A 57671-nucleotide genomic window follows, 5' to 3' on the forward strand; every position below is an offset into this window, starting at 1 on the left:
GCGTTGCTCAATCACTGCAACGCAGCTCTTTTTTCTTTTGTTTTAGGCTCAAGAGGCGTCCTTATGATAAAGTAGGAATAGATTGTCATACAAAGGGTGATCAGGATGAGTATTTTATCAGTTGAAAATGTTAGTAAATCTTATGGTGACCAGACGCTGTTTGATCATATATCTTTTACAATATCTAAAGGTCAGAGAATAGGCTTAATTGGAGTAAATGGAACAGGAAAATCAACACTGATGAAAATTATGGCTGATATCGAAACCGGGGATACCGGAAGTAAACAGCATGCAAAAGATTTTTCGCTGGAATATTTACCACAGGAACCTGAACTTGACCCTGAACGAACGGTACTGGAACAAATCTATTATGGCCAGTCTGAGGTTATGGTAACCATTCGATCGTATGAACAAGTGTTGCAGCAGCTGTCTGCTGATCCAGAGAATACGAAACTCCAGGAGAAGCTGCTCAGTTTACAGCAGAAGATGGATGAATGTGAAGCCTGGGAAGCCAATACTACAGCAAAGATGATCTTAACGAAGCTGGGTGTAGAAGCGTTTGATAAAAAGACGGGAGAGTTGTCCGGTGGTCAGAAAAAACGAGTAGCGATTGCGAAAGCACTTATTCAACCGGCTGATCTCCTGCTGCTCGATGAGCCGACCAACCACCTTGATAATGAAACGATTGAGTGGCTGGAAGGGTACTTGGCTCAATTTAGAGGCGCTTTAATGGTGGTCACTCACGATCGGTATTTTCTCAATCGTGTGACGAACCTGATCTTCGAGCTGGATCGCGGTACCCTTTATACGTATGAAGGGAACTATGAAACCTTCCTGGAAAAGAAAGCCGAACGAGAAGAGTGGGAACGCCAGGCGGAGGAGAAGCATCAGAATGCTTTGCGCAGGGAACTGGCCTGGCTGAAGCGTGGAGCTAAGGCAAGAACGACGAAGCAGAAGGCACGCAAGCAGCGAGTGGAAGCGATGCAGGAGCAGAGCTTTGCTACCGAGAAACAGGATGTGGACATGTCGGTTGGGTCCACGCGATTAGGAAAACAGGTACTTGAATTAAAGGATATCACTCACTCTTTTGGAGGCCGGAAGCTGATCGACCAATTCAGTTATTTAGTCGTGCCTCAGGAACGTATCGGAATTATCGGTCCCAATGGGTCAGGTAAAACGACGCTGCTGAATATCATGGCTGGGCGTATTCATCCGGATCAAGGAGAGGTAGCATCGGGGTCCACTGTGAAGATTGGTTATTACACACAGGATCACGAAGAAATTGATGGTTCTCTTAAAGTAATTGAGTATATTAAAGAAGTAGCGGAGGTAATCTCTACGGCAGAAGGGGAAGAGATCACCGCTGAACAAATGCTTGAACGATTTCTTTTCTCTCGTGAAAAACAATGGACGTATATCCGCAGGCTGTCAGGAGGAGAGCGGCGGCGTCTGTATCTGCTGCGTGTGTTGATGAAGGAACCGAACGTCTTGTTTCTCGATGAGCCGACGAATGACTTAGATACTGAAACATTAGGGATTTTGGAGGAGTATTTAGAGCAGTTTCCTGGTGTGGTGATTACCGTTTCCCACGATCGATATTTCTTAGATCGAGTGGTAGATAAACTGCTTGCTTTTGATGGAACCGGGCAGGTTGAACGATATTATGGCAATTATTCGGAGTATCTACAATCTAAGGAGCAGAGTAAAGCGGAAAAGACGGCTGTTGATTCCGCACCGTCTGAACAAGAGAAAACGAGACGAACAAATCGTAAGCGGAAACTCTCTTATAGGGAAAAACAGGAGTGGGAAACGATCGAGGATGAAATTACAGAAATTGAGTCGGCGATCGAAGAAATAGATAATCAAATGCTGGAAGAAGCCACAAACTACAGTAAAGTTGAAGAGCTTTCTCACAAAAAACAGGAGTTAGAAATGAGCCTTGAACAAAAAATGGAGCGGTGGGAAGAGTTATCATTGCTGATCGAATCGATTGAACAGGGTTAAAATAGGAAATCTGAGTTCTTGTACTCAGGTTTCTTTTTTGTATTCGTGGTCAGGGTATGGAATAATTGATAGCGGATACATGCACAAAAACTAAAAAGCAAGGGGAGATCGTTCACATGAAGTTTCCGAGTCAGGAGAAATTAGAAAAATACGCTGAGCTTGCATTAAAGACTGGTGTGAATCTGCAGGATGATCAACGTCTAATGATTAACTCAAATATAGAAGGGGCGCCATTTACAAGAATCGTGGCCAGAAAAGCCTATGAAATGGGTGCGAAAGATGTATACATAGTCTGGGGAGACGACGAGCTGACCAGAATGCGCTATGAGTACGCAGACGTTGAAGTCCTTAAAGAAGTACCTGAGTGGCAGCGTCAAATGTTTGATTATTTCGGTGAAGAAGGAGCGGCAGTACTCTCCATTCGTTCTACAGACCCCGACTTATTAAAAGGAATTGACGCGGGCAAGGTGGCTGCTGCAAACAAGGCACGTGCGGAAGCGATGACAAACTTCCGAAATTATACGATGAATGACAGACTCCAATGGTCGATTGTCAGTATTCCGATTCCGGCCTGGGCACAGAAAATATTCCCGGAGCGTTCTGAAGAAGAAGCTGTCGATCAGCTGTGGGAACAGATTTTCAGCATTGTACGGGTTGACCAGGATGATCCTGTAGCAGCATGGGAACAGCATAATCAAACATTGCAGCAGGCGCGGGAATTTTTGAACCGTAAACAATACCATAAGCTCGTTTATTCAGCTCCAGGCACGGACCTTGAAGTGGAGCTTCCTCAAGGGCATGTATGGAAAGGCGGTTCTGCTAAAACAGAAAAAGATAAAGTTGTCTTCAACCCGAACATGCCTACTGAAGAAGTGTTTACAGCTCCTCATAAATACGGAGTGAACGGCCATGTGGCAAGCACGAAACCGTTAAATTACGGAGGTAACGTAATTGACCGCTTTACGCTTACCTTCGAAAATGGCAAGGTCGTTGACTACAAAGCTGAAGAAGGGGAAGATACGCTAAAGCATTTGCTTGAGACAGATGAAGGTTCTAAACGTCTAGGAGAACTTGCTTTAGTGCCGCATGAATCTCCTATCTCTCAATCGGGTTTAATTTTCTACAATACGCTTTATGATGAGAATGCTTCCTGTCATCTTGCGCTAGGAAAGGCTTATCCAAATAACGTGGAGGGCGGATCAAACATGAATGAAGAACAGCTTGATCAAAGTGGAGTAAATCATAGTTTAAGCCACGTAGACTTTATGATGGGTTCCGCTGAACTTGATATTGATGGAGTCCTTAAAGATGGTACGAGGGAACCGGTAATGAGAAAAGGAAGCTGGGCTTTAAATTTTAATGAATAAAAGGTCATAAGGAATAGACGCCGACTGGGATGACGCCACTGAAGAACTGCACGATTTCAAGTGATGTGTAAAAAATCCCTCCCTTTTATGTATTCTTTTCATTGTCCAAGAAAAAAGAGTGACTTTCTTTTATCCATCAAAGAAAATCACTCTTTTTCGTTTTACCTCTGTTAAGGCCACGATGAGCGTTCGGTGGAGACGCCTGGTCGATTAAAACCGGCCACGTCCTGTGGACAACATCGACACTAGCACGTCTGGTGCGTCGCGGGAACAGCGCGAGCCTCGGCAAGCATCCACCGATAAGCGATTCGAAAGAAGCAACAACAAACTTTAAAAGCTCTTCTAGATTAGAAAGGACTTTTTCAGTGGCCTCACTGGATCGGTGTCTTTTCTTGTTCTAACAGATGAACACAATGCCTGCTTAATGGTGACGTTATTCAATACTTATTTCCCAGGGTTAATAGGAAAGGAAAGGGGTATAGACAGTTATAGTAAATAGTAAGGAGGAAATCTTATGCCTGGCCCAGAGAGTGAGCTTCCGGGATTTCAGTCCAACCCTAATAATTTTGGGAAATGCAGCAGCTGTGGTGTTATATTAAGAACAAAGCAGGAAGGCAAAGTAACGATGTGCAAAGATTGCCAGGAACGCCACAAAGCACGGGAAGACATCGTAGGGAAAAATAAATAAAAACAAAACTTGAAGGAAGACTATAGCTGAGCAAGCGCTATAGTCTTTTTTCTGCATTTTTTTATTTACAGCAGGCTGCTCAGAATGATAGAGTTACATCTTGTGTGAAATTACTAAATAAGGAGATTATAAATGAACAAACAACAATCAGGCCGCATTGACTGGCCTGTCTTTATTATAAGCGGTGGAGCATTAGTGCTATTTGTGCTGTTTGCACTTATTAATATCAATGGAATCGAAACTTTTGTCAGTACCACATTTGAGTGGTCAGCTACTTATTTCGGAACTTTCTGGCAGTTGTTAATGCTTGCTACTTTTTTTGTGGGATTATGGCTTGCGTTTTCAAAATATGGAAAAATTAAAATGGGTGCCTCTGAGAAACCTGAATTAAGTCTGTTTAAATGGCTCTCCATTATTATGGCCACACTACTTGCGGGCGGCGGGGTTTTCTGGGCTGCCGCTGAGCCTATGTATCATTTCCTTACGGTTCCCCCTTATTTATCAGATCTCGGTATCGAGGCGGGAACACAGGAAGCCGTAAATTCAGCTCTGTCTCAAAGCTTTATGCACTGGGGATTTCTAGCCTGGGCCATCTTAGGAACGATTAGTGCAGTTGTTATGATGTATGGGCATTACGAGAAGGGAATGCCGATGAAACCCAGAACGTTGCTTTATCCGATCTTTGGTGAAAAGATTCGAGACAGCTGGTTTGGTACTCTGGTCGACGCATTCTCTATTATTGCTGTAGCTGCAGGTACTATTGGTCCGATTGGATTCTTAGGACTGCAGGCAAGCTATGGATTAGAAAGCATCTTTGGCATACCAGATCAACTAAGCACACAATTTACTATTATTATTGCAGTCGTTCTTATCTCGACGGTTTCCGCAGTTACAGGCTTATATAAAGGAATTCAGCTGTTAAGCAGTTTCAATGTCAGGTTGGCATTAGGATTAATGATCTTCATTCTGCTCTTTGGCCCGGGAGGCTTTATACTAAATCACTTTATTCCATCCTTCGGTCATTATGTCGATCAATTCATTCCTATGAGTACGTTTAGAGGAGATCAAGAGTGGCTTTCTCTGTGGACTGTCTTTTTCTGGGGATGGTTTATTGGTTACGGTCCGATGATGGCGATACTCGTCAGCCGCATTTCCAGAGGGCGTACGATACGTGAAATTATTGTTGCCGTCTCTATTTTTGCACCAATCATTTCGACGTTTTGGTTTACTATCCTCGGGGGCTCGGGAATATTCTTTGAACTTAACAACCCGGGGTCTGTGTCGAATGCATTAAATGAAGCGGGCAATCATGCGGCAATGTTTGCGATCATTGACCAATTCCCTCTGGCTTCTATTATTTCACCTTTATTTTTACTGTTAACTATTTTATTTGTTGTAACTACGAGTGATTCGATGTCTTACACCATCGCGATGGCTGTAATGGGAGAAGGGAACCCGAAAAGCTGGCTGCGAATCTTTTGGTCGGTTATTATGGGGGCTATTGCAGCGATTCTTTTAATTACCGGCGACAGTGGGATTACGCAGCTGCAGAATTTCATTGTTGTTACGGCCGTGCCTGTATCTCTTATTCTTCTGCCTGTTGTGTGGCTCGCTCCACGAGTTGCTAAGCAAATGGCTGCTGAGCAAAATGTAAAAAGTAAAAAATCATAATGGGTGACAAAAATAAATAAAGCATAAAATAATCCGAACGATTTTTGTGAAAATCAGTTCGGATTATTTATGTGCCAAAATATATTTTGCTTTTTCGTGGGCACAACCTCAGCTTCTTTGAAAAAACAAAGAGCGCTTTTCTGCAGGAACTTCGGCACAGTAGTCTGCGTTTTTTGCTATCCTTGCTTTACTTAGCTTCTTATTTATGGCGGAGAATGGCACGCACAGGGCTGCCGTCTGCTTCCTCCATTTTCAGAGGAAAGGCCATAAGCTCATAAATTCCTGGAGCGACGTGACTAAGCTCTAAGCCTTCTAAAATAAGAATATCTTCTTTTTTTAATGATTGATGAGCGGGAAGATCCTTACTTGTTTCCGGATCCACGGAAGGAGTATCGATGCCGATCAAGTCGATGCCATTCTTCTTTAAGAAAGGAGCAACATCTTCAGCGATCACCGTGTACTCACCAGGGAAAGAGGAGCGGTCTTCCCAGCTTAATGAACGGAATAACACTTTATTTACCGCCTCGAACTGGAATGGCTCAAGGTCGCTCGCCTCGATTTTACTTTTTCCCTCCATATTTACAACAAGTGCATCTCCGATAAATCGTTCAATCGGTAACTCACCTATCGTTTCCCCGTCATTGTCGTAGTGAAAGGGAGCATCCACATGTGTTCCTGTATGGTTGCTGGATTGAAACTGCCCGACATTAACAGACCCTGTATTTTCCATCTCCCACGTGAGTTTATAATGAAAAGCTTGATCTCCAGGCCATGCCGGAGTTCTTGCATTTAGAGACATTGATATATCTATCAGCTTCATGGATATCCTCCTTAGGCAATCGTTCCTCGATGATTAGAGAATTGCTGGTGTTTATTATTTTCCATAATATCCTTTAACTTCAATACCACATCATACGTGTCTTCAAACGAAACATAGAGGGCAATCGGAGCAAGCCGGATTACGTTTGGAGCTCGGAAATCAGGGATCACTCTTTCGTTTTTTAAGGCCTTGCATATGCTTGCGGCTTGAGGGTGGGTCACACTGACATGTCCGCCGCGTCGTTCCTCTGCTTCAGGTGTAGCTATACGAAAGTCATAAGGTACTAAGTGTTCTTTAATTAGGTCCATAAGCAGCCTGGTCAGCTTGAGAGATTTAGTTCGAAGTGATTCAATCCCTGCCTCATGAAAAATTTCTAACGAGCCTAGCAGCGGAGCAGAGCTTAAGATATGAGGAGTGCCGATTTGAAAAGCACCCGCCGTTTCTGCAGGGGTAAGGTCATGGTCCATATCAAACTGTTTCTCTTTACTGGAACTGAACCAGCCGGCGAGTCCCGGCTTACGGCCCAGATGCTTTTCATGAACAAACAGACCACCCACTCCTCCCGGGCCGCTGTTTAAGTATTTATACGTACACCACACGGCAAAATCAACTTCCCATTCATGGAGCTTGTGAGGGAGGGCCCCAATTGAATGGGCTAAATCAAAACCGACAATAATATTGCGTTCATGGGCAGCCTGGGTAATCTTTTTTATGTCCAGCAGCTGGCCGCTGCGATAAAGAACAGAAGGAAGTAATAGTAAAGCTACTTCGTCACTCATCGCTTCGATGATATCTTCTTCTTTCAATGTATAGCCATCACTGCTTTGTACCTGGATGAGATCCTCCTCGGGGGTATAACCGTGCAGCTCAAGCTGGCTTTTTAAGGCGTAGATGTCAGAAGGGAAGTTTAAGGAATCGGCCAGGATTTTCTTTCGGTTTCCTGTTGGCTGATAGAACGTCGCCAACAGCTGATGAATGTTTGTTGAAATGGAACCGGTACTAATGACTTCTTCAGGTTTTGCTCCTACCAATGGGGAGGTTAGTTCTCCAATTTTTTCTGACATATAGTACCAGGGCTGCTGTCCTTCTGTCCATCCATCAATGGCATGTAGTTTCCAATCATTCAAGGAAGTGAGCAGGGTGTTCTCAGCACGCCTGCTGAGCAGACCCAGTGAGTTGCCGTCCATATAGTATGTATCCGGACTGGTGTAAAATTCATGTTTAAAGCGGCTTAGATTATCCAGTTGATCAAGTTTTTGTACATCTTCACGTTTCATTCAATCGCCTCCTGATTATAAGTATATAAGTTTTCCCGTAATAAATAAAAAAACGAGCCTGTCCATTAGACTCGTTAATTCATATATCCATGTTTGACCAGTACAGCTTTGATCATCCGGTAAGAATATTCCTCCGGCAGGTTTTCCTTTAAGGGTTTAAGCTTTTTCTCATCCAGCTTACTGTGAGCCATCAATACTGCTTCTTCTTGTCCATCGGAGAACCATTCTTCCCAATCCACGTCGGCGCCTTCCTTCATGCAGCGAAATAAGTGATTCTCTATCGTTTGTTCACTCATGCCGCGTTGTTCGGCAATTTCTTCAATGGTCAGGTTTTGCTCCTGCCACATTTTGAAGGAAGCTGTATGGCTCGCCCCTTCTTCCGTTTGCCGAGTCTGCTTTTTCATGAATCCACCTTGTTTAGGAAGAGGTGGTCGTTCATCCGCTGTTTCTGCCCAGTCAGCTAGTATATTAAGGAAAGCTTCTCCATACTGAGAGAATTTTTGTTCCCCGACTCCTTTAATGCGCAGCATCTCTTCACGGTTTTTCGGCAGATAAACTGTAAGTTCCTTAAGGGTGGCGTCTGAGAAGATGACGTATGGGGGAAGTCCTGCTTCATCTGCAATTGACTTACGCAATGAACGCAGCACTTCGAACTTTTCTATGTCATAGTTTGTTTCAGTATCGGATGTAGTAGATTCCACCAGCATAGTAACAGACTGCTCTCCTTTCAGCACGCTGACGGCTGATTCGGTTAGGCCAAGTGTTGGGTATCTTCCTTGCCCGGGAGTGAGAAGCCCCTCTGAAATAAGAAAATTAATAAACTGGGTTAATGCTTTTTCCGTATACTCTGGTAAGATCCCAAAGGTAGAGAGATTGTGAAACTTAAACTGTTTAACCTTCTGGTCAGAGGACCCTTTTAATACTTTTGCAGTTAAGCCTGCTCCAAACCGTTCTCCCATACGTTTTACACAGGAGAGTACCATTTGAGCTTCACGCGTCATATCTTTTTCCTCACCTTCGTGAAGACAGTTGGAACACTTCTCACAAGGCTTATGGTGGTTCGGATCATCGAAGTAATCGAGAATGTACTGTTGAAGGCACATGTGGGTATGGCAATAATTAACCATAGACTGCAGCTTCCCAAACTCATCCCGCTTCTTGTCTTCTTCCATCATCGACTGATCAATTAGGAAACGCTGTAAATGAATATCCTGACCGGAATAGAGTAAGACACAATCCCCGGGTTCTCCATCGCGACCCGCACGACCGGCCTCCTGATAATAAGATTCAATATTCATAGGCATCGAATAATGAATGACATAGCGAACATTTGATTTATCAATTCCCATTCCAAAGGCGTTCGTAGCTACAATGGTAGTGATTTCATCCTGTACAAAATCGCTCTGCACTTGCTTTCGCTGCTGTTCGGACATTCCAGCATGATATTTTCCGATAGAATACCCTTTCTTTTCAAGAAAGTTCTGCAGATGATCGGCGTCTTTACGAGTAGCTGTATAAATAATTCCTGCTTCAGATGACCGCTGCTCTAAATATTCGAGAAGGAAATCACGCTTGTCTCTTCCTTTAATCACTCGAAAAGAAAGGTTATCACGAGCAAAGCCGGTATTGATTACAGCTTCATCATTTACGCGGATTAATTGTTTGATATCACGTATCACTTCTTGAGTTGCGGTAGCTGTAAGCCCCATAACGACAGGGAGATTCGGTATTTGGTCAAGCGTTTGAACAATCGATCGATAGCTCGGTCTGAAGTCATGTCCCCATTGTGAAATACAGTGGGCTTCATCAAAGGCGACTAAAGACAGCTTGACTTGTTTAATGGCTGCAAGGAAAGAAGAAGAATCAAATCGTTCTGGTGCGGCATACACAAATTTGTAGCGTCCTTCTTTGATGTTGTTCATTCGTTCACGCTGTTCCTCAAAAGAGAGAGAACTGTTGATGTAAGTAGCTGGAATCCCATAGGAAGTTAAAGCGTCTACTTGATCTTTCATTAAGGAAATCAGCGGCGATATAATGACAGCAGTACCATCTAACGTCATGCCCGGGATTTGATAACATAATGACTTTCCTCCGCCCGTCGGCATTACAGCTAATGTGTTTTGCTGATGTAACACGGCTTCAATGGCTTCTTTCTGACCTGTGCGAAAAGAAGTAAATCCGTAATATTCTTCCAATAAACGTTGTGCTTTTTCTATCATGTTTCGATCATCCTTTTTCAATGCTTTACCTATCTTAACATGTTTTAAATCAATGGATAGGGGAAAAATGTTAAGAGATTTACTACAGAGGAGTGTGGCGATTGAAAGCTATAGTTATAGAGCAATATGGAGGTAAGGAACAACTTGTAGAAAAAGAAGTTTCGACTCCTGAAATAAAAAGTAATCAAGTCCTGGTAGAGCTTCATGCAACTTCTATTAACCCCATTGATTGGAAGCTTAGAGAAGGTTATTTAAAAGACATGCTTGATTTTGACTTCCCGATAATACTTGGCTGGGATGCCGCCGGCGTTGTTAAAGAAACAGGCTCAGACGTCCAAAAATTTAAAGTGGGGGATCGTGTATTTGCCCGCCCCGAACTATCCAGGCTGGGAACGTATGCGGAGTATACAGCTATCGATGAGCATGTGCTTTCTCACCTTCCGGATGAAATATCCTATGAACAGGCGGCGGCTGTTCCTCTGGCTGGTTTAACAGCGAGACAGTGCTTAGTCGATTTCGCAGAGATCAAGGAAGGAGATAAAGTGCTGGTTCATGCAGGCTCAGGAGGGGTCGGTCATTATGCCATACAAATTGCGAAATCATTTGGAGCATACGTAGCAGCAACAGCAAGCATCAAAAACAAAGAGTGGGTGGAGCAATTAGGAGTAGACCGTTTTATTAATTATCAGGAAGAGGATTTCTCTGAAGTGCTGGAAGATTTTGATATCGTCTTAGATACGTTAGGAGGAGAAATCCAGGAGAAAAGCTTTGGCGTGCTGAAAAAAGGGGGCCGTTTAGCTTCTATTGTCCAGGCTCCTGATGAAAAAATGGCAGAAGAATATGGGGTGAAAGCTGGGTTTGAATGGCTTGAACCTGATGGTGAGAAGCTCGCCCAATTAGCCAATTTAATGATAGAAGGGAAGATGATCTCTAAAGTGGGCCATCGTTTTCCTTTAACAGAGGAAGGGTTAAGAGAGGCTCATCAGCTGAGTGAATCTCACCATGCGACAGGTAAGATTGTTATAACTATACCATAATAATGTAAGATCCGGACCATTACGGTTCGGATTTTTTATTGAGTAAGAAATTTATTAAAAAGTTTTTTGACTATTCGCCCGATTTATAGGGTATAGTTTTCTACATAAGGTACGCATGGGGAGGCGTAATAATTGTTGAAAAATTATCAGTCGGGTACTTTTTTTGATGAAATGATGGACCAAGCAGGGAATCCTAAGCCGCATTATGATTCTTTTTATCAGCTGATTGAGCAATTGTCTGATAAGGAACTTAAGGAAAAACACGAAACTGCTCAACTAAGCTTTTTAAGACAAGGAATTACCTTTACGGTGTATAATGATGCAGGCGGTACGGAGCGAACGATGCCGTTTGATTTCGTGCCCATTATTATTACGAGTAAGCAATGGCTGAACATTGAAAGAGGGATGAAGCAGCGGATGGAGGCTCTTAACCGCTTTCTGGATGATGTGTATCATGACCAGGAAATAGTGAAGGACGGAATTATTCCAGCAGAGCTGATTACTGAGAATCCGCACTATTATCATAAACAGGTTTCAGGTTTAGAGATCCCGCTGCGAAACCATATTTTCCTCGCCGGGATTGATTTGATTCGGGACGAGCATGGAGAATATCGTGTACTTGAGGATAACTTGAGAAATCCTTCAGGTATGTCCTATGTTTTTCAGAACCGTTATGTGATGAGGCAGGTATACCCTGAGTTATTTTTTCAGCATTCGATTCGAACGTTAGAGCACCAATTTAAAGATCTGCATGGAGCTCTAATCAGTCACGTACCTGCTAAGCGCCAGGGCCAGCCATGTGCGGTGCTGCTTACACCCGGGATGTACAACTCTGCTTATTATGACCATGTCTTCTTAGCACAGCAGATGGGTATTCAGTTAGTGGAAGGACGTGACTTGGTTGTTAAAGACGACATTGTATATATGAAAACGATTCGTGGTTTAAAGCAAGTCGACATCATTTATCGGAGAATCGATGATGAATTCTTAGATCCTGAAGCATTCCGTCCCGACTCTGTGTTAGGGGTGAACGGGCTGCTGCGAGCCTATAGAAAAGGGAATGTAGCTATATTAAACGGCATCGGAAACGGTGTTGCTGATGATAAAGCAATGTATGCCTATGTCCCTGATATGATCCGGTATTACTTAGGAGAAGAGCCGATTATTAAAAATGTAGATACTTATTTCTTAAGAGACCCGGAACAATTAGATTATGTACTGGACCACTTAGAAGAGCTAGTCGTTAAAAATGTCGGCGCTTCCGGAGGCTATGATATGCTGATCGGTCCCCATTCCACGGAAGAGGAACGCAGCGTTTTTCGTAGAAAAATTATTGAAACACCAGGCCAGTATATAGCTCAGCCTACAATTAAGCTTTCCAGAGCCCCGGCTTATCAAAAGGGCGAGTTTTATCCATGTCACGTGGATTTAAGAGTCTTTGTTATGAATGGGATAGAACCCCATGTGCTCCCGGGAGGACTGTCGCGTGTCGCATTAAAAAAAGGATCGCTGGTAGTTAATTCCTCGCAAGGCGGCGGTGGAAAAGACACATGGGTATTAGCAGAAGGAGGAATGAATCATGCTTAGCCGTGTAGCTGATTCACTATACTGGATGGCTCGCAATATTGAACGTGCGGAGAACAATGCCAGAATACTAAGTACCCAGCTCATCCAGATGCTGGAGACCTCAGATCAAGATGTCATGCATCGAGACTGGGAAGAAATTTTAGAAATATGCGCTTCGAAAGAAGAATATTATGAAAGGTATGCAAGGTTAAATCGTGATACAGTAATTCATCATATTACGTGGAGCCCTGCAAATATTAATTCTTTGCAAAACAATATCGTCTTTGCACGGGAAAACGCTAAAGCAACTCGTGATCATATCCCTGACGAGCTTTGGCAGCTTATTAACCAATTTTATTTAGATAAGCAGGCGGAACAGGACCAGCCTATGACCCCACAAACCACTCAGGAGCAGCTAAAAGACATTATACTTATGTCCATGACTGCTCAGGGGATAATTGAATCCACTATGACAAGGGGGATTCCATACACTTTTATTAAAGTCGGAAAATGGATTGAACGTGCTGAGAAGACAGCACGCTTGTTAAATGTGATCTGTGAGAAAACCTTAAAAGAAAAGTATAATACGGCATCTGAGAATTATTATTACTGGCTGACCGCTTTGCAAATTGTAAACGGATATGACTCCTATATTAAAGAGAATCCGCCTACAATGAATCCAAAGGATGTGCTTACATTTTTAATTGAAAACAAGGATTTCCCACGTTCGATTCGTTATTGTGTGGATCATATCCTTCAGGCTGTTCATAATCTAGAATCAGGAAGGATTTCTCATTATTCGGAGGAATTGTTTCAAATATTAGCAGGGATACAGGAAGAAATCGGCAGGACCGATATTGCCAATATGGGTATGGAAGAACTAATGAACTTCCTTGATAACTTCCAGGATAACTGCCATAGGATAAGCCGTGTGTTTTCACAGACTTATTATTTAGTGGAGCCTGTACACTCCAGTCATTGAAAGGGTAAGAAGGAGAGAAAGACGATGAAGTATCAAATCGAGCATACGAACTCATTTTACTACGACAACGATGTGGATCAGAGTATGAATACGGTTCGTTTAAAACCTCGCACTGATGAATGTCAACGGTTGATTTCCTATCGGACGGAAATCACTCCTGCATCCTTAACGAAGGAGCATGTGGACTTATGGGGGAACCATGTAGAGTCATTCTTTATTGCTCATAAACATAAAGATTTAATTGTGAAGACCATCTCTACTGTAAGCATTCAGAAAAGCCCGTTTATCCACCTGTTAAAATATACGGATGAAATGCGGGAAATTTTCCACTCTGACCTGTTTCATGAGCACTATTTGCCTTATTTAAATGACACTCCGTACACTTTTTTATATAAAGATCACATTACTGAAATTACGAATGCTATCGGTGAGGCAAATGATCCGATTCAGTTTCCTATCGATTTGATGGAGTTTCTTCATCGTTCGATTTTATATGACGGGACGTCGACACAGGTGGGAACAAAGGCTCATGAGTCGTGGCCGCTGAGAGCAGGTGTTTGTCAGGATTACACCCATATAATGCTTGGAGTCCTAAGGGATAAAGGGATTCCCGCAAGGTACGTCAGTGGTTATCTTTATGTAGGAGAAAATTCGGCTCTTATTGGCGATGCCGCTACTCATGCCTGGGTAGAAGTAATGATCCCGGGTATTGGGTGGGTTGGCCTGGACCCTACTAATAATGTGGAAGCGCTGGAAAATCATATTCGAATTGGCACTGGCAGAGATTATGCAGATGTGAGTCCACTGCAGGGAGTTTACCGGGGCGGGGGACAGCACTCAGAGGTGAAAGTAAGTGTGACTTTACTGGATCAATAGTATCGTTGCCAATGTTGCCAAGGCCTATAAAAAAGAAGGGGTGCTGCTAAAGAGCCCCCTTCTTTTATAATATGACCAAAAAGTTACGCTTCGATTTAGGACCTTTTGAAAAAGGTCAACATCCAGCCGATGGCTCCTCCGGCAATCGCAGGGACAATCCAGCTGAGGCTGTATTCATAAAAGGGAAGCGACACAATAATCGGTTCCATAAAATTCATAGAAAAGCCGAATTCAACGAGACCATCATACAAACTGACTAAGGCTGTCAGCAGGACCGCTCCTCTATAAACATAGGGCGAGTGACTGAATGATTTTCCAATGAACGTCAACGCCACTAAGACAATAGCAATAGGATATAAGAATACGAGCACAGGGACTGAATAAGCAATAATTTCGTTTAAGCCCAGGTTAGATACACATAGACTGCCAATGGTTATAATGGATATTACACTTTTATAGGAAACAACGTTAAACCGTTCGGAGAAAAACTGACCGCAGGCTACCGTTAATCCTACGCATGTTGTAAAGCAGGCGAGCAGAACGATGAGTCCAAGCAGCAGTGTTCCAAGACTGCCGTACATCAAGTCGGCAGCGCCAGCTAATACGGCACTTCCATTAGCGAATTCGCCTTCTGTCGCCATTTTTACACCGATCCATCCAATCGATACATAAACCGCCGTTAATCCAATGGCAGTTACCGTTCCTGCTTGAATTGTCCGGAGTGTAATCTCTCTTTCGTTCGTTACTCCACGGTCGCGAAAAGAAGTAATAACGATGATTCCAAAAGCTAATGATGCAATTGCGTCCATTGTCAGGTAACCTTCAATGAAACCTGTAGAGAAGGGCTGTGAACTATATTTTTCCTGAGCAGGCTGTATATCTCCCGTCAATAAGAAGAAACTACCAATGACGAGACCGAAGATAGCGAGTAACAGAGCAGGAGTAAGCATTTGTCCCACCCGGTCGACTAACTTCGATGGATTTAAGCTCATCACAAATACTAAAGCGAAAAAGATGAGAGTAAAGATAAGGAGCCCTGTAGGATTTACTCCTCCAATCCACGGCGCTATTCCAGTTTCAAACCCGACGTTTGCTGCTCGCGGAATACCGAAGAAAGGACCAATAGCTAAATAAACAACTGACGTAAACAGCAGGCCAAATAATGGATGTACCCTTCCTGATAATTCGACGGCACCGTTTTGCACCAGAGATATTGCTGCGACTGTTATGATAGGAAGCCCTACACCTGTGATAACGAAACCGATAATCGCAGGCCAGTAGGAGGTACCTGCTTCCATGCCAAGAGATACGGGATAGATTAGATTCCCGGCACCAAAAAATAAAGCAAATAGCATGAAACCTATGAATATTGTGTCTTTTCTTTGCATACTCATTCTCCTCAAGGTTGTAATGGACTTCATACGTAAAAAAAGCTCCTCAGTCGGAGGCGAGGAACTTTTGGATAAGTGAATTGTCAAATTAGTCACAAGCGTAATCGTATCAATGTCAAAAAATTATGTCAACGTAATTTTTTAAAAAGTACTGTAAAAGAGATAGTACTTTATGGAAAAGTTTTATTATTAAAACGTAAAAATTAGCACAGTTTAATTTACATATGGAGAAAGTGAATTTACAATGGTTCAGTATGAATTCATCGTTCGATATATAATGGAAGTGAAGGAGTTATGCTATGTTCGATTCATTACTGTTTCAACTGATGCTTATCGGATTGCTGGGAGTAGGTGCTCAATGGATTGCCTGGAGGTTCCGTCTTCCGGCAATTGTGATCATGTCGATTGCAGGACTGCTCGTTGGACCGATTTTTGGCTGGATTGATCCCGAGCAGGATTTTGGTGAACTATACAGCCCGATTATATCTTTAGCTGTAGCCGTTATCTTATTCGAGGGCAGTTTGAATTTAGATTTTAAAGAAGTACGGGGGTTAGGTCGTCCTGTATTTAGAATTGTTACGGTAGGGGCATTTATAAGCTGGATCCTGGGGGCTTTGGCTGCTCACTATGTAGCAGATTTATCCTGGGCTGTTGCTTTTGTAATAGGCGGATTATTTATTGTAACAGGACCTACGGTTATCCTTCCGTTGTTAAGGCAGGCCAAGCTGAAACCGCGGCCGGCAAAAATCCTTAAATGGGAAGGGATTATCATTGATCCTATCGGGGCGCTATTAGCTGTATTTGCTTTTGAAATCATTGAATTTCTAATAGGGAATAATGGTACACCATCTGCTCTAATGACCTTCTTTCTTGCTTCCATTTTTGCCGTAATTCTAGGATATGGCCTTGGGAAAGGTGTCGGGTGGATGTTTGAAACAGGATATGTTCCTGAGTTTCTTAAATCTCCTATGGTATTTGCAGCCGTAATCGCCTGCTTTACGATTGCTGATGAGATTACTCATGAAACAGGTTTACTATCTGTAACAGCGATGGGGATGACGATGGCGAATATGCACATCTCTTCTATATCGGATATGAGGCACTTTAAAGAGAACATTTCCCTTCTACTGATTTCTACAATCTTCGTTATGCTTACAGCTTCACTCAATCGTGAAACTTTAATAGAAATCTTTAACATTGAAATTATCGGGTTTGTCCTATTGATGCTCTTTGTTGTACGTCCGCTCTCGATTATAATCTCGACCTGGGGGACAGATCTCACAAACGGGGAAAAGCTTCTCGTCAGCTGGATTGCTCCCCGTGGCATTGTAGCTTTAACTGTAGCCAGTTATTTTGCAAGTGCTTTATTAGACTCCGGTTTTGATGATGCTTCCATTTTATTATCATTAACATTTGCCCTTGTGTTTACGACAGTAGTGGCACATGGTTTCTCCATAGGATGGCTTTCAAGAAAGCTTGGGCTTTCGATGGAAGGACCTCCAGGAGTCTTAATTGCAGGCGGCAGTGCATTTACAACAGGACTTGGGAAAGCTCTTGAAGATGTGAAAATTCCTGTCCTAATCAGCGATTCCTCCTGGGAGAGGTTATTTGATGCTCGTTCAAAAGGGTTGAAAACATATCATGGGGAAATTCTTTCTGAACAAACAGACTATCATTTGGAAATGACACCTTATGAGTATATGATTGCGGCTACCGAGTACGATTCCTATAATGCTCTCGTGTGTACTACGTTTGTACCGGAGTTTGGGCGTAATAACTTATTCCAGCTCAGCCTGGATAAGAACGAGGGAGATAAGCTGGAAGATCTGGTACACACCATTGGGGGTAGGATTTTCATAGGAGAGCAAGCTACGTGGGAAGAATTAAACAAACGGGTAGAGAGTGGTTATGTGTTTAGAAAAACGACGATAACCAATCGATATACGTATAAGGATTATCTGGATAAAAAAGATGACGATGCGATGCTTATATTTGTGAAGAAACCAACCAATAAAGTAGAGTTCTTCAGTCACAAGAATGACATTAAAGTAGAAAATGGAGACATTGTCGTTGCTTTAACCCCTCCAAGCAAGGAACATGTAAAGATTCAGGAAAAACTAGAGAGGCAGCGGTTAGGAAACGATAAGAATTAAAATAATGCTTGCAAGCCATCCGTAAAAGGATGGCTTGCTTTTTTAATAATATCTAAATTATTGTGCTGTTCAGGCTTCAGCAAGCTGCTTTTTCAATTCTTTTAATTCATCTTCCATACGAGCCAGCTGTTTCTCGGCATTTTCTACATTTCCACCAGCTGCATCAAGTTTTTCTAAATCACTTTGGATCCGAATGTAATCTGCTTTTAGTGCAGCTATTTCATCTTGGATTTCTTTTTTTGTCATAAACGATCACTCCTTGATTAATATTGTAGACGATGTAATTTTTATATACAATGGAGTGAAAATTCTGATTATTTTTGGTAGACTATGTATATTACTTACAGGTGAAGGGGGAATAAGGTGGAGGTTAAGCAGCATCATTCGGTTAAAGATTTTTTAAAAACAACAGAAACACTTCTGTTAGAAAGGGAAGCAGAAAACAACCTGCCGCTTGGAATATTACATAATCAGAAACAGATGAATGCAGATGAACTTTATATGCTGACTATTCATCATGAGGGGGAGTGTATTTATTCTATCATGCGTACTCCTCCCCACTATTGGATATTGCCCTCCGTTGATGTGGATCATAAGCAGCCAGTTAAAACATTAGTTGAATATTTAGCTGAGCATTCCTTCAAAGTACCTGGAGTTATAGGAGAGGCTTCTGCAGCAGAGGCTTTTGTACAAGCATATAGAGAGAAAAACAGGGGTTTAGCAGAGCTGCACATGAGGCAGGGGGTATATGAGTTAAAGAAAGTGAATGAACTACAAAAATGTAAGAGGGAAGCTGCGCACAGCCAGGAAGCCAGATGAAGGCTGGCTGCATGAATGGTTTAAGCAATTCTATAAAGAAACAAATGAAGTGCACGGGGGTAATGAAATCGCCCGGACTGTGAAGAATCTTATTCGTTCAGAAAGAACTTTCATTTACATAGTAGATGGGGAAAATGTATCGATGGTAAGCAGAGCCAGAAATACCCCAAATGGAGCTGCAGTAAATGGCGTCTTTACACCTGCTCCCTATAGAAGGCAGGGATATGCCACGGAAGCGGTGAGTTTATTAAGTAAACAATTACTTGACGAAGGAAACCGGTTTTGTGCACTCTACACGGATTTAGCGAACCCTTCTTCTAATTCTATCTACCAAAAGATTGGGTTTAAAAAGGCAGGCGAATCACTTGTTTACCATTTAATGGAATGATCAACCGCTTTCTTAGGACGATTTTCACAATTAATGGAAAATATTTTAGCGAATATCGAGTATTTCGAATCTTTTGTAAGATATGAGGATCTTTAGGTAAGAAATAGCAGGGAAAATTCTATTCATCCTTCAATTTAAATAGTAAATACAATTTATACTGTATATTTGAATTTGTGCGTTCGATACATGTTCGATATGATTTATAGTAACTGAGCTAAAATTCATACAAAATGCTCACTAGAGGAGGACAAACACATTTGAAGTTTTTCAGGATATTAGACAAAGTCGTCCTTAAAATTGAAGAATTCATTCTCGGATATGCCGTCATCATTATTGCCCTCATGGTGGTGGGGAATGCGTTAAGCCGAGCTATCTTTAGTTACTCCCTTTCGTTTGCTAATGAAATAAGCCAAATTGCAGTAATCGTGGCTACGTTTATGGGAATCAGCTATGCTGCAAGAAAAGGTCGGCACATCAGCATGTCAGCCTTCTATGACCTGGCTCCGTTTAAAGTGCGGAAGGTCGTTTCCACAGTCATCCCTTTCTTAGTTGCTGTTGTGCTTTTTGTATTAGCTTATTATTCATATTTGTATGTGATGAATGTTCGTGATTCCGGAACAGTGACCTCAGCTTTACAAATGCCGGCTTATATTATTTACATTGCGATCCCGTTAGGATTCTTCCTGGGAGGAATTCAATTCCTAAGAAATATGATCATTAATATTGTACGGCGTGAACACGTTTACTTAGGAACAGACGCAAAAGATTACAATGACCAGGATAAGACTGAAATCGACGAAGCAGCCCATCTATAGAAGAGGATTAAGCAAATACTAAAACATTCGTAGAAAGGATAACGATATGGTCGCAACCTTACTGACGATCATGGTGGTCCTGCTGTTATTGAATTTTCCGATGATGATTCCGCTTATGGTCGCACCTATCATCGTAGTTTTCTTATACTTCCCAACGATGGACCCCATGATTTTAATGAAGCAATTTTCAACAGGTATTGAAGCCTATGTCTTGTTAGCTGTCCCGTTATTTATATTTGCAGCTGATATTATGACATCGGGAAAGACATCCAGACGCTTGCTGGATTTCATAGGATCTTTTATCGGACATATACGTGGAGGATATGCAGTAACGACAGCAGCTACGTGTACACTGTTTGGAGCAATATCCGGATCCACACAAGCAACTGTAGTAGCGATTGGTAAGCCAATGCGTGAAAGATTACTTAAAATCGGCTATAAAGACTCTACGGCAATGGCCTTAATTATTAACTCCAGTGATGTAGCTTTACTCGTTCCGCCGAGTATTGGAATGATTATGTACGGGCTGGTGTCCGGTACGTCGGTAGGGGATCTATTTATAGCCGGCATTATTCCGGGGATTATCGTATTTTTAAGCTTTGCTGTTTACAGCATTATTTACGCAAAAGTAGCTGATATCCCATTAGCTGATAAAGCCACCTGGAGTGAACGATTAAAGTTCACTAGAAAAGCTCTATTGCCATTAGGATTTCCTGTGATCATCATTGGCGGGATTTATACAGGATTATTCAGCCCTACTGAGGCTGCGGGAATGTCCGTACTCTACGCGTTTATATTAGAGGTTATTATTTTCAGGTCCGTCCATATTAAGCAGCTTCCGGAAATTGCGAAGTCTACTGGACTAGTAACTTCAGCAGTTTTTGTACTTGTGGCAGGGGGGCAAGCATTCACCTGGGTAATTTCATTTGCCCGAGTCCCACAGATGATTACAGATACGGTATTGGGGCCGAATCCGACTGCTTTATATGTACTTATCATGGTAACCATTTTCTTTTTTATCGGCTGTATGTTCGTAGACCCAATCGTAGTTATTCTGGTTCTAACACCTATTTTTTACCCTGCAGCCATGCAGGCGGGAGTAGATCCTGTTCATCTCGGTGTTGTTATTACGTTCCAGGCTGCACTTGGTTCTGCAACTCCTCCGTTTGGGGTCGATATATTTACGGCTAGTGCCGTCTTTAATAAACCCTACCTTGAAGTTATTAAAGGCACACCGCCTTACATTATTATGATGGTAATTATTTCAGTTTTATTAATCTATTTCGAAGAACTTTCCCTTATGCTCCTATAGGGGTAAGGGTGAAAGAATATATAAAAAACTATTGGGAGGTCATTAACATTTTAAACAAAAAGAAAATGTTAGGTTTAGTCGCAGCAACAGCACTTAGTTTAACCTTGGCTGCCTGTGGTCAGCAGGAAGGCAGCGGTGACGACGGCGGGGAAGAAAGCTATAACTGGAAATTCGTAACAGAAGAAGTTGAAGGTCAGGTTCAATACGAGTATGCTCAGGAATTCGCAGATCGTATGGACGAAAAATCAGATGGCCAGGTCAACATTGAAGTTTATGAGTTTGGCGGTCTAGGAAGTGAGACGGACCAGGTTGAACAATTAGAAAGCGGAACAGTTGAAATGGCTGTTATGTCTCCTGGCTTTACGGGGAATATGGTAAATGAAGGACAAATCTTTGCCCTGCACTTCCTTTTCCCTGACAGTGTAGAAGCCACTCAAAATATTTTAAATGAAAGTGAAGCGCTAAACACAGACTTGGTGGAAAAATATGAAGAACACAGCATTACGCCACTGTCCTATTGGACGGAGGGGGCAATGCAGTGGACAAGCAGCAGTGAAATCTCAGAACCAGCGGATTTCGAAGGATTTAAAATGCGTACGCAGGATTCACCACTTATTCTGGAATCCTATGAAGCTTACGGTGCCGATCCTACACCAATGAGCTGGTCTGAACTTTATACGTCACTTGACCGTGGGACAGTGGATGGCCAGGAGAACCCGATCTTCTTTATTGGTGACGCTTCCTTCCACGAAGTACAGGATTACATGACCATTTCTAATCACAATAACTACGTAGCTATGACCACTGTAAACACAGACTGGTATAATGAACTTCCTGAAGATATGCAGGAAATGCTGGACGAAACGACTCAGGAAATGCAGGAGTGGGCATTTGACGAACAGGAAGCTCAAAACGAGGAATGGCTGGAAACCATTGAAAATGATAATGAAAATGAAACAACAATTATTGAACTTGATGAAGAGCAGCGCGATGCATTCCGTGAAAAAGCCGAACCTGTCCGTGATTTTTACAGAGAAGAAGTTTCAACTGTAGACGGGGAGATTCTGGACAAACTAGAGCAGGAAATTGAAGAATTGGGTGGAGAATAGACTAATTTTTAAAAGAAATACGTACTCAGGCTGTCGACTTTCCCGGCAGTCTGTTTTTTGTTTTTTGAAGACTTGAAAGCTACTTGCCTGCACGAATTAGAGTGGGGAACCCGCCTTCCTTAACGATAGAACGGAGACAGCCCTGCATCACTGGAGGACTGTCTCCGTTCTATGGTTTCTTATGTTCCCTGCCAAGGTTCTGTCTGTTTTCGATAATCAAGCCAGGTCAGCAGAATGACGAGAATGAATAGAAAGCTTGAGATTTTAAACAAATCTGCCGTTTCTACGTAAATGTATATAAATCCGAGGACTAAGGCGCTTAGTCCGATGCCTAAATCAATCGAGGAATAGAACATACCGTTCGCAATACCACTTCGAGCTACAGTTGTTTTAGAAATAACCCAAGCTTGAAACGCGGGCATCATCGAACCGTAACCAGCCCCAAATAGAGCACCAGCTATCATCAGGTCAACATTTGAATCAGCTAAAGCCAATACCCACATAGCTGCAAAAGAGATCGCTGAACAAATTATAATCAGTTTCCAGGGACCGTTTTTATCAAAATATTTACCTGTAATTGGACGGGAAACCGTGGCGAGTAAAGCGTTAAAGAAATAAAACAAAAACACGCCATCAAGTCCTTGCTCCACTCCGAAAATCACGATATAGGTTACGATCGATCCATAACCAAACGTTGTTAAAAACGTCACCAGCGCAGGATAACCGCTTTTCTTTTCTAAAAGGGAACCGAAAAATGAAAAACGGGGCTTTGTTTGTCTATTTTCATAAACACTTGCAGGAGTGATAAAACTCGTTAAAGCAAATAGACCAATAGCGATGATTCCCAATCCGGCAGAAATCCATATGAGCAGATCGAACGAATAATTTTGGAAAAGGTAAATGCCGAAACTAGGCGCCATGATCATTCCGATGGTGATGGATAGACCAAAGTAACCCATCCCTTCTCCTACTCGTTTGCGCGGAACGAGATCAACCGCAGCCGTTCCGTTGGCGGTGGTGGACCATCCCCAGGCAATGCCATGTGCAAATCGAATTACAAGCACGAAGACGACAATTTGAGTAATCGGATAGAGCAGTGTCATAGCCAGCAGGGAAACGGCTCCTATAAGGACAAGGATTTTTCGCGTCGAAGTCATTAATAAATACCCGATAAACGGCCGGATAAGAATCGCGGCAACTGAGAACATCGTGGTAACCAGTCCGATTTCGAGCTTACTGCCGCCTATAGACTCAATATAAGGAGGAAGGTTTGGAAGCAGCATTTGAAAGCTCATAAAGGTAAATAAATTAGCTGCTACTAGAAAAATAAACGGCCATGTCCATAATTGCTTGGAAGAGGAGCTCATAAGATGAACCTCACTTTCTGAAGCAAAAGGCACCAGGTACATCAGGTACCTGGCACCGGATTGTTGCTTTGGTACCGCAAGATGGATGTGGATTTTTTATTCACTTGCAGCTTTATGCTCCAGCCACTCGTGATATAAGTGACTAATAATTGTTTTTATAACGGCATAAGCCGGTATGGCAAAAAGTAAACCCAGGAACCCGGCCAGGCTTCCAGCAGCTAAAATAACTGTAATTATAGTAAGGGGATGAATGTTTAAAGCTTTTCCCATTACATTTGGAGAAACAAGGTTACCTTCTAATTGCTGGGCAACAATCATGATTATAGCTACGTAGACAGCCATAATCGGCTCCTGAAATAATGCAACTAAAATAGCTGGCACAACGGCTAGAAACGGTCCGACAAAAGGAATGACGTTCATCAGCATGGCGAACAGGGCCAGCGTTAAAGAGTAATTTAAGCCGATGATTAAATAACCGACAAGCAGGATGAGCCCGACAAATACACTGACAGTCAGCTGACCGATGATAAAAGAATTTAACGTATGATCAAGTGATTTAGTCAGTCTTTTAAAACTTGAGGCTACTTTATTGTTCATAAATTGAGTTAAAAACGGCACAAGCTTATCTCCATCTTTTAACATAAAGAACAAGAAGAAAGGAATCAGAACTAAAGCAAACACAAAGCCGACAAATTGACTAATGACGTCAATAATAATACCAGGAGCAGCATCTAAAGAGTTTTGCAATGTCTCGACTACGCTGTTTAAGGAGTCATTAAATTGATCTGGAATGATATCCTGATTCTGCTGCCAGTACGTAATCGTCTCAGCGATCATATCACTCATCCGCGGTATGTTATCAACGAGTCGCGTGAATTGCTGCTGGGCAATCGGAGCAATAAACTGAACGATGATAAATCCTAACAGAATAAATAAGAGAAATACAATGATAATCGCCAGTATGCGGGGGATCTTATAATACTCAAGGAAATGCATCACAGGTCGGGAGATATAAAATAAAATTGCTCCTCCGATTAAAGGGAATGCAATTGCACCGGCGTATGTAAGAAAAGGTTCAAAAAAGAACTGAATTTCATGTAACAGAAATATTAACAAAGATATTAGAATTCCTGAGATTAACACTTGAAACCAACGTTTATGGAACATAAGATCACACCTTTATAACAATAGATTGTAAGCAGCTCTTTCCCTATTTTGAACGGTTGTATGCAATGATTGCAAATCGTAATTTCAGTATACTACAAGTAAACGGTCCGTGGGTCAGAGGAGCAGGATTTGAGTAAAATATTACTAATTCAAGTTATAATGGAAGAAAAGAGGAGGGGGATTATGGAAAACGATATCCTTAGAAGATTTAAAAGCTATGTCCAGGTAGATACACAATCCAATATGGAAAGCACATCTACACCGTCAACAGAGAACCAATGGGATCTGGCACACCAGCTTGTAGAAGAGTTAAAAGAAATAGGGATGAAAGAAGTGACGATCGACGAGCACTGTTACGTGATGGCCACGCTCCCTTCCAATACAGAAAAATCGGTTCCAGTGATGGGATTATTAGCTCACATCGATACAGCTACAGATTTCACAGGAAAGGGAGTCACCCCGCTTGTACATAAGAATTATGACGGAGGAGATCTTCAGTTAAACGACAATGTTGTGTTATCACCTCAGGATTTTAAAGAGCTTACAGCGTACAAAGGACATACCCTGATCACTACAGATGGAACGACTCTTCTTGGGGCAGATAATAAGGCTGGTATCACGGAAATTATCACAGCTATGGAATATCTGATTAATCATCCTGAAATCGAGCACGGAAAAATCCGAGTTGCCTTTACTCCAGATGAGGAAATAGGGCGAGGTCCTCATAAGTTCGATGTGCAACGATTTGGTGCCGATTTTGCGTATACTGTCGACGGCGGCCCTCTGGGGGAACTGCAATATGAGAGCTTTAACGCGGCCGGTGCCAGGGTTATTTTTTACGGAAATAGCGTACATCCAGGCACAGCCAAAGGGAAAATGATCCATGCCTCAAAAATGGCAATGGAGTTCATTGACCAGCTTCCCTGTCAAGAAGCTCCTGAATTTACCGAAGGATATGAAGGGTTTTATCACCTCCTCTCTTTCCAGGGAGATGTAGAGAAAGCAAAACTGCTTTACTTAATTAGAGATCACGATCGTGAAAAATTTGAAGAAAAGAAAGCATTTTTGCGGAAAATTACGGAACAGCTGAAAGGTTGCTATGGCGGAGGTCGGATTGAATTAGAAATAGAAGATCAATATTATAATATGCGTGACAAAATTGAACCTGTCAAAGAAATTGTTGATACCGCCCGTCGAGCAATGGAAAACTTAAACATTCAACCTGTTATTCATCCGATTCGGGGAGGAACAGACGGATCACAGCTTTCTTATATGGGTCTGCCGACTCCAAATCTATTTACCGGCGGAGAGAACTTTCATGGGAAGTATGAATACATTTCCTTAAATAACATGGTGAAGGCTGTTCAAGTAATCGTGGAAACCGCCCGGATTCATGCCGAAAATCAATAAAATGGATGAATAGTTCGAATGGAAAAACCGCATAATGAAGGATGGGAAAGGTTGAAATAATAATTGACAAATCGCGATCCCATGCTATGATATAAGTAGAATATAGCAATTCCTAAAGGGGAGTAGCTGGACAATAAAGTCGTCATTACGGGAATTTCCCCGGCTTTATTGGCAACGGACGTTGTTAGCGAGACCTTTACCCACCTAGGGTAAAGGTCTGTTTTTTTATGATCTTTGCCTTCAGGGCAGGGATCATTTTTTATGGGAAAAGGAGAGAAACCTGAATGGATGCTCAATTATTAATCGAGTACGGATGGGTTCTAATCGTACTTGTTGGTTTAGAGGGGATTCTGGCAGCCGATAATGCACTAGTGTTAGCCATAATGGTTAAACACCTGCCGGAAGACCAGAGGAAGAAAGCATTATTCTATGGATTATTAGGCGCATTTGTGCTTCGATTTGCTTCACTTTTTGTCATTTCTTTTCTGGTTGACGTATGGCAGGTGCAAGCTTTGGGTGCGGCATACTTACTCTTTATCTCCGGTAAACATCTATACGATAAGTGGAGGACGAAGAATTTAATTGAAGATGAACCTGCGGAACATGTGGAAGAGAAAGGAAAAGGTTCAGGCTTCTGGATGACCGTTTTGAAGGTAGAACTTGCAGACCTGGCGTTCGCTGTGGATTCGATTCTAGCAGCAGTTGCTCTTGCTGTAGCCCTTCCTGCTACGCCGCTTCCTCCAGTAGGAAGTCTTGATGGGGGACAATTCGCTGTTATATTAGCAGGGGGAATGATTGGTATTATCATCATGCGTTTCGCAGCCAACGTTTTTGTTAACCTGCTTCATTCACGCCCTGGTTTAGAGATTGCTGCATTTGTAATTGTTGGATGGGTAGGGGTGAAACTTGTTGTTTCCACATTAGCTCATCCGAATATTCAAGTGCTTGATGAGCATTTTGCTCACTCGACGATATGGAAGGTTTCGTTCTATACCATATTAGTCGGTATAGCTGTAGCAGGCTGGTTCTTATCAGGTAAAAAGAAAAAAGAAGAAGCTTAATGGACTGCAGGTGTGAATCCTGCAGTCTTTTTGTCGAATTTGTTATAGTTATGAGTTAGGAGGGAGCATTATGGGGAAGGCTGCGAATAACCGTAAAGACCAGTTTACGTATGTTAAAAACAGAATAAGGATGCTGAACCAGGTAGTCGACTCGATGGACGAACAGGAGATAAGCTTTGAAGATTACCAGCGCGTTCTGGAGATGGTTGAGCAATTACAGTTAAAGATGAATCGCTTTAAGAAGGATTGGGAGACAGAAAGAGAGCGGTAGGCTGCATCGTTTTTACGACTTCTTCCTATCGTTTACAATGAGAACAGAAGGAGTGATTACCACAATGGCTTTACACCATTTTCATTTAAAAGCTGACTGGCCCGGCGGCCGGAATGAAGTTGGATATATTGAAGCTGACCAGTTAAAAACGAAGATTTCGATCCCAAAAGAAATGGATGGACCTCATATTGGCACCAATCCGGATGAAATGCTGCTGGGAGCCGCTGCTACCTGTTACATCATTAGTTTAGCAGCAATGATTGAACGTGCCCGTCTTCCTTTGGCCCATATGGAGATGGATTCTGAAGGGATTGTTGATGTAACGAATGGGATTTTTACGTATAAAAAAATAATTCACAAGCCAAAAGTATTCTTGACGAAGGATGCAGAACAAAAACACCTGAAACGTTTGGAACAGCTTGTAGAACAGGCAGAAAGCAGCTGCATGATTTCTAAAGCAATCGCTGGAAATGTTGAGCTTGAACTGCAGGCAGAGACCGGTATTCAATAAAAGGAAGCGGGACAAAACGATAATGGTCATTTGAAAAGACAAATAGTTAATGCTTATTTAAAAATTAATACTAGACGTTGATTGCTAAATAAAGAAAGACCTGATCAAATTCGAATGAATTGTTTGGGTCTTTTTTGGATTCCTATCGTTTTCTCCTAAAAACACGTTGGTTGTGACGTCTCTGTCAAATTTCATTCCTGCATTCTACAAGTACGGTGCTCATTAATTTAAAGTTTAGATACAATAATCATTCCGTAAAAGGATTTTGGAAACGGTGAGACTCCTGTAGGAGATGCGGACAAGTGAGACCCCAGAAGGCGAAGCCTGAGGAGGCTCAGTGTACGCCCACGGAGCGAGTTGGAACCCATCTTTTTGAGTTCACAAAGTGAAACCCACGCATTAGACGTGGGTTAAAATAAATAGACGCGAGCTTCAAATGGTTCAAGCTCAATCGTGGTCGTATCGTGCTCCGAAACTTTTCGGTTAGAAAGAAGCAGATAATCTTCGTGCAGGGTGAAGTCACTTTCAAACGCCGCTTTTTCGGATGTAAGATTGCTAATGATAAGTGCAGTTTGCCCTTCGTACGTGCGTGTATAAGCGTAAATCTGTGTATCCTCTGGCAGGAGCAGATTATACGTGCCGTACGTAAATAATTCATAGGTTTTCTTCAGACCGATTAATTGCTTATAAAAAGAGAGGATGGAGTCTTTTTCTTTAAGCTGACGGGCAACATTAATCTCTTTATAGTTAGGATTTACTTTCAGCCAAGGTTCACCCGTCGTAAAGCCAGCCTGTTCTTCATCACTCCACTGCATGGGTGTCCGGCTGTGGTCTCGAGAAGTGGCTTCCAATACGTTCATAATCTCATCAACAGACCAGCCTTCGGATTTTTTAGTAGTGTAAAAGTTTTTGGCCTGCACATCGTCATACTCTTCAATTGAAGTAAATGGATTGTTCGTCATCCCTATTTCCTGCCCTTGATAAATAAAGGGGGTGCCCTGCATTAAGAAGTACATCGCAGCCATGGCGGTTGCACTTTCATACCAATATTCCTCGTCATCGCCCCACGTGGAGACAATACGCGCTTTATCATGGTTCTCTAGAAACAGGGCATTCCAACCGTCACCTTCAAGAGTCTTCTGCCAGCGGGTAAGGGTCGTTTTTAAAGCGACAACGTCCAATGGCTGCTCAGCATCCTGATCCCATAAATCCAGGTGTTCGAATTGGAAAATCATATCCATCTTTCCGTTTTCACCGACCCACTGGTCAGCCTGTTCTGCACTAACGCCATTTGCTTCTCCTACCGTCAGGGCATCCCGCTCTCCGTATGTTTCATCTTTGAATTCCTGAAGAAAATTGTGAATCCCTTCCTGGTTCATATGCATATCAAAGGAGGAAACATAAGGCTTGTTATCTGGGTTGGGTAAATCAGGCAGGTCTTTCCGTTTTTTAATGTGACTGATCGCATCAATGCGGAAGCCGTCAATTCCTTTGTCGAGCCACCAGTTTACCGTATCATATAAAGCCTGGCGTACTTCTTCATTTTCCCAGTTTAAATCCGGCTGTTTCTTAGAGAAAATATGAAGATAGTACTGATCGGTTTTCTCATCGTATTCCCATGCTGAGCCTTCAAATATACTTTCCCAGTTATTCGGTTCTCTGCCGTCCTTGCTGTCACGCCAAATGTACCAGTCTCGTTTCGGGTTATCGAGCGATGACCGTGACTCTATAAACCATGGGTGCTCATCGCTCGTATGATTTAGGACAAGATCGATAATCAACTTCATGTCGCGTTGATGGACTTCATTAAGAAGCTGGTCAAAGTCTGCAAGAGTGCCAAATTCATCTAAAATATCCTGGTAGTCTGAGATGTCGTAGCCATTATCGTCCTTAGGCGATTTATACATCGGGCAGATCCAAATAAAATCAATACCCAGCTCTTTTAAGTAGTCGAGCCGTTCAATCATTCCTTGAATATCTCCAATTCCGTCTCCGTTTGAATCCTGAAAGCTTTGCGGATATATCTGATATCCTACAGCTTCTTTCCACCAAACTTTTTCCACTGTGATAACCTCGCTTTTATAAGTTACTTTCGTTCAAATTCCACTTCTAAACCAAAGTGGTCGGATATGACCGGTTCATTCTCTCCGTCAAATATAACAGAGGAAGAAAGCACGTTCACCTGATCATTTGTAAATATGTGGTCAATTTTTAAATCTTCCTGGTTGTCTTCCCAGCCTGCAATTTTCCCTTTTATTGTACGATTGCCGGATTTTTTCTCCGCTTTTTGGTGCGTATCGGTAAATCCTTTGCTGAGTATATAATTGTACCCTTCATCAAGGATGTGATCGGCTGCATTGAAGTCGCCTAATAGAACGCTTGGGGTGTTTATCCGGTTCATTAAGCGGTCAATCTGTTCATCATAGGGCTCTTCCTCATCTCCCCACCATCCAAGGTGGCAGGAGTAAAGGAAAAGCGGAGAGCCATTTAAGGAAATGGCAGCACCGACGATCTTTCTCGATTTCCAGAAATCGACCGACTCCGAGGAGGTAATATAAAATGTTTCCACTTCTTTCACAGGATGTCGTGTTAATAAAGCAATACCCTCTTCATACACTTCGAAACCCAAATGGGAGATGTCCCAGTGGAATTCGTAGTCTATACTGCCCAGAGCATGCAGGTCCTGAATTAAAAGAAGACCATAGTTATCAGTCCGGATAGTATTGTAAGCGAAGGGACTGTCCATATGCTGACTCACTTCCTGCAGCGCAACCGCGTCATAACGTTTGGCATGAATAACTTCAGCCAGCTTTTTGATTTTTTGACGTTGATCGTCTTCCTGCCAAGCATGGACGTTGATCGTTAACATCTTCATGGTTTACGCTCCTAACTTCGTTTGAATATCTGATTTTAAGACGTCCGCCTTTGGACCATAAATCGCTTGAACGCCGTGGTCTTTAACGACGAGCCCCATCGCGCCGTCACGCTTCCATTCTGCTTCATCAGCTACAAGATCAAGATTATTTACGGTGACACGTAGACGAGTCATACACGCGTCGACTTCCTCGATGTTGTCACGACCGCCGAGCATCGCAATGACTTTGTTTGCCTGAGAGCTTTCATCCTCAAGCAGATCTGCCCCGCCTTCAGCAGGAACTGCGTCCTCGATGTAGTTTCCTTTTCGCCCTGGTGTAGGCAGCTTCAGCTTCTTAATCATTAAGTGAGCCATTCCGAAGTTTAATGCGAAGAATGCGAGACACGTCACGGCGAAGTTGATCAAGTCACGTCCGATTCCTGCATTGATCATTAACGGAGTTCGCGTCAGCAGCTCAATAATCCCAAAAGCATGCACACGAAGGTCGATTATATCCACGATGGCAAAAGCTAAACCTGTTGTAATAGCGTAGGCTACATAAAGCAGGGGAGCGGCAAACATAAACATGAATTCAATAGGCTCTGTTACCCCTGTTAAAAATACAGCTAAACCAGCAGAAAGGAAAACCGACTTGTATTTATGCTTTTTATCTTTATCAACGTTTAAATACATGGCAAGTGCAATACCAATGAGAGAAGCAGTAGAAAGGATCACCTGGCCGGCTTTAAAACGCGCAGGTGTCACATCTTCTTCAAGCTGCTGATAACCACTCATATCATTTTGAGCCATTAAGTTATACATATCCGTAGCCCAGGCAAGCCACAAAGGATCCTGTCCAGCTACTGCTTCACCTGCATTCTGCCCTGTCTGAATAATATACGTACCGCCAAGTTCTGTATAGTTAATCGGAACCGTCAGCATATGGTGCAGACCAAACGGGAGCATTAATCGCTCTACTGCTCCGAAAATAAACGGGGCAAGGACAGGTGCTGTATTTCGGGACGTCGCAATCCATTCACCGAAGTTATTTAAGCCTGTCTGGATCGGCGGCCAAACTAAAGCAAGCAGCAGCGACACAACAACTGATCCGGTCATAACGGCAAAAGGCACGAATCGTTTACCGTTGAAGAAGCCGAGAGCTTCAGGCAGTTTATTGAAGGCGTGGTATTTATTAAATAAGCTTGCGCCGAGGAAACCCGAGATAATACCAACAAACACTCCCATATTAAGAGCAGGAGCACCAAGCACATCAATAAAATAGTCACCGACCACCATTTCCGTTCCAATAAAAGATTGAACCGTTGGACTTTCTTCAGACAGCATTTCCGAACTGACTCCGAAAATTGCTCCCGTAATCCGGTTTATAAAAATAAAGGCAAGAAGGGCAGCGAATGCTCCGCCGGCTCGTTCTTTTGCCCAGGAACCTCCAATAGCGACAGCGAACAAAATATGTAAATTGTTAATGATTGCCCAGCCAATGTCCTCCATGATTCGCGCAATCGCTTGCATAAAAGCCATATCGATTACAATCATATCAAGAGCTTTACCTAAAGAGATCATAATACCTGCGGCAGGCATAACTGCAACCACGACCATTAATGCTTTTCCAAACTTCTGCCAGAAATCAAAAGAAAAAATCGGCAACTGCTTTAATTTAGACATAATTTTACTCTCCTTTACAGTATATAGATTGGAATCGTTTCCATAAAAGCAATAAGAAAAGCGTTTGTTTGTGCAAACGTTTTCGCTGATTCATATATTAAACGATTTCATAAGAGATGGCAATAGATTTCTGAAAATTTTATCGCGCAGAAGTTTGCTGGTTGGATAAAATCGCCACTGTTCAAAAAGAAAGGTTCTGGTTATAATAAGAACAAATGTTCGTTATATGGAGTGATGAATATGGATTACTCAAATTATCCGAGGCATGATGTGCTGTGCATTGACATGCGGTCTTTTTACGCGAGTGTGGAATGCACGAGGCGCGGACTTGACCCGAGCACTGCGCTGCTTGCTGTAGTGGGGGACCCGAGCCGAAGCGGAAGTATTGTACTAGCGGCTTCGCCGGCCTTAAAGAAAAAACATGGGATCAGCAATGTCAGCCGCTTTTTTGAGTTGCCGGATGATCCGCAGCTTGTCATCGCGCAGGCACATATGGGTGATTACCTTGAGGTATCAGTAGAAATCACAAAAATGATAATGAATTATGTCCCTCCTGAAGCCGTGCATGTCTATTCTGTAGATGAATTGTGGGTAACGATTGATGGGTTAGAAAAGCTGTACGGTTCACCTCATGACATCGCCCGCATGATTCAGGACAACATTCGCGATCAGTTTGGCATTGAATGTGTAATAGGAATCGGTGATAACAAATTTTTAGCTAAAGTCGTTATGGACATTCATTCGAAAAAAGCTGACGACGGAATAGCTGAGTGCAGATATGAAGATGTGGAACAAATGCTGTGGCCGACCCCGATTGAAGACATCTGGGGCATTGGAAGACGGATGATGAGGAACTTAAACCGTATGGGGATTGTGACGCTGGGTCAGCTGGCGAAGCACCCGGTCAAATATTTGAAAAAACATTACGGTATTATGGGTGAGCAGCTGCATCAGCACGCCTGGGGAATTGACTTAAGTCCTGTGATCGGAGATTTTACGAAATCGGAGCAAAAAGGATATGGTCATGGCGTAACCCTGCTGCGGGATTATACAGGAGAAGAACTTCCAACTGTTATCCTTGATTTGTGCGAGGAAGCGTGCCGGCGTGCACGAAGGGATAAACAGGCGGGACGCACGGTTCACCTGTCTGTTGCCTACTCCAGTGAAACGGGAGGCGGGTTCAGCCGCTCCATGTCAATGGATCTGCCGACCAACGTGACGATGGATGTGTTCCATTTATGCATGCGGCTGTACCGTACCTTCTATGACGGAGAAAGTAAAATCCGCCGGACAAGTGTAACGCTGACGAATCTCGATGACGACATCGCTACGCAGCTTACATTATTTGACGATCGTCCGAAGAAAAAGGATATCGGTAATGTCATGGATGAAATCAGGGATAAGTACGGCTCAACAGCAATCTTACGGGCAAGCAGCTTTACAAAAGCCGGAATTACACCGGAACGCAGCAAGAAAATCGGCGGTCATTTCGCTTAACCGCTGTCTTTTACGGATTAAATAAAACCAACTTGGGGAAAAACCTCTGTAATCAACGATTATAGAGGAGGATTATCGTGAAAAAGGAAATTGACGGAATTCTCGTGGAAGCGGTACAAGGAGATATTGCCTCTCAAACAGATATAGAAGCTGTAGTGAATGCAGCTAACGCTGAATTACTGCCGGGAGGAGGAGTAGCAGGGGCTCTGCATAAAGCAGCTGGGCCGGAGCTTGCGGATGCGGGGGCCCCTTTTTCTCCTATATCGCCTGGGGAAGCTGTGATTACGAACGCCTTTAATCTGCCTAACCATTATGTAATTCATTGTCTTGGTCCTGTCCACGGAATCGACCGTCCGGAAGAGAAATTGCTCCGTGACTGTTATGTGAATGCGTTGCGAAAAGCGGAGGAAAAAGAAGTAAAGAGTATCGCTTTTCCTTCGATTTCCACAGGAGCTTTTGGGTATCCGCTGGAAGAGGCCGTTCGCACAGCACTGCCGGCTGTCCGGGAGTTGCTGGGTGAATTACGTTCCGTAAGCCATATCAGATTTGTTTTGTTCAGTAAGCAGGATTTAACCGCTTATGAGCGTTTTTTAGAATCGGAATACTAGCGGGCAATGGCTATCCGCTTCCATATTTCTTTAAATAATCATAATCCTTTTTCTTTTAAAATGGGAGCGGCTGGCTGTTTCCGAGTGCTTAGTTTTTTCGTAAAGTAACTGTGCAGCACCATTCCTGCAATAATAATGAACAGGCCGAGCGCAGCTAAACCGCCTGGCAGGGGAGAAGAGAGCAGCACCACTTCACCGAGCATAACAAAGAGAACCTGTGTTGACTGGGTTGCTTCAACTGCCGCCAGCTTTCCCTGGTGGGTCCGCACGCGGTCGGTAGCGATAAAGAACAACGTTGTGGCAATTACCCCGGAGCAGATGCCGACAATAAATGTTTGCAGGAGCTGTTCTGAAGATGGTGCGCCCACAGTCAAAAGTCCATAGGTACTGAGAATAATCCACAGAGGAAGACTTGTAATCGTCATCCCGAGCACCCGCTGGAAGGTATCCAGCCGGCTGCCGCAATGCTCCATCATTTTGCGGTTCCCTAACGGGTAAGCGAAGGCAGCGAGAACTACGGGTAAGATACCTGCCGCAATCTGACCCAAGTTTAACTGCTCGGCCTGAGGAAGTTGAATGAGTACTACCCCGAGCAGAATAAACAAAGAAATGCAAAGCGCTCTTACCTCAATTTTATTTCTTGCTTTTTCCCCTCCATTGGTTACGAAAAACAAAGGAGCCAGCAAGGTTCCTGCCACAATTGTCATCTGCCAAGTTCCGGCAACAAGCCACCCTGGACCGTAAGAAGCTGCATACGTAAGCGGTGCGTAAAATAATCCAAAACCGACCGTGCCCCACACCAGCCATGGCAAAGGTCTGCCGGTCATTTCCTGAAGCACTTGTTTCCCGTTTCCTCTTACAAGTACAATGAGAAGGAGAAAAGGAAGCATGAAGAAGAATCTTAGTGAAGAGCTCCATAACCAGCTGCCTCCGTCAAGCTCCATTGAACGGTTTAATATAAACGTTACTGCAAAAAACATGGAAGCTGTAATTCCGATCATGATTTCCTTCATATGGATAAATCCTCCTTGTTAGTATAATAAAATATACATAATGTTTAATATATTATATCAAAAGTGAAGAGTGAATAGGTAAGGAGATTTCAAATCAATGAAAGATGAATCAAATAGTCCAGAAAAAATTACCCGGCAGGTTGGTCAAAGATTAAGGAACATCCGCAGGGAACGAGGCTTTAGTTTAAAACAATTGGAGGAAGTAACAACAGTGAGCAAGCTGACACTTGGAAACATTGAACGGGGAGAAGCGAATCCATCGCTGACTGTGATTTGGAAAATAGCAAACGGGCTGCAGATTCCGATTTCTTCGCTCCTTAATGAAGATGAAGGTGTCACTGTTTCAAGAAAAAATGAAGGAAATAAAGTCGTAAGTGCAAATGAAGCATGCACGCTGGAGCCGATGTTTGATGCGGCAAACTTTGGCTCTCTCGAAATTCATCGGGCTTTTCTTAAACCGCACAGCGAATATTCTCCTGGCGCTCATCAGGCGGGTGTAAAGGAATATGTGACAGTGATGAAAGGGGAAGCTGTGATCCGAATTGAGGAGGAAGAGTATCGACTGGGAGAATACGATTCATTGAAATTTAACGGTGACCGCCCTCATGCTTATGTGAATGAGACGAATGATGAAGCTGTCCTACATTTCGTTATGACGTATACGAAGGTTTAGAAGGCAAATCACCATAGCTTATTGTAAAGGAGCAAGCAGATATAGTTAGCATAGGAGCCCGGGAGTTCAATGGCTCTTCTTTTGCTTGTAATAGACAAAACCTTCTATGACCAAACCTGTCGCTCCAATAATTGCCCCTAAGTACACTGGTATTCTGTAGACATTTGAAGGAGAATTCAAGTTTAAGAATACAAAGATAAGCATAATAAATAAACCAGTATATGTAATGATTGAGAATCTCGTTTTTGTCATTTCTACACCTCCTGTAATTATTAGAACAAACATAATAACAAAAAACAAACAGATGATCACCAACATATGGAACATCCTGATGTAGCCCCCTAATTACCCTCTACACAGCATTAAGGGAAGATGAAGTGTTTTTTGAATTTTTTAGAAGTGGTTGACGGCTTTTTGACTAAGCCTTGTTCCCAACGGTTTGTTCAGGGGAATTCAATCAGATGGAAGTCAAATGGATTGCGATATTATGACATTTCCATTATATTAATAGTAATACAACTAAATATTTAGTCCTTCGGGGTCGGGTGAAAATCCCAGCCGGCGGTAATGAACCTTTGTGTTCCGAGCCCGCGACGGGGAAGCAGCAGCTATGCGTTTCCCCCTGATTTGGTGCATAGTCCAAAGCCGACAGTTAAAGTCTGGATGGGAGAAGGAATGGAGAACGCCAGTGGTACAGCAGAAATTCTGCAGTTGTACCCTTTATTAGGCGTACCTTTGTACATTTTTAAAAAATGTAGGAATCAACCCTGGGGAAGTGTGTCTTCTTCAGGGTTTTTTGTATGAACTGGGGTGAGCAAAATGGATCAAGATCAACAGTATATGAGAATGGCTATCGAAATGGCCAAAGGAACGGTAGGGCAGACAACGCCGAACCCGTCAGTAGCTGCCGTTGTCGTTAAAGATAATCAAGTCGTTGGGCTTGGAGTCCATGTGAAAGCAGGAGAGCCGCATGCGGAAGTGCACGCTTTACGAATGGCTGGGGAGAAAGCAGAGGGAGCCGATATTTATGTAACGCTTGAACCGTGCAGCCATTTCGGACGCACTCCTCCATGCGCCCAGGCCGTAATTGACGCAGGAATTAAACGGGCGGTTATTGCTTCTCATGATCCCAATCCGAAAGTGAGCGGACGCGGGATTAAAATGATGGAGACCGCAGGCGTTGAGGTGACAACTGCTGTCCTTAAAGAGGAAGCCGATCAGCTGAACAGAGCTTTTTTTCATTATATCCAAACAGAACGTCCTTACGTCCGGCTGAAGTCAGCGATCAGTATGGATGGGAAAATTGCGACCTCTACAGGCGAAAGCCAGTGGATTACCGGGAGGGAAGCGCGGGAAGACGGCCATCGTTACCGTCATCAGTCAGCAGCAATTTTAGTAGGGATTAACACCGTCCTGATGGATAATCCGAAGCTTACTACCCGAATTGATGGAGGAGGCAGGAACCCGGTACGGGTTGTACTGGATACTCATCTTCGTATTCCGGAATCTGCTCAGCTGATTCAGGATCCAGCTGCTCCTACGTGGATTTTTACAGGAATCAACCATGACCAAACCCAAAAAACGGCCCTCGAGAGCCACTCGCATGTGCACGTTATTTCATTCGATACCCCTGAAGTAAAGCCGGCCGCGGTTTTACAATATCTCGGCGAACAGAAAATAACCTCCCTGCTCATAGAAGGCGGCGCCACCGTAGCCGATACGTTTGTTCGTGCCGGGCTTGTCAATGAAGTGATTACCTATATGGCCCCGAAGCTAATAGGTGGTAAAGAAGCACTGACGTCAGTTGCCGGCAAAGGTGTCAGTGAATTAAAGAACGTTGACAGGTTTGAGTTTGTTTCGAGTGAACGAATCGGGGAAGATTTAAAAATCATCTCCGTGAAAAAGGAGGGATAAGCAATGTTTACAGGTATTATTGAAGAAATTGGTTCGATAAAAGGAATCAAAACGAAAACTGAAGCAATGGAAATCAGCATAAAAGCAAAGGATATCTTAAACGACGTCAATTTAGGAGACAGTATTTCCATTAATGGCGTATGTTTAACCGTTACGAGTTATACCGATCAGAGTGTCGAATTTGATGTAATGCCGGAAACGTTCCGCGCGACAAATCTCCATGAGCTGAAGCAGGGCAGTCCGGTGAATTTAGAACGGGCTATGGCGGCAGGAGGCCGTTTCGGCGGACATCTCGTATCCGGTCATATTGATGGTACGGGACAAATCGTAAGTAAAACGCAGGAATCCAATGCTGTCTACTATGAAATCGAATTACCAGATGAACTTATTCATTATTTTGTATATAAAGGGTCCATTGCTGTAGACGGCACTAGTCTTACGGTTTTCGGAGTCGAGGACAACCGGGTTACCATTTCACTGATTCCCCACACGATGGAGCACACGGTGTTAGGAAATAAAGAATCAGGAGACCGGGTTAATATTGAGTGCGATATGATTGGTAAATATGTCGCTCATTTTTTAGGGAAAGATAAACCTAATGAAAAATCGCAAATGACAAAGGAATTTTTAAGTGAGAATGGATTTGCTTAGGAAGGAGCAGCCAGTATGTTCGATTCAATTGAAAAGGCGTTAGAACATTTAAAGCAAGGGAAAATGGTAATTGTTTGTGATGATGAGGACCGTGAAAATGAAGGCGACTTAATTGGACTCGCGGAGTACGCTAGTCCTGAGATGATTAACTTTATGATTACCCGCGGTCGCGGGCTGGTTTGTACCCCTGTTACCGGAGAGTTGGCTCAGCAACTTGAGTTAATTCCAATGGTGGGAACCAATACGGATCCTAATCAGACTGCTTTTACTGTGAGTATTGATCATAAAACGACGACAACAGGAATTTCTGCAGATGAGCGGGCTTTGACGATTCGTGAGCTGCTGAATCCGAATGCAGTGGCTGGCGACTTTCAAAAACCAGGTCACATTTTTCCATTAGTCGCGAAAGATGGAGGCGTTTTGCGACGCGCCGGTCATACGGAAGCTGCTGTGGATCTCGCTGTATTGGCTGGAGCCAAACCGGCGGGTGTCATTTGTGAAATTATCAAAGATGACGGCACAATGGCTCGTGTACCAGACTTAAGAAAGCTGGCAGATGAATACGATATTCCTATGATTACGATCGCCGATTTAATTCAATATCGTCATCGACATGAAGATCACGTAAAGCGTGAAGTCGAAATCCAGCTGCCGACGGAATACGGTGATTTCCGTGCAGTAGCGTATTCGAATGATATTGATAATAAAGATCATATCGCATTGATCAAAGGTGATATTAAGCCGGGAGAGCCGACGCTCGTACGCGTGCACTCTGAATGCCTGACAGGGGATGTGTTCGGCTCATATCGCTGTGACTGCGGTCCGCAGCTGCACAACGCCTTAAGGCAGATTGCTGAAAACGGCAGCGGCGTCCTGCTCTATATGCGCCAGGAAGGCCGCGGCATCGGACTGCTGAATAAAATGTTTGCCTACAAGCTGCAGGAGGAAGGGTTAGATACAGTAGAGGCAAATGAAAAATTAGGATTTGGACCTGACTTAAGAGACTATGGAGTCGGAGCTCAAATTTTAAGAGAGCTTGGAATTTCTGAAATCAAACTGCTTACAAACAATCCGAAGAAAATTTCAGGATTGAGCGGTTACGGTTTAGAAGTCGTAGAGCGTGTGCCGATTGAAATGCCATCAAGAAAAGAAAATGAACTCTACCTGAAAACAAAGCAATCCAAAATGGGACACCTGTTTCATTATTAGGGCGAACATCTTATACGCATGAGCAAGATCATATAAGCTGGAAATATAAAAAGGGAGCGATCAGATTGGTTAAAGTATTAGAAGGTAATTTAGTAGGAAGCGGATTGAAAGTAGGAATTGTCGTTGGACGTTTTAATGATTTTATTACAGGCAGGCTTTATGAAGGTGCTGTCGACGCATTGAAGCGTCACGGGGTGGATTTAGATGATGTGGAAGCGGCGTATGTGCCGGGAGCGTACGAGATTCCAATGGTTGCAAACAAAATGGCCGGGTCTGGAAAATATGATGCGGTTATTACACTGGGCGCCGTTATTCGCGGATCGACTCCACACTTTGATTACGTATGCGGGGAAGCAGCAAAAGGTGTTTCACAGGCTTCGATGCAAAGCGGTGTACCTGTAATTTTCGGTGTAATTACGACAGATACCATTGAGCAGGCGATTGAGCGTGCAGGGACGAAAGCTGGAAACAAAGGTTGGGAAGCGGCAACGGCTGCCATTGAAATGGCGAATTTAAATCGTCAATTTGAAGTATAAGTCATCATCAGGGTTGAGTCCTCTTACACGAGAGGGCTCTTTTTAACAGCTTCTCTACGATTATTTTTCTACATAAGCGGGTACTATGGAAGACAGGGGAATAAGAATGTGTTCCCTCTTATACAACTGTGAATCGTGAGATGATCCAACCAAACGATGCTCAATTTAAATGCATTAAATACTCTTACGGAGGGATGACATTGACAACCCATCAAAAACGTTTAGAAAAATATGCAGAACTGGCTTTAACTAAAGGAGTAAACCTTCAGGCTGATCAAGGCTTGCTGATCAATGCACCTATTGAAGCAGCCGATCTTGTCCGAATTATTACTGCCAAAGCTTACGGAAAAGGTGCAAAAAACGTTCATGTCGAGTGGAGCGATGAAATGTTGAGCTACATGAAAATGAAAAATGCACCACTGAGTGTGCTGGAGAATTTTCCAAAATGGAAGGTAGATGCGCTGGAAGGAATGGTAAAAGAAGGGTATTCCCTGCTTACTGTGTATGGTCCTAATCCAGATTTACTTAAAGGCATTGATTCCGACAGAATTGCAAAAGCAAATAAAGCAAGCGGTGAAGCATTAACGAATTACCGTGAATACATTATGAACGATAAAGTAACATGGTCGATCGTTGCCTATCCCCAATCCTCATGGGCCGAGAAGGTTTTCCCTGAAGACACAACGGAGAATGCACAGAAAAAGCTTTGGGAGCAGATCTTCCATATTACCCGTATTGACCAGCATGATCCTGTTAAAGCATGGGAAGAGCACAACGAAAAGCTGCGGCAGGCCAGAGAATACTTAAATACCAAGCAATACAAGAAGCTGCATTATAAAGCACCAGGAACTGACCTTTCGATTGATCTCGTAAAAGACCATATTTGGCATGGCGGTTCTGCGACATCGGCGGAAGGCGTTGAGTTCAACCCGAATATGCCGACGGAGGAAGTCTTTACGATGCCTCATAAATACGGGGTGCAGGGAACGGTCAGCAGTACGAAACCGCTCAGCTATGGAGGCAACCTGATAGAGAACTTCACACTAACCTTTGAAAATGGAAAAGTGGTGGACTACACGGCTGAAACAGGAAAAGATACGCTGAAGCATTTACTGGAATCTGATGATGGGGCGAAGCGCTTAGGGGAAGTGGCACTTGTACCCAATGAATCACCGATCTCTCAATCGGGGCATATTTTCTTTAACACCCTTTATGACGAAAATGCTTCCTGCCACTTAGCTCTGGGGAAAGCGTATCCGACAAACGTAAAAGGCGGCTCTACGATGACGAAAGAGCAGATGGATCAACAAGGGGTGAACGACAGCTTAGTCCATGAAGACTTTATGATGGGGTCAGCTGAGCTGAATATCGATGGAGAAACTCAAGACGGCAAATTTGAACCGATCTTCCGTAATGGAAGCTGGGCTATAGATTTTGAATAATGAAATATGAAAAGCGAGCCATGTCCGCTCGCTTTTTTTATGTCAAAAGTATGAGAACCGTGACACATTCATTACAGTTCTATTAAAACAAGGTGAAAAATTAGTCAGGCAGACTTCAAGTATGTTAAAAAAGTAGAAGTCAGGTTTTAAAACCAATTAATTAGTGTATGAATTGAAGTATAGAAAACAAGAAGGTGAAAAATATGAAGCGAATGGCTCTTTTTGATAACGCAAAGCTGATGCTCATCTTTCTCGTTGTATTCGGCCACATGGTACAGCCGACAACGGATGGATCACGCGAAATGTATACCATTTACACGTGGATCTATACGTTCCATATGCCTGCATTTATTTTTCTGGCCGGCTTCTTTGCCAAAGGGTCCGGAAACAAAGACTATATTATAAACTTAGCTAAAAAACTAATTCTGCCCTATCTTATTTTTCAGTTTGTGTTTACGGCGTATTTTCTCTTTATCGGGAAAGACGGATGGCTGAACGCTCCATTTTATCCGCACTGGTCACTATGGTTTCTGTTCAGCTTGTTCTGCTGGCACATCCTTCTGATCTGGTTTAGTAAAATTCCGGCATGGATTGGAATAACAGCTGCGGTAGTGATAGGTGTGCTTGTTGGCTATGCCGACAGCATTGATCAAACCTTCAGTTTATCAAGAACCTTTGTATTCTTCCCGTTTTTCTTAGCGGGGTATTGGTTGACGACGGATACAGTAATGAAGTGGAGATCGGCTGTTCCAAGAGCAGCAAGCCTTGTGTTTATGGTTACTCTTGGAGTGGTCATTGCAATGGCGCCGGAATTCAATTCAGATTGGCTTCTAGGTTCAAAGTCATACGCTACGATGGGTGAAGTGGAATTAGGCGGACTGCTGCGCTTCGGCGTTTATGTCGTAGGGGCATTAATGACAGTGAGTGTCCTTGCCTGGATTCCGAATAAACATTTCAGCTTTACCCCATTAGGCGGACAGACGCTGTATGTATACTTGCTGCATGGATTTATCGTCCAGCTGTTTAGACAGCAGAACTGGGTGGAAATTAACAATGTACTGGATTTCTCTTTATACTTTGTGCTTTCAGGATTCATTGTTTATTTACTTTCCACAAGCACCATCAGGGCTGTTACGCAGCCGCTCATCGAATGCCGTTCGGCTCTATTACGCAAGCAATTTTCCAATTTGCAGCAGCAAGATCGGTATCACACGACCAATTAAATGAGTGAAGTACCTCCCTTACGTTTGAAAATGCTATTCTTGTGAGAGAATAAGCAGAAAAGAAGGGGGGTACTTTTTTATGACTAAAATACTAATGGTCGCTACCAATGTAGATCAGATAGGTGATCAGAAAACAGGATTATGGCTGTCTGAGTTTGTGGAGCCTGCGACAGAGTGGACTCATGAAGGATTTGAAGTTACAGGGGCCAGTATAAAGGGCGGGCGAATTCCTATTGACCCAAACAGCTACAGCAATGAGCTGCCTCGGGTTTGGGATGGTGTGATGGAACCAATCCACGATACGATCAAGCTGTCTGAAGTAAATCCGGAAGAGTATGATGCGATTTTTTTCTGTGGAGGCCATGGAGCTATGGTGGATTTTCCAAATAGTCCAGAGATTGAAGCTTTACTAGACCATTTCAAACAAAATAATAAACTGATCGGGGCAATCTGCCATGGTCCTGCTGCTTTTATTGGAAATAAAGATGTGAATGATATCTCGTTTATTAAAGGAATAAAAATAACGGGATACTCAAATGAAGAAGAACAAGCGACTGGTCTAGCTGATGCCATGCCTTTTTTATTAGAGGATGAATTAAAAGAAGCCGGAGCGAGCTATGAATCAGGCGGAGTTGAGGCTGATCATGTTGTTGTCGATCAAAACTTCATTACAGGCCAGAATCCTCAATCGACTCATCGTATAGCTGAGGTATTTAAAGAACACCTTTCCTCATAAAAAAACAGCCGCTTCTTTTCGATAGGAAGCGGCTGTCTGTTTTCTTACTAAAAAATGATATGAGCAATTAACGCAATGACCGGCAGGGTGATGATCGTACGCAGAAGGAAAATAATGAATAAATCCTTTAAGTTAACCGGTACCTTAGAACCGAGCAGCAGCCCGCCGACCTCAGACATATAAATAAGCTGAGTGACGGAGAGACTTGCGATGATAAATCTGGTCATTTCGCTTTCAATGCCTGAGCCGATAATCGCTGGTAAGAACATATCGGCAAATCCTACGAGAATCGTTTCAGACGCTGCTTGCGCATTTGGAACCTGCAACAGTTCAAGCAGTGGAATGAAAGGATAGCCAAGCCAGGAAAATACGGGAGTGAACTCAGCAATCACGAGAGCAATCGTCCCTAATGCCATAACGATAGGCGCAACCCCCATCCACATATCAAGAATGTTCTGGCCGCCTTCTTTAAAGAATTTCGCAGGACCGCTTGCTTTACTTCCACGTTCTACGGCCTGGGCATACGCATAGGAAAGCGTATTATGCTCGTCTGGAATCTTTTCTTCAATATCGTCCGCTTCATCAGTTACATACGTATCAGCCTTACGGGATAGCGGTGGAATTCTCGGCATGATAAGCGCAGCAATAAATCCTGCAACGGCTACCGTTAAATAAAACGGGATAAACATATGGGCAAGATCCACTTCTTCAATTACTACAATACTAAACGTAATGGACACCACGGAAAACGTCGTACCAATTACGGCTGCTTCACGTTTAGTATAATAACCTTCTTCATACTGCTTACTCGTCAGCAGAACGCCGATCGTTCCATCGCCCAGCCATGAAGCCAGGGAATCAATAGAAGAACGTCCAGGCAGTTTAAATAAAGGACGCATCACTTTAGTTAACAGGACGCCGAATAATTCTAAAAGTCCAAAGTTAAGAAGTAAAGGAAGGAATAACCCGGCAAATAAAAATACAGCAAACAATACGTGCAGTAAGTCATCAAGCAGCAGACCGCCCGTGTTACCTGAAATAATAGCTTCAGGTCCAGCCTGGAAATACACCATTATAGCAAAAATCATTCCGAGGATACGGGTAATCACCCAAACCCAGGGGACATTGAATAAAGATTGGAAAAATGGAGTCCGGTCCAGTTTTTCCGGGCCGATAATTTTAACGAGCACCGTTACTACGGCCGTAATGGTAATGATCACCGTCATAATAAGGGATAGTGAATCCGCCAGCTTCTCCTGCAGCCATCCAGCCATTATGGCAATGAGGATAGTCACGCTGCCGTCACTGGAAAAAGGAATCATAAATAATATAATGCCAAGAATAGATGGGATTATAAATGCTAAGTGAGATAAAGGTCCAAAATCTCTTGCTTTCATGAAAAGCTCTCCTGTCTATGATTAATAAGTAGAATATTTATACAGCGTTATTTATTTTAATACGAAATACCTAAAAATCCAATAGAAAATTTTACTTTCCTTTACATTTCTCTTTAAGAATGGATAAATCCTGCTAATTTCCGATGTATTTTTTCAAAATTCGATCAACACTGGATCCATACATTTCACCAAATATGTTTAAATGAACAAGCAGATAAAAGAGCTGATAAAGCGGCTTAACCTCTTTGTATTCACTATACAACGGAGACACTTGTTGATAAGAAGAATAAAAGGACGGAGCAAAGCCTCCAAATAATTCGGTGAACGCTATCTCAAACTGGGGATCTCCATATACGATTGATGGATCAATTAGAAAAGGCTCTCCCTCTTTACTTGTTAAGTAGTTTCCGCCCCACAGATCTCCATGCAGCAGGGAAGCGGAAGGTTCAGCAGGTACAAACTTATCCAGGTGTGTGAGCAGAGTTTCCATGCGTTTCTGCCGCTTTCCATTGATTCGGCCATTTTCTTTCCCGATGAGATACTGGTGGTGAAGCCGGTTATCCCGGTAGTATTCTACCCAGCTGTCTTTCCATTCATTAGGCTGGTCGAGTTCCCCGACAAATGTAGGCTCGCCAAAGCCATAATGATCAGCGGTTTGTTTATGCATAAGTGCAAGCTTCTCACCAAGCTTCTCTGACGAATCATATGTGCTGCTGGCTTCAATCCACTCAAGAGCCATCATACCGATTTCATTCTCGTCAGGTTCATCATAGTAGTAGACTTCAGGGACAGAAACGGTTTGAGTATGACGAATAGCTTCGAGACCTGAAGCTTCAGCTTTGAAGAAGTGAGAAGGAACGTTTTGGTTGCCTTTCATGAAATAGGTCTGTTCCTCCGTTTTTACATAAAATGCTTCATTGATATCACCTCCACTGACTGACTTAATTTCTTGAATGCCCGATTGATCGTTGATCTGCTGCAATACACGTTTAATTTGTTGTTTCATGATTTCCTCCTTGAATGTAATTAGTGAATTTTTCCCTTTAAAAGCAGAAGCCAATCGCCTAAATAAAAAAGAATCAAGAGTATATTCACTCTGATTCTTTAATGTAATAAAGTATCATTCGATTCTAGTCCAATTACTTTCTCATAGGCATAAATGGTATGGATTTCAACAAACCCTATGTTTTCATATAACTGTTCAGCTGGTTCATTGTTCGTGCGTACGGAAATGGTTACAATTTCTACATCATAGACGTAAAATGCATATTGAAGCGCATGCTCAATTAAAGCGGAACCGATTCCGCTGCCTTGTGCTGAAGGATGAACATTGACGAAGCAAATTTCTCCTTCGTCAGGGGTGATTAATTCAAAGTATAAGTAGCCTTCTAATCTTCCACCCATCTTATAACCCCATAGTTTATTTACATCATTGTCAGCCAACTCAATCATTTCATTAGTCGTGTAATAAGCGCCGGACGGATGAAGTTCGCGAAGTTCATTATATTCATGCTCCTGTATTTCTTCAATCTGTTCTTCTTTCTTAGAAGAAGGAGAGAAGCGAGAATGATGCAGGGCTAGTGTTTTTTCCTTGTTATATAAATTGAAGTTGTGACGCTCCGCAAAGGCCACAAGATCATGGTTTGCCTTAAAGCAGGCGACCTTAACAGCATCAAAATGAAGTTGAACTGTCAGGGAAGCTTTGTCCCACAAAGCCTCGATAACATCAGTGCCTTTCTTTGTTGAAAAAGGGCCCAGCAGCCGGCATAGCTTCTGCTCGAAAAAAGGCAGGATTCCAATAAAACCAATGATTTTTTCATTTTCCCAGGCCACATAGGCCAGCGGTTCGTGAAACTGTGTCAGCGTCCAGATTTGTTCAAATATCTCATTGGGATCTGACGCTAACCAGGCGACGTAATGCTTGTCCTGTTCGTTCATCCCATGCAGCCACTCAGCCACTGTATGTAAATGCCGTACTTCTAACTCTTGGATCTGCATATTGACCACCTTTCTCCCTTTTGATAAAAGCATGCCACAATAGGGGAGGGGAGTAAAGAAAAAACCAACCAGTGCGGGGGTCTGGTTGGTTGATATTAGAAATTATTTAGGTCCTTTTCCTTTACCTGGGTGGCCTTTCCCTTTTTCAGGCTTGTCCTTCCCATGGCCTTTCCCGGGTTTATCTTTTTTAGGGCCTTTTTCCTTATACTTAATTTCATATTCAAACGGTACAGAATTCAGTTCATCCTGAGGGGCTGCATAGTAAGTGGTCATATACGTTTTTCCTGGTCGGAAGGCTTTCTTAATGTTTAAAGCATCTTCCTCTGTGACGTCAAATGGATCAACTTCAATGACTTTATGCTTACCGCCTTTGTTTTCTTTAATGAAAGTAACGCCGTAGTTGACATAGTTTTCTTTCAACTCATTTTCATTGACGAAATCTTCCTCAATACTGCTGTTGCCGTTAAGAGCAATCTTAGCTTCAGGGATAGAGATGTTATCGACAAACCATCCCTCTTCGGTTGTTCCCCAGTCTGTCAGATATCGGAAAGAGACGAGGACCTCTTCGCCGGCATATTCCGAGAGATCGAACGTTTCATTTTCGTAGCCTTCAAATACTCCTGTGAATCCAGGGACATTTTCTTTAATCTTCGGATAACCTTCTTCGACCACGTCAGAGCGGGTATTCTCGTTCTCTAAGGAAGTCCATGTTTCCCCATTATCGGTAGAAACCTGTACCACCCCGAAGTCCCATTGCTCTTCAATATCAACGTAGTGATCGAAATTCAATGTTGCTTCGTTTAAGCCGGTAAGGTCAGCTTCAAAAATTAGCTTGTTGTCAACTTCGTCTCCAGAGCCGCCAAACAACACCTGTTCACCGCTGCCTAGAGGGTCCTCAGTTGTTTCCCACTGAATAGGCATAAAGTCAATCCCGTTAAAACTGAAGTCTTCTACTTTTTGACCTGGTTCGATGTTAAATTCTTTAAAATCTGTACCCCAGGCGGGAACACCATCTTTTTCAAAGTCTTCTGCTTTTTCAAAGTTTACGGTCATGCCGCGGGTATCGCCCTCTTCAGTTGGAAGATCACGGAGGTCGATGTTTTCGAACCCATATAATCCGCCTTTGTATTTGTTATCATCCAAAACTAAAGCTGATGTAAAGTCCTGATACACTTCATTGAAGGTAGTATCGATATCGAATTCTTCAAAAGCCTGCTCATAGCTTTCGATGCTGTTCAACTCACTCTTAGCTATATAACGGATAAATTCCTGACCAAATCTTTCATAGTTATATAGAGTAAACAGCTGCACTAATCCGTAGTCAGCGATTGTTTCCGGACCAGTTTCGGCATCGACATGCTCGTCCCAGCTTGTAAGAGAGTTTTCCGGGTGGTCAAGCAGGAAGTTGATCGAACCGCTGTCCATACCATAGCCGCCTAAGAATTCAGAGAAGGTAGACATCCCTTCGTTTAACCAGCTCGTTTCATCGGAATCGTTGTCAGCATGGATCAAGTGCTGCAGCTCGTGGATCGTTGTTCCGAAAAAGGTGCTCTCTAGTCGAGTATCCCAATCTCTAGAATCAATCGTGATCATGTTACGGTCTACATAATTTTCTAGAGTCTGCCAGAAGAAACCGGCAACGAAGAAAGGATATTCTGGATCGTAGTAGTTATCATCTTTTACGTTATCGACCATAATCATCACTTTGTCTCCGTCACCTTCATAGTAGCCTTCAGGGAGTCCAACCATTTCAGGTAAGGGAGAATTACTTCCATCCATTTCGTCAGGCATTCCAAAGAAATCAGTAGCGACAGGATACATATTACTGTCGAATTCTTCCGTCATTTTTTCCACTTGCTCCTGGGTGATCTCATGGGCTGGTCGGGGGTCTCCTTCCCCGAATGATAAGTCATTTGCGACCCATACTTCAGAATGCTCACCGACACTGCGGAGAGTAAATTCCTTAAATGCTAGATCTCGATCAAGAAATAATTTTGTTTCCCCTTCACTGTATGTAGTACTTGCTGTATTGTTTTCTTCTCCGGAAGATGACTCTTCCTCAAGGTTCGCGCTCTTTCCATTTTCCTTAATCTTTTGGTTAGCTCTCTGCTCGAAACCTTCCTGCTCTGATTCCTTCTGAAGTTGACCGTCGATATCGATACGGTCGCCGTAACGCTTCGTGTTCCAGTTATCATACGTTGAGCTTGCACTAACGTCTGAAGCTGCAGCAGGGGAGAAAAGCGACAGAGTAAGTGCACTGACTGATAGTAATGCAGTCATTTTCTTTTTCATGTGCATGAATACCTCCTATGTGGAATTTATTTCGTGACCCGCAATTTTCATTATAATAGGTTCACCGGAAATATTCAAAATATTTTGAATAGTAAATTGGAAGGAATTTTAAGTCATGAGGGAAATAAGTTTGTCAAACTTTAGGCTCATAATATAGACACATTTGACTATATGAGAAGATTTGAAGTTGTAAATATAAAAAATTGACGCATGATAGGAAGAAATAGGTGCATCGTTTAGCTCACAAATCGATCAATTATTGTCGCAGGTTGATTTACCGAACAGCCCTAGAGCAAGGAGGATAAATAAAATAATAAAAAATGCAACCCCCTCACCGTTGAAAAAATCTTCATTCATTTTTTCGTCCTCCTTAATCATCAAGTTTTCGTTTAAATGCTTCAATCACGTGGTCAGTGCTCATGTCGCCATTGTTTCTTAAAAATCGGTGCAGTTCATCGATCTGGGGGTTCTGAGGTTTACGAAACTCTCCAATCATTCTGAGTTCCACTTCTCCGGCGCGGGAAATAAGGACACGATCTACGGAGAGCTGGCCGCATAATATGAGAATGGCTGCGATAAATTCCAGGCTCTTATCAGCAAAGAGGTCTTCTGGGTTTCGGTTACGATGTTTACGCATCACTTCGTCTCCTTTATCCGGCGTGGTAGTTAGAATGTATTATACGTGGGCGTGAAAAAATTTGTGGCATACAAAGTGATTAAAGGACAGGATTTTATTTAATAAATGCAGATTAATCTGGATATAAGCAGGGTAATGAATAATGTGTTGAACAGATTGGGGAGAGCAGGATGAATCATCGGTTTAAATACATATCGATTTATCGGATTACAGTAATTGTATGGATGTCCATTAAGTTTCTGCTGCAAATTTTCTGGTTCAAGAGCACGAACCGCATCTGGGATCAGGAAACAAAGCAGAAGTGGGAAGATCTTCTAAGGAAACAAGCAGAAGAATACAGACGTCATGCGATTCGCCTCGGTGGTCTCTTGATTAAGTTCGGTCAATTTCTCAGCTCCCGCGGGGACTTACTGCCCCAATCCTTTATTCATGAACTGGAAGGCTTAGTGGACAGGGTAGAGCCTGTGCCTTTTCATTTCTCAAAGCAGACAATAGAAGAAGATTGGGGAATGCCGATCAAGGAGCGGCTGCGCTGGATTGATGAGAAGCCGATAGCTTCTGCTTCGATCGGAGAGGTGTTTAAAGCAGAGCTTCATGATGGGACGCCGGTTGCTGTAAAAGTCCAGCGATATCGCGTCAGAGAAATTTTTCAAATGGACTTTAAAGCGCTTCGGATTGTTTTTTTCATCTTGTCCACTTTTACAAAGTATGGAAAAAAAGCAGATCTCATAGCGCTTTATCGTGAAGTGGTCGCTGTGATCACAAACGAACTAGACTTTACGATGGAACTTGCGAATGGCAATCATTTCAAAAAGAGGTTCAAAGACTTTAAAGAGGTATATATCCCTGAGTATTATAGTGATTTGTCGACGAAGCGTGTGCTCGTTATGGAATGGATCGAAGGGGCCAAGATTACAGATTTAGCGTTTATTCACCAGCATCAAATCGATCGCGAGCGTGTGGCGAAAGTATTATTTGATTTATGTGTTGAGCAGTTTTTGTTTGCGGGCATGTTTCATTCCGATCCGCACCCTGGCAATTTAATGCTTAAGCCTGATGGGACTGTGGTGGTGATTGATTTTGGAATGGTAGGAGAAGTGAAACAGCGTGATGCCAATTCGATACGAACGATGGTGCAGGGGTTCATTTTAAATGATTATGACCGCGTGATTCATGGTCTGTGGGAAATGGACTTCCTGCTTGCCAATGCCGATACGGAAAAAGTTAAAAAAATGATCAAGCAGACGACGGATATGTACCTGGATGGTGATTTCGATAAACTGGACGCTCACTTAATGAATGATATATTGGAAGATTTGCAGGAATTTATTAAGGAGCAGCCGATTCAGCTTCCCGCTGATTATGCTTTTCTCGGCAGAGCCACATCGATTATCGTCGGGGTGCTCACCTCTGTTTACCCTCAGGTTGATTTAGTGGAATGGGGAAGACCGGTGATTAAAAAATGGATGACCGGTGAAGGTTCAAGCTTTTCTTTATATAAGGATATAGCTGTTGATACAGCGAAGCCGTTAATGTCGCTGCCCCGGGCTTTAATTGAATATTTAGAGGACGGCGACAAAGAGCGGGAATGGAAAACAGTTAATCATCAGCAGCGCTTATTTCATCAGTTTTACCTGTTTTATGCATGGCTTTCTTTTCTATTGTTTATCGGAGGTACTGTGGGGCTGCTTTATGTACTTCAATCAGCGGGGTCACAGTTTCTGACGTTAGCCTGGATTGCGATTTCAATCGGAGCAATCGGGTTGTTAGTCATAGCGATCAAACATTTTCGTATGATAAAGAATATCCGACAATAAGTAAGGAGGAGTTTCAATGAGTTTATTAAGAAAAGGATTTTATTTAGGGTTAGGCGCAGCGATCAGCGGTAAAGAGAAGTTTGAGAAGGTGCTCAATGAAATGGTGAGTAAAGGAGAAGTTTCTCCGAATGAAGCCAGGGAAATGATGAACTCCTGGATGTCTAAAGGGGAAGAGAAGAATAATGAATGGAATGAGCAGGCCCAGGCGAGAATGCAGGACAGTATAAAAGAATTAGGCTTTGTCACTCGTGAAGAATATGAGATTCTTGAATCCAGATTGACTCGATTGGAAGGCCAGAGCAATCAAGATGTGGAAGGATAATGGACAATCCCCTTTCTCGTGGGAACGAGGAAGGGGATTGTTGTTTGTTTAAAAGAATGTCCAGCTGGTTGGTTTTTCAGGGCTGCTGAACAGCTGTACCGCTTTTTTTAGTTCTTCTTCATTTCCGGAAGCTTCTGCTCGATTGTAGGTAAGCAGCTTTTCTAAAGACACTGCTCCGATTAATAATGAAGAAAGATCGTCTATTGATAAGGCCAGTGTCACTCCGTGTGACAGCGGGGATTCATGACGTTCGGGTCGGCCGTTTTTAAATTGATAAGCGAATATTTCTTTTTTCTTTAAAAGAGAATCTGTTACGTCAAAATTAACCGCAACGTTCGTTTGAGAACGGAACGAGTGGTCGCGAATGTATTCCATAAACAGAGGCACGTCAATAATACGGTACATAAGACCGGTCCCTCGTTCGTGGGTTTGATGATAGATCCGGTGTATCAAACGTTTAGCGTCGTGCCGCGGATCGTTAAGCATAAAAACAAAGTCATCATCAAAAGTAGGGAAAACAATTGTACTTACTTGATCTTTCTGCTGGTGAAGAAAGTTCATAAAAGCCTGGAAAGAGGCGTTCGTATTGGCAAACCAGTCGAGAATTTTTAACTCATGAGTGAAATCGTGAAGGTGGTTCATTTCATAAACGACATAGCCTCGTAGTTTACCGTCTACACGGCATCCGATCGTATGCGTATGGTCCTTGGAAATATGGCGGAACTCGTAATCCTGCTTGTCACAGGCTCCGTGAGTATCCTCGGCCCAGTCATGATAACAGCGTTTAATTTCTTCCACGTCTTCTTTCCCTAGTGGTACAACTTCAGGTGCCTCGGAAAAAGATGGGACCTGAAGTGGAGAGAAGCGAAACACGTTTAACTGAGGACCGAATCCGAAGCCCATTTTACGATAAAAATCCGGGCGGAACGGATAAAGCTGAATCAGGGGAAATCCTTCCTGTCTGGACTTTTCTATCGCATAGGTAACCATTTCTCTGGCAAGTCCTTGTTTTTTATACGGAAGGTCTACCGCTAAGGTTCCTATTCCTGTAGATGGCAGTGTCTGTCCATATACGTTCATAGGAAACATGTAATGAATGTAACCACTTTTTAATTTTCCGTTATCATACGCCCCGATGTGCGAAACGGTTTCGTATTCAGACATTCGTTCATGGTGCTTCACTGCTTCTTCTTTATCTTCAGCCGAGTTGAGCTCCATCATTGGATAGCAGCGGCTCAGCATCTCAGTAAAGGTGTCAAACTCTTTCATTTCTTTATATTCCATCGTTTTCACTCCTTTTTCTCGAATATCCCCATTTATAGAATACAAGCAATAGGGAAAAAACACCAAAGGTTAAGAGAGCTAGGTTGATGTGATAGCCCAGCCCGGTATCAAGCGCAGACAAGGCAGGAAAAGATGCGGGCGGCCGTGTTAAAAATAAATAATTTGTATGAAACGTTTTATTAAAAATACCGACAGCCACTGCATAAAGAACGAGGTAACAATAAGTTTCACACATGATTTTAAGAGTAATTGAAATTCGTGTCGTTAAAATAAGAAATAAGCCCGTCCATGGAATGGCCATATGATGAATGAAAAATTTCCAGAAGCGGAAATGTTCATACCCATGCGGGATCTCGGGTACGACAAGAGCAATAATAGCTGGTATGACAGCAATGAAGTAATTAGCCTGAATCAATTTTCTGTGATACGTCAGCAGGGCGGATATCCCTGTTAATGATGCAATTCCGCATAAATGGAGCGGGAGGTATTCATACGTGAAATATAAGTTGTGAGCGAACGCCCAGAGTTGATAGCTTAATTCAGAAGTGACGAGAGCCGTGAGCAGGGACCATCTCACAATATTGTGCGCTTTTTTACCGTAAGTAACTTCATCTCTATATACAATTAAAAGCAGAGTCCCTAAGCCGAAAATAATGAGCATCGTGAAGTGGCTGAAGCTGAATAATTCAAAAGGGTGGGTGCTGTCTTGCGCAAACCATTGATACATTATGTCATGCCCCCTGGTGGTACAGTTGTACCTGTGCTATGATTCTACCATACTGCTTCATTGAAGAAAGAGGTGGGAGAATGTCCCGTGTGAATTGTTTTACGTGCCGCCACTTTTACACGACATGGAATCCTCAATTTCCAAGAGGATGTCGAGCCTATGGATTTAAAGGAAGAGAAATGCCTTCCACCACCGTTTTACATACTACTGGTACAGCTTGTCTTCAGCATGAGCGAAAATTGGGAAATCGTGCGGATTCTAAGCAAGAAAAACGTCGCAGCCTGTAAATATATTGAAATATCTGATTATATATATTCTCTCCGTCAAAAGTATGGTATGCTGAGGAATATTTCACATTAGTTTGAAGGGAGATGAAACATGTATGGCGAGAGAAAAGTGGGGGACGAAGCTCGGTTTCATGCTCGCTGCAATGGGATCAGCCGTCGGCCTGGGTAACATTTGGCGTTTCTCTTTTGTAGCAGGTAACAATGGGGGAGGCGCCTTTTTAATATTGTACCTGTTATTCGTAATTTTAATTGCCGTACCGCTTCTGCTGACAGAGGTCAGTATAGGACGTAAGGCTCAAAGCGACGTTGTAGGTTCGTACAAAAAATTAGCACCGGGGACTCCCTGGTTTTTAACAGGGTTCTTTGGTGTTTTAAGTGCGTTTTTAATTTTAGGGTTTTACAGCGTTGTAGCAGGTTGGTCAATTTACTACTTTACCAACTATATTACCGGGAACTTTGCTACTCAGCCTGCTGCAGGGTATGAAGGGGCGTTTGGTGCTTTTATCTCTGATTCATGGCAGCCGTTGTTTTGGGTAGCCTTATTCATGGCCTTAACGATCTTCATCGTCGTCAGTGGTGTTAAGAAAGGGATCGAAGCAGCTAATAAAATATTTATGCCGGTTCTTGCTATTATATTAATTTTTCTTGCATTTTACAGTCTGTCATTGGAAGGGGCAGGGGAAGGGGTCAGATTTTTATTCTCTCCTGACTGGTCAGCCTTCAGCGACCCTTCCATTTACATTGCTGCTTTAGGGCAGGCCTTTTTCTCACTAAGTTTAGGGATGGGGGCTATGCTTACGTACGGAAGTTACCTTTCTAAAGAGCATAAGCTGCCGGGTGCAACGATGGGAATTGGCCTGATGGATTCATTCTTTGCCATTATATCAGGTGTTGTGATTTTCCCTGCTGTCTTTGCGTTTGGAATTGATCCATCCTCTGGACCGCCGCTCGTCTTTATTACATTGCCGAGTATATTTGAACAGCTTCCGCTTGGCGGGGTGATAGGACTTGTGTTTTTCTTTGCACTGGTTCTTGCAGCGCTATCGTCTTCGGTTTCCATTCTGGAAGTTCCGACAGCGTATTTTATGAGAGTATTTAACTGGTCGCGCCGCTTCACCAGTATTTTAATGGGAGCGATCATGTTTACCCTTGGAATAATTGTTTCGCTTGGTTTTGGGATCTGGTCGGGCGTAACACCAATTGGTGAGAATGGAATTCTGGATTCTATGGATTATGTAGCTTCTAATATTCTACTGCCGCTCGGCGGATTAACAATGGCTCTCTTTGCAGGCTGGTACTTTACGAAACAGCAGGCATTGGAAGCGACCGACTTCACAGGCTCTGTCATTGGACAGATCTGGTACGTAATCGTGAAATTCGTCGCACCGATTTTAATTATTCTCATTTTCTTAAATGCATTAGGTTTTATTTAAAACAAGCAGCTGTCTCCTAATCTGGAGGCAGCTTTTTTAAGTGACCAGAGAGATGAAACTTTTCGTAACGTGACGCGTAAATATAAACAGGAGGGATAACGTGCTTAAGTATGCAGGTGCAGGCACTCTTATGCTTTTTGGTGCATCGATCGCGTGGTGGGGAGCGGGGGATTGGTCTTTATTTTTGAAAATAACCGCAGGTATCGCTCTCGCCCCTTTAATCCTCGCCGGGGTCCTGACAGGAGCGTTTATCAGCGGAGACCGTCACCGGGCCAATTTCCATTCGGAAACGAAGGATGATCGAGAATTTAGAAGCAGGTGGTCTAAGCGGTTAGCCTGCTTCAGTGCCCCGAGTGTCATCTTTCTATTAGCTCTATTTATCGAATATTTTATGACAAACTAAAAGACTTCCGGTTAAAGGAAGTCCGGGTTGGGTATAAAATCCACAGGGTTTTATACTCTTTTTTATTGAGAAAAAATGTGAGGGCTATTTCCGCAAAAGTCTTTATAGAAAACAGCTTTTTACATGGAGAATAGCCGGTGATTTATAAACCATGTTATGATAGGTGCGGATAGGTTAATTAAGCAAAAAGGAGTCACATAAATGGCGATATCAAATCAAACGATTCTTAAAAAAATGTCCGGTGAAATACAAGAAGCCATGCTGAATCATGGAGACGATCACCGTGTTCGTGAACATGTACGAGCGGTGAAGCTGCTTGCCGATCTTGTCCTTGATGAAGGGAGTTCCAATCCTTCTGTTTCCGGACCATCAACGGCGAAATCACCAAGTTCTGTGCAGGAGCCGACGGTGGAAGAGATTAGGAAAATGATGGGCGGCGAGGAACCCGTCCGAAAGCCTTCGTCGGACAATTCGAGTGATCATGATGAGGCAAACGGGAAGTCGATTTTTGATTTTTAAGGAGTGAACAGCGTGAAATTATTTTTACTATTAGGGATTATTAATGGGTTTTTAGCAGTAGCGTTAGGAGCATTTGGCGCACATGGTCTGGAAGGAAAGGTTTCCGAAAAGAGCTTGGGCCAATGGGAAAAAGCCGTAAATTATCAAATGTTCCATACGATGGCTTTATTTGTGACGGGATTATTATTGAGCAAAATCCAGACAGGAGCAATAAGCGGCGCGGGATGGTTCTTCT

54 protein-coding genes and 1 riboswitch (1 of these 55 only partly in view) are annotated in these 57671 nt (G+C 42.9%); of the genes, 35 read left to right on the forward strand and 19 right to left on the reverse strand.

Annotation, left to right across the window (positions count from 1 at the left end; genetic code table 11):
* Positions 1–105: 105 nt before the first annotated feature.
* The 4 genes from C1A12_RS02590 to C1A12_RS02600 all read left to right on the forward strand — a co-directional run bounded on the left by C1A12_RS02590 (position 106) and on the right by C1A12_RS02600 (position 5730).
* A complete protein-coding gene (locus C1A12_RS02590) occupies positions 106–2004 on the forward strand; it encodes an ABC-F family ATP-binding cassette domain-containing protein (protein ID WP_101842288.1) in 1899 nt (632 codons plus the stop codon).
* Positions 2005–2120: 116 nt separating this feature from the next.
* Positions 2121–3371 carry an aminopeptidase gene (locus tag C1A12_RS02595; protein WP_101842289.1) on the forward strand — a complete coding sequence of 417 codons (1251 nt, stop codon included), beginning with the start codon at positions 2121–2123 and terminating at the stop codon, positions 3369–3371.
* Positions 3372–3885: 514 nt separating this feature from the next.
* Positions 3886–4059 carry a hypothetical protein gene (locus tag C1A12_RS21190; RefSeq protein ID WP_200816539.1) on the forward strand — a complete coding sequence of 58 codons (174 nt, stop codon included), beginning with the start codon at positions 3886–3888 and terminating at the stop codon, positions 4057–4059.
* A gap of 132 nt (positions 4060–4191) precedes the next feature.
* Positions 4192–5730 (forward strand): BCCT family transporter, encoded by a 1539-nt coding sequence (locus C1A12_RS02600; protein ID WP_101842290.1) that lies wholly within the window; start codon positions 4192–4194, stop codon positions 5728–5730.
* 199 nt (positions 5731–5929) lie between these two features.
* Here the strand turns inward: C1A12_RS02600 and kynB are convergent, their stop codons facing one another.
* The 3 genes from kynB to recQ form a co-directional block, all read right to left on the reverse strand.
* The gene (gene kynB / locus C1A12_RS02605; RefSeq protein ID WP_101842291.1) at positions 5930–6550 is read right to left on the reverse strand and encodes an arylformamidase; all 621 of its coding nucleotides are present in this window, start codon (positions 6548–6550) and stop codon (positions 5930–5932) included.
* An 11-nt stretch (positions 6551–6561) separates the two neighbouring features.
* On the reverse strand, positions 6562–7827 hold the full coding sequence (kynU, locus tag C1A12_RS02610) for a kynureninase (protein WP_101842292.1): 1266 nt from the start codon (positions 7825–7827) through the stop codon (positions 6562–6564).
* A 74-nt stretch (positions 7828–7901) separates the two neighbouring features.
* Entirely contained in the window at positions 7902–10046 is a 2145-nt protein-coding gene (recQ, locus tag C1A12_RS02615) for a DNA helicase RecQ (protein WP_101842293.1), read from the reverse strand.
* A 101-nt stretch (positions 10047–10147) separates the two neighbouring features.
* On the opposite strand from recQ, the gene C1A12_RS02620 reads away from it, so the two are divergent.
* The 4 genes from C1A12_RS02620 to C1A12_RS02635 all read left to right on the forward strand — a co-directional run bounded on the left by C1A12_RS02620 (position 10148) and on the right by C1A12_RS02635 (position 14507).
* Complete coding sequence (locus C1A12_RS02620) at positions 10148–11083, forward strand: NADP-dependent oxidoreductase (RefSeq protein WP_101842294.1); 936 nt, start codon at positions 10148–10150, stop codon at positions 11081–11083.
* 132 nt (positions 11084–11215) lie between these two features.
* Positions 11216–12670, forward strand: coding sequence for a circularly permuted type 2 ATP-grasp protein (locus tag C1A12_RS02625; protein ID WP_200816540.1), 1455 nt, complete (start codon positions 11216–11218; stop codon positions 12668–12670).
* Positions 12663–13631: an alpha-E domain-containing protein gene (locus C1A12_RS02630; RefSeq protein ID WP_101842295.1), complete on the forward strand. Its 969-nt coding sequence runs from the start codon at positions 12663–12665 to the stop codon at positions 13629–13631. The genes C1A12_RS02625 and C1A12_RS02630 overlap by 8 nt, the downstream gene beginning before the upstream one ends.
* Positions 13632–13655: 24 nt before the next feature.
* A complete protein-coding gene (locus tag C1A12_RS02635; RefSeq protein ID WP_101842296.1) occupies positions 13656–14507 on the forward strand; it encodes a transglutaminase family protein in 852 nt (283 codons plus the stop codon).
* 95 nt (positions 14508–14602) lie between these two features.
* On the opposite strand, the gene brnQ is transcribed toward C1A12_RS02635, so the two are convergent.
* Entirely contained in the window at positions 14603–15895 is a 1293-nt protein-coding gene (gene brnQ / locus C1A12_RS02640; protein WP_101842297.1) for a branched-chain amino acid transport system II carrier protein, read from the reverse strand.
* A gap of 302 nt (positions 15896–16197) precedes the next feature.
* Between brnQ and C1A12_RS02645 the strand changes: the two genes are divergently transcribed.
* Positions 16198–18051 (forward strand): sodium:proton antiporter, encoded by a 1854-nt coding sequence (locus C1A12_RS02645; protein WP_101842298.1) that lies wholly within the window; start codon positions 16198–16200, stop codon positions 18049–18051.
* Positions 18052–18120: 69 nt separating this feature from the next.
* On the opposite strand, the gene C1A12_RS21195 is transcribed toward C1A12_RS02645, so the two are convergent.
* Entirely contained in the window at positions 18121–18297 is a 177-nt protein-coding gene (locus tag C1A12_RS21195; protein WP_200816541.1) for an SE1832 family protein, read from the reverse strand.
* A gap of 117 nt (positions 18298–18414) precedes the next feature.
* Here C1A12_RS21195 and C1A12_RS02650 point away from each other — a divergent pair, with 117 nt between their 5' ends.
* The 5 genes from C1A12_RS02650 (at position 18415) to C1A12_RS02670 (ending at position 22494) form a co-directional block, all read left to right on the forward strand.
* Positions 18415–18870, forward strand: coding sequence for a hypothetical protein (locus C1A12_RS02650; protein ID WP_101842299.1), 456 nt, complete (start codon positions 18415–18417; stop codon positions 18868–18870).
* The gene (locus C1A12_RS02655) at positions 18818–19258 is read left to right on the forward strand and encodes a GNAT family N-acetyltransferase (protein WP_101842300.1); all 441 of its coding nucleotides are present in this window, start codon (positions 18818–18820) and stop codon (positions 19256–19258) included. The genes C1A12_RS02650 and C1A12_RS02655 overlap by 53 nt, the downstream gene beginning before the upstream one ends.
* A gap of 257 nt (positions 19259–19515) precedes the next feature.
* Positions 19516–20073, forward strand: a complete 558-nt coding sequence (locus C1A12_RS02660) for a TRAP transporter small permease (protein ID WP_101842301.1) — start codon at positions 19516–19518, stop codon at positions 20071–20073.
* Between the two features lie 46 nt (positions 20074–20119).
* Entirely contained in the window at positions 20120–21385 is a 1266-nt protein-coding gene (locus tag C1A12_RS02665; protein WP_101842302.1) for a TRAP transporter large permease, read from the forward strand.
* A gap of 65 nt (positions 21386–21450) precedes the next feature.
* Positions 21451–22494: a DctP family TRAP transporter solute-binding subunit gene (locus C1A12_RS02670; protein ID WP_101843262.1), complete on the forward strand. Its 1044-nt coding sequence runs from the start codon at positions 21451–21453 to the stop codon at positions 22492–22494.
* A gap of 179 nt (positions 22495–22673) precedes the next feature.
* On the opposite strand, the gene C1A12_RS02675 is transcribed toward C1A12_RS02670, so the two are convergent.
* The gene (locus C1A12_RS02675) at positions 22674–23861 is read right to left on the reverse strand and encodes an MFS transporter (protein WP_235001513.1); all 1188 of its coding nucleotides are present in this window, start codon (positions 23859–23861) and stop codon (positions 22674–22676) included.
* Positions 23862–23957: 96 nt separating this feature from the next.
* Positions 23958–25028, reverse strand: coding sequence for an AI-2E family transporter (locus C1A12_RS02680; protein ID WP_101842304.1), 1071 nt, complete (start codon positions 25026–25028; stop codon positions 23958–23960).
* A 183-nt stretch (positions 25029–25211) separates the two neighbouring features.
* Here C1A12_RS02680 and pepT point away from each other — a divergent pair, with 183 nt between their 5' ends.
* From pepT to C1A12_RS02700, 4 genes are all read left to right on the forward strand, one after another.
* Positions 25212–26438: a peptidase T gene (pepT, locus tag C1A12_RS02685; RefSeq protein WP_101842305.1), complete on the forward strand. Its 1227-nt coding sequence runs from the start codon at positions 25212–25214 to the stop codon at positions 26436–26438.
* 284 nt (positions 26439–26722) lie between these two features.
* Positions 26723–27499, forward strand: coding sequence for a TerC family protein (locus C1A12_RS02690; RefSeq protein WP_101842306.1), 777 nt, complete (start codon positions 26723–26725; stop codon positions 27497–27499).
* Positions 27500–27569: 70 nt separating this feature from the next.
* Positions 27570–27770, forward strand: a complete 201-nt coding sequence (locus C1A12_RS02695; RefSeq protein ID WP_101842307.1) for an SE1561 family protein — start codon at positions 27570–27572, stop codon at positions 27768–27770.
* A gap of 64 nt (positions 27771–27834) precedes the next feature.
* The gene (locus C1A12_RS02700; RefSeq protein ID WP_101842308.1) at positions 27835–28281 is read left to right on the forward strand and encodes an OsmC family protein; all 447 of its coding nucleotides are present in this window, start codon (positions 27835–27837) and stop codon (positions 28279–28281) included.
* 410 nt (positions 28282–28691) lie between these two features.
* Here C1A12_RS02700 and C1A12_RS02705 read toward each other — a convergent pair whose 3' ends face one another.
* Genes C1A12_RS02705 through C1A12_RS02715 form a run of 3 tightly spaced genes read right to left on the reverse strand, consistent with a single transcriptional unit; the run spans position 28692 to position 32800 of the window.
* Entirely contained in the window at positions 28692–30344 is a 1653-nt protein-coding gene (locus C1A12_RS02705; protein WP_101842309.1) for an alpha-glucosidase, read from the reverse strand.
* Positions 30345–30367: 23 nt separating this feature from the next.
* Entirely contained in the window at positions 30368–31156 is a 789-nt protein-coding gene (locus tag C1A12_RS02710; RefSeq protein WP_101842310.1) for an endonuclease/exonuclease/phosphatase family protein, read from the reverse strand.
* A 3-nt stretch (positions 31157–31159) separates the two neighbouring features.
* The gene (locus C1A12_RS02715) at positions 31160–32800 is read right to left on the reverse strand and encodes a PTS transporter subunit IIBC (RefSeq protein WP_101843263.1); all 1641 of its coding nucleotides are present in this window, start codon (positions 32798–32800) and stop codon (positions 31160–31162) included.
* Positions 32801–33058: 258 nt separating this feature from the next.
* Here C1A12_RS02715 and C1A12_RS02720 point away from each other — a divergent pair, with 258 nt between their 5' ends.
* On the forward strand, positions 33059–34315 hold the full coding sequence (locus tag C1A12_RS02720; RefSeq protein WP_101842311.1) for a DNA polymerase IV: 1257 nt from the start codon (positions 33059–33061) through the stop codon (positions 34313–34315).
* Positions 34316–34392: 77 nt separating this feature from the next.
* Positions 34393–34923 (forward strand): macro domain-containing protein, encoded by a 531-nt coding sequence (locus C1A12_RS02725; RefSeq protein WP_101842312.1) that lies wholly within the window; start codon positions 34393–34395, stop codon positions 34921–34923.
* A gap of 38 nt (positions 34924–34961) precedes the next feature.
* Here C1A12_RS02725 and C1A12_RS02730 read toward each other — a convergent pair whose 3' ends face one another.
* Positions 34962–35936, reverse strand: coding sequence for a multidrug resistance efflux transporter family protein (locus C1A12_RS02730; RefSeq protein ID WP_101842313.1), 975 nt, complete (start codon positions 35934–35936; stop codon positions 34962–34964).
* 97 nt (positions 35937–36033) lie between these two features.
* Between C1A12_RS02730 and C1A12_RS02735 the strand changes: the two genes are divergently transcribed.
* The gene (locus C1A12_RS02735) at positions 36034–36609 is read left to right on the forward strand and encodes an XRE family transcriptional regulator (protein ID WP_101842314.1); all 576 of its coding nucleotides are present in this window, start codon (positions 36034–36036) and stop codon (positions 36607–36609) included.
* Positions 36610–36675: 66 nt separating this feature from the next.
* Here the strand turns inward: C1A12_RS02735 and C1A12_RS02740 are convergent, their stop codons facing one another.
* Complete coding sequence (locus tag C1A12_RS02740; protein WP_145997027.1) at positions 36676–36861, reverse strand: hypothetical protein; 186 nt, start codon at positions 36859–36861, stop codon at positions 36676–36678.
* Between the two features lie 275 nt (positions 36862–37136).
* Positions 37137–37288, forward strand: a riboswitch (FMN riboswitch).
* 140 nt (positions 37289–37428) lie between these two features.
* On the opposite strand from C1A12_RS02740, the gene ribD reads away from it, so the two are divergent.
* From ribD to C1A12_RS02775, 7 genes are all read left to right on the forward strand, one after another.
* Positions 37429–38523: a bifunctional diaminohydroxyphosphoribosylaminopyrimidine deaminase/5-amino-6-(5-phosphoribosylamino)uracil reductase RibD gene (ribD, locus tag C1A12_RS02745; protein ID WP_101842316.1), complete on the forward strand. Its 1095-nt coding sequence runs from the start codon at positions 37429–37431 to the stop codon at positions 38521–38523.
* A 3-nt stretch (positions 38524–38526) separates the two neighbouring features.
* Positions 38527–39174, forward strand: a complete 648-nt coding sequence (gene ribE / locus C1A12_RS02750) for a riboflavin synthase (protein ID WP_101842317.1) — start codon at positions 38527–38529, stop codon at positions 39172–39174.
* 15 nt (positions 39175–39189) lie between these two features.
* Positions 39190–40383, forward strand: a complete 1194-nt coding sequence (locus tag C1A12_RS02755) for a bifunctional 3,4-dihydroxy-2-butanone-4-phosphate synthase/GTP cyclohydrolase II (RefSeq protein WP_101842318.1) — start codon at positions 39190–39192, stop codon at positions 40381–40383.
* A gap of 65 nt (positions 40384–40448) precedes the next feature.
* Positions 40449–40919: a 6,7-dimethyl-8-ribityllumazine synthase gene (gene ribE, locus C1A12_RS02760; RefSeq protein ID WP_101842319.1), complete on the forward strand. Its 471-nt coding sequence runs from the start codon at positions 40449–40451 to the stop codon at positions 40917–40919.
* Positions 40920–41119: 200 nt separating this feature from the next.
* A complete protein-coding gene (locus C1A12_RS02765; RefSeq protein WP_101842320.1) occupies positions 41120–42361 on the forward strand; it encodes an aminopeptidase in 1242 nt (413 codons plus the stop codon).
* A gap of 203 nt (positions 42362–42564) precedes the next feature.
* Positions 42565–43584, forward strand: coding sequence for an acyltransferase family protein (locus tag C1A12_RS02770; protein WP_101842321.1), 1020 nt, complete (start codon positions 42565–42567; stop codon positions 43582–43584).
* A gap of 79 nt (positions 43585–43663) precedes the next feature.
* Complete coding sequence (locus C1A12_RS02775; protein WP_101842322.1) at positions 43664–44320, forward strand: type 1 glutamine amidotransferase domain-containing protein; 657 nt, start codon at positions 43664–43666, stop codon at positions 44318–44320.
* Positions 44321–44367: 47 nt separating this feature from the next.
* Here the strand turns inward: C1A12_RS02775 and C1A12_RS02780 are convergent, their stop codons facing one another.
* From C1A12_RS02780 to C1A12_RS02800, 5 genes are all read right to left on the reverse strand, one after another.
* Positions 44368–45717 (reverse strand): YjiH family protein, encoded by a 1350-nt coding sequence (locus tag C1A12_RS02780; protein ID WP_101842323.1) that lies wholly within the window; start codon positions 45715–45717, stop codon positions 44368–44370.
* A gap of 133 nt (positions 45718–45850) precedes the next feature.
* Positions 45851–46723: a fructosamine kinase family protein gene (locus tag C1A12_RS02785; protein WP_101842324.1), complete on the reverse strand. Its 873-nt coding sequence runs from the start codon at positions 46721–46723 to the stop codon at positions 45851–45853.
* 98 nt (positions 46724–46821) lie between these two features.
* Entirely contained in the window at positions 46822–47715 is an 894-nt protein-coding gene (locus C1A12_RS02790) for a GNAT family N-acetyltransferase (RefSeq protein ID WP_101842325.1), read from the reverse strand.
* 102 nt (positions 47716–47817) lie between these two features.
* Positions 47818–50007, reverse strand: a complete 2190-nt coding sequence (locus C1A12_RS02795) for an immune inhibitor A domain-containing protein (protein ID WP_101843264.1) — start codon at positions 50005–50007, stop codon at positions 47818–47820.
* Between the two features lie 370 nt (positions 50008–50377).
* Positions 50378–50644, reverse strand: coding sequence for a hypothetical protein (locus C1A12_RS02800; RefSeq protein WP_101842326.1), 267 nt, complete (start codon positions 50642–50644; stop codon positions 50378–50380).
* A gap of 170 nt (positions 50645–50814) precedes the next feature.
* On the opposite strand from C1A12_RS02800, the gene C1A12_RS02805 reads away from it, so the two are divergent.
* Complete coding sequence (locus C1A12_RS02805; protein WP_101842327.1) at positions 50815–52461, forward strand: AarF/ABC1/UbiB kinase family protein; 1647 nt, start codon at positions 50815–50817, stop codon at positions 52459–52461.
* Between the two features lie 16 nt (positions 52462–52477).
* Positions 52478–52783 carry a phasin family protein gene (locus tag C1A12_RS02810; RefSeq protein WP_101842328.1) on the forward strand — a complete coding sequence of 102 codons (306 nt, stop codon included), beginning with the start codon at positions 52478–52480 and terminating at the stop codon, positions 52781–52783.
* 48 nt (positions 52784–52831) lie between these two features.
* Here the strand turns inward: C1A12_RS02810 and eis are convergent, their stop codons facing one another.
* Together eis and C1A12_RS02820 are read right to left on the reverse strand one after the other, a co-directional pair.
* Complete coding sequence (gene eis / locus C1A12_RS02815; RefSeq protein ID WP_101842329.1) at positions 52832–54067, reverse strand: enhanced intracellular survival protein Eis; 1236 nt, start codon at positions 54065–54067, stop codon at positions 52832–52834.
* The gene (locus C1A12_RS02820) at positions 54057–54794 is read right to left on the reverse strand and encodes a TIGR02206 family membrane protein (RefSeq protein WP_101842330.1); all 738 of its coding nucleotides are present in this window, start codon (positions 54792–54794) and stop codon (positions 54057–54059) included. Before C1A12_RS02820 ends, eis begins: the two co-directional genes overlap by 11 nt.
* A gap of 80 nt (positions 54795–54874) precedes the next feature.
* Here C1A12_RS02820 and C1A12_RS02825 point away from each other — a divergent pair, with 80 nt between their 5' ends.
* From C1A12_RS02825 to C1A12_RS02845, 5 genes are all read left to right on the forward strand, one after another.
* Positions 54875–55081 carry a uracil-DNA glycosylase gene (locus C1A12_RS02825; protein ID WP_101842331.1) on the forward strand — a complete coding sequence of 69 codons (207 nt, stop codon included), beginning with the start codon at positions 54875–54877 and terminating at the stop codon, positions 55079–55081.
* A 95-nt stretch (positions 55082–55176) separates the two neighbouring features.
* Entirely contained in the window at positions 55177–56514 is a 1338-nt protein-coding gene (locus tag C1A12_RS02830; RefSeq protein WP_101842332.1) for a sodium-dependent transporter, read from the forward strand.
* A 100-nt stretch (positions 56515–56614) separates the two neighbouring features.
* The gene (locus C1A12_RS02835) at positions 56615–56917 is read left to right on the forward strand and encodes a DUF5316 domain-containing protein (RefSeq protein ID WP_101842333.1); all 303 of its coding nucleotides are present in this window, start codon (positions 56615–56617) and stop codon (positions 56915–56917) included.
* Between the two features lie 201 nt (positions 56918–57118).
* Complete coding sequence (locus tag C1A12_RS02840; protein WP_101842334.1) at positions 57119–57436, forward strand: YwdI family protein; 318 nt, start codon at positions 57119–57121, stop codon at positions 57434–57436.
* A gap of 12 nt (positions 57437–57448) precedes the next feature.
* On the forward strand, positions 57449–57671 hold the 5' portion of the coding sequence (locus tag C1A12_RS02845) for a DUF423 domain-containing protein (protein ID WP_101842335.1). The gene runs 146 nt beyond the window's last position; only the first 223 of its 369 coding nucleotides appear in the window; its start codon is at positions 57449–57451; the stop codon falls past the right edge of the window.

It is taken from the genome of Halobacillus sp. Marseille-P3879 (genome assembly GCF_900240285.1).
Taxonomy (GTDB): domain Bacteria; phylum Bacillota; class Bacilli; order Bacillales; family Halobacillaceae; genus Halobacillus_A.

Coding starts and splice junctions, on each gene's coding strand:
- C1A12_RS02590 (WP_101842288.1), top strand. CDS start 106: ATGAGTATTTTATCAGTTGAAAATGTTAGTAAATCTTATGGTGACCAG.
- C1A12_RS02595 (WP_101842289.1), top strand. CDS start 2,121: ATGAAGTTTCCGAGTCAGGAGAAATTAGAAAAATACGCTGAGCTTGCA.
- C1A12_RS21190 (WP_200816539.1), top strand. CDS start 3,886: ATGCCTGGCCCAGAGAGTGAGCTTCCGGGATTTCAGTCCAACCCTAAT.
- C1A12_RS02600 (WP_101842290.1), top strand. CDS start 4,192: ATGAACAAACAACAATCAGGCCGCATTGACTGGCCTGTCTTTATTATA.
- kynB (WP_101842291.1), bottom strand. CDS start 6,550: ATGAAGCTGATAGATATATCAATGTCTCTAAATGCAAGAACTCCGGCA.
- kynU (WP_101842292.1), bottom strand. CDS start 7,827: ATGAAACGTGAAGATGTACAAAAACTTGATCAACTGGATAATCTAAGC.
- recQ (WP_101842293.1), bottom strand. CDS start 10,046: ATGATAGAAAAAGCACAACGTTTATTGGAAGAATATTACGGATTTACT.
- C1A12_RS02630 (WP_101842295.1), top strand. CDS start 12,663: ATGCTTAGCCGTGTAGCTGATTCACTATACTGGATGGCTCGCAATATT.
- C1A12_RS02635 (WP_101842296.1), top strand. CDS start 13,656: ATGAAGTATCAAATCGAGCATACGAACTCATTTTACTACGACAACGAT.
- brnQ (WP_101842297.1), bottom strand. CDS start 15,895: ATGCAAAGAAAAGACACAATATTCATAGGTTTCATGCTATTTGCTTTA.
- C1A12_RS02645 (WP_101842298.1), top strand. CDS start 16,198: ATGTTCGATTCATTACTGTTTCAACTGATGCTTATCGGATTGCTGGGA.
- C1A12_RS21195 (WP_200816541.1), bottom strand. CDS start 18,297: ATGACAAAAAAAGAAATCCAAGATGAAATAGCTGCACTAAAAGCAGAT.
- C1A12_RS02655 (WP_101842300.1), top strand. CDS start 18,818: ATGAACTACAAAAATGTAAGAGGGAAGCTGCGCACAGCCAGGAAGCCA.
- C1A12_RS02665 (WP_101842302.1), top strand. CDS start 20,120: ATGGTCGCAACCTTACTGACGATCATGGTGGTCCTGCTGTTATTGAAT.
- C1A12_RS02670 (WP_101843262.1), top strand. CDS start 21,451: ATGTTAGGTTTAGTCGCAGCAACAGCACTTAGTTTAACCTTGGCTGCC.
- C1A12_RS02675 (WP_235001513.1), bottom strand. CDS start 23,861: ATGAGCTCCTCTTCCAAGCAATTATGGACATGGCCGTTTATTTTTCTA.
- C1A12_RS02680 (WP_101842304.1), bottom strand. CDS start 25,028: ATGTTCCATAAACGTTGGTTTCAAGTGTTAATCTCAGGAATTCTAATA.
- pepT (WP_101842305.1), top strand. CDS start 25,212: ATGGAAAACGATATCCTTAGAAGATTTAAAAGCTATGTCCAGGTAGAT.
- C1A12_RS02690 (WP_101842306.1), top strand. CDS start 26,723: ATGGATGCTCAATTATTAATCGAGTACGGATGGGTTCTAATCGTACTT.
- C1A12_RS02695 (WP_101842307.1), top strand. CDS start 27,570: ATGGGGAAGGCTGCGAATAACCGTAAAGACCAGTTTACGTATGTTAAA.
- C1A12_RS02700 (WP_101842308.1), top strand. CDS start 27,835: ATGGCTTTACACCATTTTCATTTAAAAGCTGACTGGCCCGGCGGCCGG.
- C1A12_RS02710 (WP_101842310.1), bottom strand. CDS start 31,156: ATGAAGATGTTAACGATCAACGTCCATGCTTGGCAGGAAGACGATCAA.
- C1A12_RS02720 (WP_101842311.1), top strand. CDS start 33,059: ATGGATTACTCAAATTATCCGAGGCATGATGTGCTGTGCATTGACATG.
- C1A12_RS02730 (WP_101842313.1), bottom strand. CDS start 35,936: ATGAAGGAAATCATGATCGGAATTACAGCTTCCATGTTTTTTGCAGTA.
- C1A12_RS02735 (WP_101842314.1), top strand. CDS start 36,034: ATGAAAGATGAATCAAATAGTCCAGAAAAAATTACCCGGCAGGTTGGT.
- C1A12_RS02740 (WP_145997027.1), bottom strand. CDS start 36,861: ATGACAAAAACGAGATTCTCAATCATTACATATACTGGTTTATTTATT.
- ribD (WP_101842316.1), top strand. CDS start 37,429: ATGGATCAAGATCAACAGTATATGAGAATGGCTATCGAAATGGCCAAA.
- ribE (WP_101842317.1), top strand. CDS start 38,527: ATGTTTACAGGTATTATTGAAGAAATTGGTTCGATAAAAGGAATCAAA.
- C1A12_RS02755 (WP_101842318.1), top strand. CDS start 39,190: ATGTTCGATTCAATTGAAAAGGCGTTAGAACATTTAAAGCAAGGGAAA.
- C1A12_RS02770 (WP_101842321.1), top strand. CDS start 42,565: ATGAAGCGAATGGCTCTTTTTGATAACGCAAAGCTGATGCTCATCTTT.
- C1A12_RS02775 (WP_101842322.1), top strand. CDS start 43,664: ATGACTAAAATACTAATGGTCGCTACCAATGTAGATCAGATAGGTGAT.
- C1A12_RS02780 (WP_101842323.1), bottom strand. CDS start 45,717: ATGAAAGCAAGAGATTTTGGACCTTTATCTCACTTAGCATTTATAATC.
- C1A12_RS02785 (WP_101842324.1), bottom strand. CDS start 46,723: ATGAAACAACAAATTAAACGTGTATTGCAGCAGATCAACGATCAATCG.
- C1A12_RS02790 (WP_101842325.1), bottom strand. CDS start 47,715: ATGCAGATCCAAGAGTTAGAAGTACGGCATTTACATACAGTGGCTGAG.
- C1A12_RS02795 (WP_101843264.1), bottom strand. CDS start 50,007: ATGAAAAAGAAAATGACTGCATTACTATCAGTCAGTGCACTTACTCTG.
- C1A12_RS02800 (WP_101842326.1), bottom strand. CDS start 50,644: ATGCGTAAACATCGTAACCGAAACCCAGAAGACCTCTTTGCTGATAAG.
- C1A12_RS02805 (WP_101842327.1), top strand. CDS start 50,815: ATGAATCATCGGTTTAAATACATATCGATTTATCGGATTACAGTAATT.
- C1A12_RS02810 (WP_101842328.1), top strand. CDS start 52,478: ATGAGTTTATTAAGAAAAGGATTTTATTTAGGGTTAGGCGCAGCGATC.
- eis (WP_101842329.1), bottom strand. CDS start 54,067: ATGGAATATAAAGAAATGAAAGAGTTTGACACCTTTACTGAGATGCTG.
- C1A12_RS02820 (WP_101842330.1), bottom strand. CDS start 54,794: ATGTATCAATGGTTTGCGCAAGACAGCACCCACCCTTTTGAATTATTC.
- C1A12_RS02825 (WP_101842331.1), top strand. CDS start 54,875: ATGTCCCGTGTGAATTGTTTTACGTGCCGCCACTTTTACACGACATGG.
- C1A12_RS02830 (WP_101842332.1), top strand. CDS start 55,177: ATGGCGAGAGAAAAGTGGGGGACGAAGCTCGGTTTCATGCTCGCTGCA.
- C1A12_RS02840 (WP_101842334.1), top strand. CDS start 57,119: ATGGCGATATCAAATCAAACGATTCTTAAAAAAATGTCCGGTGAAATA.